General features: G+C 57.3%; 57 protein-coding genes, 2 tRNA genes, 1 other RNA gene and 3 pseudogenes (2 of these 63 running past the window's edge). 48 read left to right on the top strand and 15 right to left on the bottom strand.

From position 1 onward, the window contains the following. The 3 genes from JNL86_15100 to JNL86_15090 all read right to left on the bottom strand — a co-directional run. Positions 1-627, bottom strand: partial view of a response regulator transcription factor gene (locus tag JNL86_15100; protein ID MBL8044235.1) — the 5' portion only. It extends 93 nt beyond the left edge of the window; the window shows 627 of its 720 coding nt (coding positions 1-627); its start codon is at positions 625-627; the stop codon falls past the left edge of the window. Between the two features lie 479 nt (positions 628-1,106). Further along, entirely contained in the window at positions 1,107-1,853 is a 747-nt protein-coding gene (locus JNL86_15095; GenBank protein MBL8044234.1) for a hypothetical protein, read from the bottom strand. Between the two features lie 176 nt (positions 1,854-2,029). Further along, positions 2,030-2,299 (bottom strand): helix-turn-helix transcriptional regulator, encoded by a 270-nt coding sequence (locus tag JNL86_15090; GenBank protein MBL8044233.1) that lies wholly within the window; start codon positions 2,297-2,299, stop codon positions 2,030-2,032. A gap of 103 nt (positions 2,300-2,402) precedes the next feature. On the opposite strand from JNL86_15090, the gene JNL86_15085 reads away from it, so the two are divergent. The 4 genes and pseudogenes from JNL86_15085 to JNL86_15070 all read left to right on the top strand — a co-directional run bounded on the left by JNL86_15085 (position 2,403) and on the right by JNL86_15070 (position 4,893). Next, on the top strand, positions 2,403-2,783 hold the full coding sequence (locus tag JNL86_15085; protein MBL8044232.1) for a helix-turn-helix transcriptional regulator: 381 nt from the start codon (positions 2,403-2,405) through the stop codon (positions 2,781-2,783). Then, the gene (locus JNL86_15080) at positions 2,780-3,349 is read left to right on the top strand and encodes an ImmA/IrrE family metallo-endopeptidase (protein ID MBL8044231.1); all 570 of its coding nucleotides are present in this window, start codon (positions 2,780-2,782) and stop codon (positions 3,347-3,349) included. Before JNL86_15085 ends, JNL86_15080 begins: the two co-directional genes overlap by 4 nt. Further along, a pseudogene (locus JNL86_15075) lies at positions 3,349-3,822 on the top strand (recombinase family protein). Before JNL86_15080 ends, JNL86_15075 begins: the two are co-directional and overlap by 1 nt. A gap of 312 nt (positions 3,823-4,134) precedes the next feature. Continuing rightward, on the top strand, positions 4,135-4,893 hold the full coding sequence (locus tag JNL86_15070; GenBank protein MBL8044230.1) for a zinc ribbon domain-containing protein: 759 nt from the start codon (positions 4,135-4,137) through the stop codon (positions 4,891-4,893). Here the strand turns inward: JNL86_15070 and JNL86_15065 are convergent. The 9 genes from JNL86_15065 to JNL86_15025 all read right to left on the bottom strand — a co-directional run bounded on the left by JNL86_15065 (position 4,852) and on the right by JNL86_15025 (position 10,315). Further along, positions 4,852-4,927, bottom strand: a tRNA-Asn gene (locus JNL86_15065). The two genes, JNL86_15070 and JNL86_15065, sit on opposite strands and share 42 nt — an antisense overlap. Before the next feature lie 63 nt (positions 4,928-4,990). Further along, positions 4,991-5,260 (bottom strand): hypothetical protein, encoded by a 270-nt coding sequence (locus JNL86_15060; GenBank protein MBL8044229.1) that lies wholly within the window; start codon positions 5,258-5,260, stop codon positions 4,991-4,993. Between the two features lie 83 nt (positions 5,261-5,343). After that, a complete protein-coding gene (locus JNL86_15055) occupies positions 5,344-5,622 on the bottom strand; it encodes a pyruvate ferredoxin oxidoreductase (protein MBL8044228.1) in 279 nt (92 codons plus the stop codon). Positions 5,623-5,646: 24 nt separating this feature from the next. Beyond that, complete coding sequence (locus tag JNL86_15050; protein ID MBL8044227.1) at positions 5,647-6,354, bottom strand: 2-oxoacid:acceptor oxidoreductase family protein; 708 nt, start codon at positions 6,352-6,354, stop codon at positions 5,647-5,649. 17 nt (positions 6,355-6,371) lie between these two features. Next, positions 6,372-7,274 carry a ferredoxin oxidoreductase gene (locus tag JNL86_15045; GenBank protein MBL8044226.1) on the bottom strand — a complete coding sequence of 301 codons (903 nt, stop codon included), beginning with the start codon at positions 7,272-7,274 and terminating at the stop codon, positions 6,372-6,374. A gap of 71 nt (positions 7,275-7,345) precedes the next feature. Next, positions 7,346-8,557 carry a ferredoxin oxidoreductase gene (locus JNL86_15040; GenBank protein MBL8044225.1) on the bottom strand — a complete coding sequence of 404 codons (1,212 nt, stop codon included), beginning with the start codon at positions 8,555-8,557 and terminating at the stop codon, positions 7,346-7,348. A gap of 41 nt (positions 8,558-8,598) precedes the next feature. Further along, a complete protein-coding gene (locus JNL86_15035; protein ID MBL8044224.1) occupies positions 8,599-9,234 on the bottom strand; it encodes a carbon monoxide dehydrogenase in 636 nt (211 codons plus the stop codon). A gap of 358 nt (positions 9,235-9,592) precedes the next feature. Then, positions 9,593-9,880, bottom strand: coding sequence for a hypothetical protein (locus JNL86_15030; GenBank protein MBL8044223.1), 288 nt, complete (start codon positions 9,878-9,880; stop codon positions 9,593-9,595). Positions 9,881-9,886: 6 nt separating this feature from the next. Then, positions 9,887-10,315, bottom strand: coding sequence for a DUF2203 domain-containing protein (locus JNL86_15025; GenBank protein MBL8044222.1), 429 nt, complete (start codon positions 10,313-10,315; stop codon positions 9,887-9,889). A 498-nt stretch (positions 10,316-10,813) separates the two neighbouring features. On the opposite strand from JNL86_15025, the gene rho reads away from it, so the two are divergent. The 18 genes from rho (at position 10,814) to JNL86_14935 (ending at position 27,275) form a co-directional block, all read left to right on the top strand. Further along, a complete protein-coding gene (rho, locus tag JNL86_15020) occupies positions 10,814-12,061 on the top strand; it encodes a transcription termination factor Rho (GenBank protein ID MBL8044221.1) in 1,248 nt (415 codons plus the stop codon). Positions 12,062-12,160: 99 nt separating this feature from the next. Further along, entirely contained in the window at positions 12,161-12,367 is a 207-nt protein-coding gene (gene rpmE, locus JNL86_15015) for a 50S ribosomal protein L31 (protein ID MBL8044220.1), read from the top strand. Positions 12,368-12,462: 95 nt separating this feature from the next. After that, the gene (gene prfA / locus JNL86_15010; protein ID MBL8044219.1) at positions 12,463-13,545 is read left to right on the top strand and encodes a peptide chain release factor 1; all 1,083 of its coding nucleotides are present in this window, start codon (positions 12,463-12,465) and stop codon (positions 13,543-13,545) included. Further along, complete coding sequence (gene prmC, locus JNL86_15005; GenBank protein MBL8044218.1) at positions 13,542-14,474, top strand: peptide chain release factor N(5)-glutamine methyltransferase; 933 nt, start codon at positions 13,542-13,544, stop codon at positions 14,472-14,474. The genes prfA and prmC overlap by 4 nt, the downstream gene beginning before the upstream one ends. Before the next feature lie 45 nt (positions 14,475-14,519). Continuing rightward, positions 14,520-15,776, top strand: a complete 1,257-nt coding sequence (murA, locus tag JNL86_15000) for a UDP-N-acetylglucosamine 1-carboxyvinyltransferase (GenBank protein ID MBL8044217.1) — start codon at positions 14,520-14,522, stop codon at positions 15,774-15,776. Then, on the top strand, positions 15,773-16,447 hold the full coding sequence (locus tag JNL86_14995; GenBank protein MBL8044216.1) for an ATP phosphoribosyltransferase: 675 nt from the start codon (positions 15,773-15,775) through the stop codon (positions 16,445-16,447). The genes murA and JNL86_14995 overlap by 4 nt, the downstream gene beginning before the upstream one ends. Positions 16,448-16,532: 85 nt before the next feature. Next, the gene (gene hisD / locus JNL86_14990) at positions 16,533-17,816 is read left to right on the top strand and encodes a histidinol dehydrogenase (protein ID MBL8044215.1); all 1,284 of its coding nucleotides are present in this window, start codon (positions 16,533-16,535) and stop codon (positions 17,814-17,816) included. After that, positions 17,813-18,418 (top strand): imidazoleglycerol-phosphate dehydratase HisB, encoded by a 606-nt coding sequence (gene hisB / locus JNL86_14985; protein ID MBL8044214.1) that lies wholly within the window; start codon positions 17,813-17,815, stop codon positions 18,416-18,418. The genes hisD and hisB overlap by 4 nt, the downstream gene beginning before the upstream one ends. A gap of 75 nt (positions 18,419-18,493) precedes the next feature. Next, entirely contained in the window at positions 18,494-19,102 is a 609-nt protein-coding gene (gene hisH / locus JNL86_14980) for an imidazole glycerol phosphate synthase subunit HisH (protein ID MBL8044213.1), read from the top strand. Next, the gene (locus JNL86_14975) at positions 19,099-19,833 is read left to right on the top strand and encodes a hypothetical protein (GenBank protein ID MBL8044212.1); all 735 of its coding nucleotides are present in this window, start codon (positions 19,099-19,101) and stop codon (positions 19,831-19,833) included. The genes hisH and JNL86_14975 overlap by 4 nt, the downstream gene beginning before the upstream one ends. 22 nt (positions 19,834-19,855) lie before the next feature. Further along, on the top strand, positions 19,856-20,581 hold the full coding sequence (gene hisA, locus JNL86_14970) for a 1-(5-phosphoribosyl)-5-[(5-phosphoribosylamino)methylideneamino]imidazole-4-carboxamide isomerase (protein ID MBL8044211.1): 726 nt from the start codon (positions 19,856-19,858) through the stop codon (positions 20,579-20,581). Positions 20,582-20,644: 63 nt separating this feature from the next. Beyond that, on the top strand, positions 20,645-21,433 hold the full coding sequence (gene hisF, locus JNL86_14965) for an imidazole glycerol phosphate synthase subunit HisF (GenBank protein MBL8044210.1): 789 nt from the start codon (positions 20,645-20,647) through the stop codon (positions 21,431-21,433). Positions 21,434-21,450: 17 nt separating this feature from the next. Then, complete coding sequence (locus JNL86_14960) at positions 21,451-22,113, top strand: bifunctional phosphoribosyl-AMP cyclohydrolase/phosphoribosyl-ATP diphosphatase HisIE (GenBank protein ID MBL8044209.1); 663 nt, start codon at positions 21,451-21,453, stop codon at positions 22,111-22,113. Continuing rightward, on the top strand, positions 22,106-22,450 hold the full coding sequence (locus tag JNL86_14955) for a histidine triad nucleotide-binding protein (protein ID MBL8044208.1): 345 nt from the start codon (positions 22,106-22,108) through the stop codon (positions 22,448-22,450). The genes JNL86_14960 and JNL86_14955 overlap by 8 nt, the downstream gene beginning before the upstream one ends. Positions 22,451-22,581: 131 nt before the next feature. Then, positions 22,582-24,426, top strand: a complete 1,845-nt coding sequence (locus JNL86_14950) for a DNA primase (GenBank protein MBL8044207.1) — start codon at positions 22,582-22,584, stop codon at positions 24,424-24,426. Between the two features lie 2 nt (positions 24,427-24,428). Next, positions 24,429-26,234 (top strand): RNA polymerase sigma factor RpoD, encoded by a 1,806-nt coding sequence (rpoD, locus tag JNL86_14945; protein ID MBL8044206.1) that lies wholly within the window; start codon positions 24,429-24,431, stop codon positions 26,232-26,234. 111 nt (positions 26,235-26,345) lie between these two features. After that, a tRNA-Ile gene (locus tag JNL86_14940) sits at positions 26,346-26,422 on the top strand. Positions 26,423-26,498: 76 nt separating this feature from the next. Continuing rightward, positions 26,499-27,275, top strand: coding sequence for a hypothetical protein (locus JNL86_14935; protein ID MBL8044205.1), 777 nt, complete (start codon positions 26,499-26,501; stop codon positions 27,273-27,275). 98 nt (positions 27,276-27,373) lie between these two features. Here the strand turns inward: JNL86_14935 and rnhC are convergent, their stop codons facing one another. After that, complete coding sequence (gene rnhC, locus JNL86_14930; protein MBL8044204.1) at positions 27,374-28,033, bottom strand: ribonuclease HIII; 660 nt, start codon at positions 28,031-28,033, stop codon at positions 27,374-27,376. 160 nt (positions 28,034-28,193) lie between these two features. Here rnhC and JNL86_14925 point away from each other — a divergent pair. Both JNL86_14925 and rnpB read left to right on the top strand, forming a co-directional pair. Continuing rightward, a pseudogene (locus JNL86_14925) lies at positions 28,194-29,009 on the top strand (M48 family metallopeptidase). A gap of 59 nt (positions 29,010-29,068) precedes the next feature. Beyond that, an RNA gene (rnpB, locus tag JNL86_14920) (RNase P RNA component class A) lies at positions 29,069-29,492 on the top strand. Between the two features lie 9 nt (positions 29,493-29,501). On the opposite strand, the pseudogene JNL86_14915 reads toward rnpB, so the two are convergent. Further along, positions 29,502-29,726, bottom strand: a pseudogene (locus tag JNL86_14915) (glutaredoxin family protein). Between the two features lie 260 nt (positions 29,727-29,986). Here JNL86_14915 and ilvB point away from each other — a divergent pair. The 13 genes from ilvB to queA all read left to right on the top strand — a co-directional run bounded on the left by ilvB (position 29,987) and on the right by queA (position 43,235). Then, a complete protein-coding gene (ilvB, locus tag JNL86_14910) occupies positions 29,987-31,765 on the top strand; it encodes a biosynthetic-type acetolactate synthase large subunit (protein ID MBL8044203.1) in 1,779 nt (592 codons plus the stop codon). A 107-nt stretch (positions 31,766-31,872) separates the two neighbouring features. Then, positions 31,873-32,391 (top strand): acetolactate synthase small subunit, encoded by a 519-nt coding sequence (ilvN, locus tag JNL86_14905; GenBank protein ID MBL8044202.1) that lies wholly within the window; start codon positions 31,873-31,875, stop codon positions 32,389-32,391. Positions 32,392-32,457: 66 nt separating this feature from the next. After that, complete coding sequence (ilvC, locus tag JNL86_14900; GenBank protein MBL8044201.1) at positions 32,458-33,471, top strand: ketol-acid reductoisomerase; 1,014 nt, start codon at positions 32,458-32,460, stop codon at positions 33,469-33,471. Positions 33,472-33,520: 49 nt separating this feature from the next. Then, positions 33,521-34,171 carry a phosphatidylserine decarboxylase family protein gene (locus JNL86_14895; GenBank protein MBL8044200.1) on the top strand — a complete coding sequence of 217 codons (651 nt, stop codon included), beginning with the start codon at positions 33,521-33,523 and terminating at the stop codon, positions 34,169-34,171. Positions 34,172-34,182: 11 nt separating this feature from the next. After that, positions 34,183-34,968: a CDP-diacylglycerol--serine O-phosphatidyltransferase gene (gene pssA / locus JNL86_14890; protein MBL8044199.1), complete on the top strand. Its 786-nt coding sequence runs from the start codon at positions 34,183-34,185 to the stop codon at positions 34,966-34,968. A gap of 418 nt (positions 34,969-35,386) precedes the next feature. Further along, positions 35,387-36,934 carry a 2-isopropylmalate synthase gene (locus tag JNL86_14885; protein MBL8044198.1) on the top strand — a complete coding sequence of 516 codons (1,548 nt, stop codon included), beginning with the start codon at positions 35,387-35,389 and terminating at the stop codon, positions 36,932-36,934. 99 nt (positions 36,935-37,033) lie between these two features. Further along, on the top strand, positions 37,034-37,396 hold the full coding sequence (locus JNL86_14880) for a cupin domain-containing protein (GenBank protein MBL8044197.1): 363 nt from the start codon (positions 37,034-37,036) through the stop codon (positions 37,394-37,396). 18 nt (positions 37,397-37,414) lie between these two features. After that, positions 37,415-38,491 carry a 3-isopropylmalate dehydrogenase gene (gene leuB, locus JNL86_14875; GenBank protein MBL8044196.1) on the top strand — a complete coding sequence of 359 codons (1,077 nt, stop codon included), beginning with the start codon at positions 37,415-37,417 and terminating at the stop codon, positions 38,489-38,491. A gap of 5 nt (positions 38,492-38,496) precedes the next feature. Beyond that, the gene (locus JNL86_14870) at positions 38,497-39,714 is read left to right on the top strand and encodes a hypothetical protein (protein MBL8044195.1); all 1,218 of its coding nucleotides are present in this window, start codon (positions 38,497-38,499) and stop codon (positions 39,712-39,714) included. Positions 39,715-39,724: 10 nt separating this feature from the next. Continuing rightward, positions 39,725-40,744, top strand: coding sequence for an aspartate-semialdehyde dehydrogenase (locus JNL86_14865; GenBank protein ID MBL8044194.1), 1,020 nt, complete (start codon positions 39,725-39,727; stop codon positions 40,742-40,744). 3 nt (positions 40,745-40,747) lie between these two features. Beyond that, complete coding sequence (locus JNL86_14860) at positions 40,748-41,002, top strand: DUF2905 domain-containing protein (GenBank protein MBL8044193.1); 255 nt, start codon at positions 40,748-40,750, stop codon at positions 41,000-41,002. Next, positions 40,999-42,195 carry a SpoIID/LytB domain-containing protein gene (locus tag JNL86_14855; GenBank protein ID MBL8044192.1) on the top strand — a complete coding sequence of 399 codons (1,197 nt, stop codon included), beginning with the start codon at positions 40,999-41,001 and terminating at the stop codon, positions 42,193-42,195. Before JNL86_14860 ends, JNL86_14855 begins: the two co-directional genes overlap by 4 nt. Continuing rightward, positions 42,195-43,235: a tRNA preQ1(34) S-adenosylmethionine ribosyltransferase-isomerase QueA gene (gene queA / locus JNL86_14850; GenBank protein MBL8044191.1), complete on the top strand. Its 1,041-nt coding sequence runs from the start codon at positions 42,195-42,197 to the stop codon at positions 43,233-43,235. The genes JNL86_14855 and queA overlap by 1 nt, the downstream gene beginning before the upstream one ends. Here queA and JNL86_14845 read toward each other — a convergent pair. Next, positions 43,228-43,926, bottom strand: a complete 699-nt coding sequence (locus tag JNL86_14845; protein ID MBL8044190.1) for a SurA N-terminal domain-containing protein — start codon at positions 43,924-43,926, stop codon at positions 43,228-43,230. The genes queA and JNL86_14845 overlap by 8 nt on opposite strands. A gap of 161 nt (positions 43,927-44,087) precedes the next feature. Between JNL86_14845 and JNL86_14840 the strand changes: the two genes are divergently transcribed. The 11 genes from JNL86_14840 to bfr (JNL86_14790) form a co-directional block, all read left to right on the top strand. Next, positions 44,088-44,546 (top strand): RDD family protein, encoded by a 459-nt coding sequence (locus JNL86_14840; protein ID MBL8044189.1) that lies wholly within the window; start codon positions 44,088-44,090, stop codon positions 44,544-44,546. 66 nt (positions 44,547-44,612) lie between these two features. After that, a complete protein-coding gene (locus tag JNL86_14835; GenBank protein ID MBL8044188.1) occupies positions 44,613-45,644 on the top strand; it encodes a rod shape-determining protein in 1,032 nt (343 codons plus the stop codon). A gap of 18 nt (positions 45,645-45,662) precedes the next feature. Further along, positions 45,663-46,544: a rod shape-determining protein MreC gene (gene mreC, locus JNL86_14830; protein ID MBL8044187.1), complete on the top strand. Its 882-nt coding sequence runs from the start codon at positions 45,663-45,665 to the stop codon at positions 46,542-46,544. Next, positions 46,541-47,041, top strand: a complete 501-nt coding sequence (locus JNL86_14825) for a hypothetical protein (protein ID MBL8044186.1) — start codon at positions 46,541-46,543, stop codon at positions 47,039-47,041. The genes mreC and JNL86_14825 overlap by 4 nt, the downstream gene beginning before the upstream one ends. Positions 47,042-47,086: 45 nt before the next feature. Further along, a complete protein-coding gene (gene mrdA / locus JNL86_14820; protein MBL8044185.1) occupies positions 47,087-48,970 on the top strand; it encodes a penicillin-binding protein 2 in 1,884 nt (627 codons plus the stop codon). Further along, on the top strand, positions 48,970-50,088 hold the full coding sequence (gene rodA / locus JNL86_14815) for a rod shape-determining protein RodA (GenBank protein MBL8044184.1): 1,119 nt from the start codon (positions 48,970-48,972) through the stop codon (positions 50,086-50,088). The genes mrdA and rodA overlap by 1 nt, the downstream gene beginning before the upstream one ends. A 142-nt stretch (positions 50,089-50,230) precedes the next feature. Beyond that, complete coding sequence (locus tag JNL86_14810) at positions 50,231-51,742, top strand: Rne/Rng family ribonuclease (protein MBL8044183.1); 1,512 nt, start codon at positions 50,231-50,233, stop codon at positions 51,740-51,742. Between the two features lie 116 nt (positions 51,743-51,858). Beyond that, positions 51,859-52,995 carry a DNA-protecting protein DprA gene (dprA, locus tag JNL86_14805; protein ID MBL8044182.1) on the top strand — a complete coding sequence of 379 codons (1,137 nt, stop codon included), beginning with the start codon at positions 51,859-51,861 and terminating at the stop codon, positions 52,993-52,995. 85 nt (positions 52,996-53,080) lie between these two features. After that, positions 53,081-55,417 carry a type I DNA topoisomerase gene (topA, locus tag JNL86_14800; protein MBL8044181.1) on the top strand — a complete coding sequence of 779 codons (2,337 nt, stop codon included), beginning with the start codon at positions 53,081-53,083 and terminating at the stop codon, positions 55,415-55,417. A 298-nt stretch (positions 55,418-55,715) separates the two neighbouring features. Next, positions 55,716-56,192 carry a bacterioferritin gene (gene bfr, locus JNL86_14795; GenBank protein MBL8044180.1) on the top strand — a complete coding sequence of 159 codons (477 nt, stop codon included), beginning with the start codon at positions 55,716-55,718 and terminating at the stop codon, positions 56,190-56,192. A gap of 35 nt (positions 56,193-56,227) precedes the next feature. After that, on the top strand, positions 56,228-56,395 hold the 5' portion of the coding sequence (gene bfr, locus JNL86_14790) for a bacterioferritin (GenBank protein MBL8044179.1). It continues 312 nt past the right edge of the window; only the first 168 of its 480 coding nucleotides appear in the window; it begins with the start codon at positions 56,228-56,230; its stop codon lies off the right edge, out of view.

Genomic DNA, 56,395 nt, shown 5'->3' with positions numbered 1-56,395 from the left:
AATCTTGGCGCGCAATCGGTTGATATGGGAATTCACCGTATGTTCGTAGCCGTCGTGACCGTAACCCCAGACCGCATCGAGAAGCTGAGTACGGGTATAAACCCGGCCAGGATGGAGAGCAAACTGGAGGAGTAAATCGAACTCTTTGGCCGTGAGATCCCGCGGGCTGCCTCCTACTGTGACCTTTCGTTTCTCAACATCGATATACAGGCCCTCCGCGCGGATTGTTTTCTGAAGATCTTGCGTCTTATCCCTGAATGCTTCAGAGCGCCGGAAAAGGGCCTTTACGCGTGCGAGCAACTCTCGAACACTAAATGGTTTGGTCAGATAGTCGTCAGCGCCGACTTCTAGCCCAAGCACCCGGTCGATTTCTGAGGACTTCGCAGTCAACATGAGGATGGGTGTGTAGGAGGGCAGCGACCGAATCTGCCGGCATATCTCTAATCCGTCAATGCCTGGAAGCATCACGTCGAGAATAATGAGGTCATATCTCTTCGAGAGCACATATTGAAGGCCCTCCACCCCAGTTTTGGCGATCTCTACGACATATGCTAAATCGGTCAGATGCATCCCCAGGAGGCGACCAATATCCAAGTCGTCTTCTACTACAAGAATGTGTTTAGCCATGATCACCACATGATCGAGAGAGGATGAGGAATGGCTTTAGCATAGCGTCCATCACAAAATCATCACAGACCGTGCTTATTGTGGGGCTGAGACAAGAGATCTCTGAGCCGCAGAAGCCGGATGGCCGTAAGGCTTCAATCGATAACGTGTTACAGTTTATACAATGGCTCCTTGAGGTCCGAAAGGGTTGGCTACTTGGTGCAAATCTCTCCCGGCGGCTGTAGATGAAGGTTAGAAGTGGAATTTGCGAGTGGTGAACCCTGCACACGAGCAACAGAGAAAGATCTCTCGTGCTACGCCGTCCCCCTGATAGCAGATGCAACCCCACATCGGATCAGCCTGACAGAACTCACAGAGCCGTTCTTTGCCGTGTTCAGAGCAAAGCCAGCCTTTGCGAGCCCGATCATAAATGACACCAGTCCGTCCGCAAGAGGTGGGACCGAACAAGGAATTGATCATTTTGACGCAAGTATGGCTGCTCATGGCTTACTCGATGTGAGGCCTTTCCCGAGGGTTAATTGCAAAACAAACCCGTTATAGAGAATCGCGTGCCCCGCCAGGAGGTCTTCCCAGGTTTTGACTAAGACGATGCGAGGGATTTCTAATTCCCCTCGAATCCGTCGGAAGACATTACGACTGGACCATTGGTTTCTCATCTCTTCCCACAGAGTGCTCATCGGGAAGCCGAGAGAGCGCTTCCAGGACCAACACATGTTGACGTACCCGGATTGATCCTGGACGTATTGACTGATGACATACCGGCTCAAACGATTACGTGACCGCTGCCCCGCCTCATAGGCCTTAATCCAGACCACTGGGGCGCCATGCAAGGCTTCCCATTGCGCGGAAAGCCACGGTTGGGCAATCCAGAAGCGCCGATGACGTTCGCCGTCTGGGACCCGCCAGGCCCAAAAGATATGCAGCACTCCATGGCCCTCTTCTGTGCGGACTTGGTAGTACTCCAAACCTCGATAACCTAGCTGGCGCTCGATTCGCTGGCGTAGTTGCTTGTGATGATAGGTCAGTTTGTCCGCCTGTCCGCCGTCCGCAGTCGAAAGCGTGACCCACAGCACCTGAAAGTGATGGGCTTCCCAAAACCACAAGAGCGAGCGAATCCGCTGATAGCCTCGTTTCTGCTTACGTGACCATTCCGGTCTGACAGGGCGACCACCGGATTGAGGCGCATGAGGTGTTGACTCGAACCTGGAGGAATACGGCTCAGACATGAAATATCTCCAAAGGTGCAGGTTGGGACGAGAGAGCCGGTAGAGGGGGCTCTGTGGGGTTAGTGGAAAGGCCGACAGGCTTTGAGGAGAGTCGTCGCGCACCCTGGAGAAGAAGAGACCGCAACAAGTAGGTGTGTTCTTCACGTGCCTGCGGATCGACTGGAACGAAATTAATTTCAATGTTCATTATGGTGCCCATTGGGCAACACATCGGTACAGCAAGGATCTAAGGTCGTTTCGGGCTGTAACTGAAACAGTTCATCCACGGTGCAACCAAAGTACTCTGCCAGTTGCAGGGCGACGAGCAGGCTGGGGACTGCCTTTCCCTGCTCAAGCTTTGTGACATAGGAACGGTTCACCCGTATTCTGCGTGCAAGGGCGGCCTTGGAAATGCCGCGCTGGGCTTGTCGGGCTCGCCATTCTTTCAGATGGTTCTTAATCATCATCCTCCTCCGTGAAGGGCACTATAGAGAGTCGTTGCCCAACGGTCAATAGAACTGTTCATTTTTCGTTGACTGCTGGACAACATTTCAGGTATAGAGTGGTCCTATGAATAATCCAGAGATGAATCGAGATACCCCACAGGTCCCCCACGGATTCCGCACCTTGGTAAAAAGGCAAATGGAAACGGTTAACCTCAGTCTCAGGACCGTGGCCAGTGAAGCCGGGATTTCGCCGGCCTATCTTTCTCGGCTGTTATCGGGCGAACGGGGACTCCCGCCAGACGATACCCTCATTCTGAAATTGGCGGAGGTCCTTCGCGTCGATCCGCCCGAGCGGCTGCTTGTCGAAGCGAAGCGCGTCCCAGATTTGCTGCTCCCGGCACTGTTGAGTGCACACGAAGCAGTCTCCAGGGCAGATCTTAAGGAAGCGATGAAGCAGTTGCAGGCGGTGATCCTCAATCAAAGGAAAAAGAGAGGACGTCGATGAAGACTATTTCCGGTCTGCTCGCCTCGTTCATTCATTGGTTGCGACGACCGGAGCGCTTTATTCAGAAACTCCAGGCCGTCTATCCCCACTGTCAAACGCTCCCTTTTCACCATCAAGAAGAAGCCGCCGCTAATCAAGGGGTAGAGGTCCTGGAGACCACGTTTGGGCCTAAGATTGAGGGCATCACGACACGTGACGAAGGCCAGGTTATGATTGTGCTTCGTCGTGGATTAAACCCGTTGAACCGGCAGTTTGTCATCGCCCACGAACTGGGGCATGTCCACTTGCACCTTCCCGAAATGAGGGAGCCCGATACACAGCTATCACTTAATCGGAATGATCATAGAGACATCGAGGCAGACGCCTTTGCCCTAGTCTGGCTTATGGGATCATTGCCCAAGGAGCGACTTGCACCGGAGGTCTTACTGTATGTTCTCAATAATCGAGGGATGGCATGGCGCGCGGTCCGTGTTATTTGCTACGTGTCTTGGTACCACCAGCGAATCCGCCTAGCCAATAGGCTGGAACGAGCCCTGTTAGGCCTCCAGGCGAAAGGAACAGCATAATGGCGATTGCACCTGCTCCGACTATTTGCGGCCTCTACACGCGTGTCTCCACTCGGAATCAAGCCGACACGGAATACAGTTCCCTCGAAACCCAACGCGAGAAGCTTGAGGCCTACTGTAAAAGCCAGGAACAGTATGTCGTCTATCGCGTCTATGAAGATGCGGGCTTCTCAGCCGACACGATGAATCGACCCGCCTTGAAGGAGTTACTGCAAGATATTCGGGCTGGACGGATTACCTGCGTGTTGGCCTACAAAATTGATCGACTGACCCGATCCGTGAAGGATTTTCATGTCCTGATGGATTTATTTGACCGCCATGGGGCCAAATTCGTGTCCATCACGCAGAGCCTCGATACGCATCATCCAATGGGACGATTGCTGCGGAATATTTTGTTGGACTTTGCCCAGTTTGAACGCGAAATGACGGCGGATCGTACCCGAGACAAAATGCAGCAACGGGCGACCAAGGGCCTGTGGAATGGCGGCAATATCCCCTTTGGCTATCAGAATGACGACAAGCGGTTAGTGAAGCACCCTCAGGAGTCTGCCTGCGTGCAGTTCATGTTTCAATTCTTCGCGCAAGATCCCTCACTGACCCGCCTACGCGCGGAGCTACATCGTCGTGGATGGTATTCACGGTCTGGCAAGCCTTGGGGGAAGATGACGATTGATTACATTCTCAGCAACCCCACCTATCAAGGAAAAGTACAGTTTAACGATCAGGTTTTCCAGGGCGAGCATGAGGCCATTGTGGAGGAGGGGCTCTTCCATAAAGTGCAGTCGATGGCCCGAGAACATACCCGAGCTGAAACGAAGATCCAAAGAGCGTTTCTTTTAAAGGGACTGCTGAAATGCAGCGTATGTCAGTCAGTGATGACCCCGCACTACACGCAGAAGCGTCGAAAGGATCAGTCCATTAATCGCATCCCATACTACCGCTGCACCAAGACGATGCATCAGAACAATGCGGTCTGTACGGTCAAGGCCCTCAATGCTGACGCTGTAGAACGACAGGTTATTGAATACCTGTCCACTCTGAGTCAGCAGGCCGAGTGGGTGAAAGGGACTGTGGAGGAGTTGAACCGGGATCAAAAAGAGCAAGTGCGACCGCTTGAACAGGAAGCCATTCGCCTCAAGGCGAGCCTGGACCGGCTAGAAAGAGAAATAGATAGGTTGGTGCGAGGGGTAGGGCAGGGAACGGTTTCAGTGCAACGCCTTGAGAAAGAGATGCATCGTCAGCACAAAGAACAGCAGGGCTTAGAAGCCCAGTACCAAGCCGTGCAACGGCAGATCCAAGAGCATTCCGCGAGGGAGTACGATTCAGAGATCGTTTTACGAAATCTGAAAGATTTTCAAAGGGTTTTCGCAGCGCTGCTACCGAAAGAACAAATGGAGGTCCTTCGGTGTCTTGTGAGGGATATCGTCGTATACCCCGACAAGCTCGTCTTCAATATCTTCGAGCTTGCCGAGATAGGGACGAGTTCGAAGAAGCGTACAGGTTGGCTCCCCGGGCAGGACTCGAACCTGCGACCAGCCGGTTAACAGCCGGCTGCTCTACCAACTGAGCTACCGGGGAATGCAGTCTTGATTGTGAACCGCCGCATTGTAGCAAAACTGAAGTGCGAAGGGGGAGACTTTTTTAGATATCGAAGTCTTCTGTTTCATCCTCGTCGGATGATGCGTCGGTGTTGCCTTCTGCCAATGCGGCAAAGTGTTTTGCCCATGTAAGATAAAGATTTCCGCTGTCACGCATGGTGTCAGCGGCTTTGAAAAGCTTCTCTGCCAATTCAGGGTCTTTCCCTTCGGCATTGATGGCCGCGGCGCGTCGTTCAATGACTGTGGGATATTCGTGAAGAAGGCCGGCAATGTTGCGGAGGAGTTCGTCGAGTAAATTGTCTTCCCGTTCCATCTCATCATCTCCAGCCATACATTTAACAAAAAACCCCACGGCGACGGCGCCATGGGGTTTGTGGTGGAGCCGGTGTGGCTCGTCTAGCCTTGGTACGCTTGCCCTAGGGCTGCGGATTCGCCCTTTCGATTGATGAGTTCGCCCGTAGCACTGACTGCCTGCATGACGATTGCTTCATGTTTGGCGGCATTACAGACCACGACGCATAATTCGCACCCCTTGCATCGGTCGATGTTCACTTCTGCCACCATCTTGGAGCTGTTCAGATCCAAACAGTTAGCCTCGGGACAGTACATGATGCAGAGACGGCACCCCTTTTTTGCGGTGCATTTTTCATCGATCACTTGTGCAACGTTATACATGTGGCTGGATTCCTTTTCTTGCGCTCACGCTGCAACTGCGGGGTTACCCACTTTCAGCTCAATCTTATTCTTTTCCGCCCATTCGCTGGCGATTTCATAGGCACGTTTTACGGTAGCGAAGTTTTTCTGAAGCAACATTTCTTTCTTCGCGAATTTCTTCTTAATCGCTTCGTCCAGAGAGGCCGTTCCTCCGGATGCCACGAACTTTTTCCCGAATCGCTCTTGCAGCGCGCCGTCCAGGGCTTCCATGGAGACGCATTTAGTAATTCCGGCCACGGATCCGATCATGGTCATATTGGTCGACAGTTCCGTTCCCGCGATCTCGATGGCGAGTTCCGTTCCGGCGATATAAAAGACCGCGACATTCAAATCCTTCAATCGCTGAATATCTTCTTCAGACAGGAGATTCTGCGCCGAGTTGATAATAACGATGCCACCTTCCTTGATACCGGAATAAAACGGCATCGTGTAGCTCTTCCCCATGGTGATGACCTGGGGATGGAACACTTGAATCACATCCGGGAACACCAACTCGCCGCGATCGTAGATCCGTTCGATACCGATTCGGCAATAGCTTTCCGCGGGAGCCATGCGCTTTTCCGCACCAAAGAACGGATTCGAGATTGAAAACTTCCCGTCCCGGTTGGCCGCCATAGCCATCACATGGGCTGCAGTGACGGCTCCTTGACCGCCGAGTCCGGACATTCGGATATTGAGTCTCTTCTTAATCATGGACGACCTCCGATTCTTTAAGCCTTCCCAGCCAATTGCTTGGCCGCAGCCTTCCGCTCTTTGTCTTTTGCAGCCAGTTCCGCCAGCAGTTGCTTGGCCGGTTCGCTGACATATTCTTTATAGGCAAACCGCTCGGTCGGCTTTTCAGAATCGCGCATTTCTTGGAGGCCTTCCATGCTGTTCTTGCCGATTTCCAGAATGCAGGGCGTGTACAGCTGGATATAGGTCGGACCGATTTCGCGGGCGATTAACACCGAGTTCCGAATGACTTTCTCAACGAGCGATGGTTTGCTCACGGTGCAGTTCACGACATAGTGGCAACCGGACTCTCGTGCGATTTCCGGGAGGCGAACCTTGTCGAAGAGCTTTCCAACCGGAGCCATCTTTGCCACGAAGCCCTTCTGCATTAAACCGCTTTCCTGTCCACCAGTGTTGGCGTACAGCTCGTTGTCAAAGCAGATGGTGGTGAATTTTTCCTGGCGAAACCAAGCCTGCAAGGTCATATCAAGCCCGATGTCGACCGTTGCGCCATCACCAGCTAGGACAACCACGTCTTTGACTCGATCGGGGAAACGAACGCTCAGGGCTCGCTTCAAGCCGGAGGCAATCGCATTCTGGTTGCCGAAAAGAGAGTGAATGTTGTGCACGGCTACCATGGGAAACACCAGGCTGGTGCAGCCCGTGGAGCCTACCATGACCGTGTCCTCAGGATTAGGGAGAGATGCCAGGATATAACGGAAAGCCATTGATTCAGGGCAGCCAGCGCACAAGGAGTGCTGTTCAATCAACTCCTTCGATGTGCCGATGTCTTTCCACCCACGGTCTTCTTTGCCATAGGTCGCACTCTGGACCAAATCCTGGTAATCCGATGGCATGATGTCATATAGATCCGGCGAAATTTTGATTCGCTCTTTGCTCATGTATGCCTCCTCATGGCGTGTCTATCTGGATAATTGATCGCTCAGTTCTCTGCTCCATGGAAGAAGCAAGCTCAGCTACCTCTGCCAGCGAGTGACTCGGAACGCAACCCAAGTGCCGTCTTAATCTCGGACACAATGATTTCCGGTGGCATGGTCATGCCGCCACAGACGTGTGGTCCAGCGTAGACACGCTCGCTGTTGGGAATGGTCGCCTTAATCTCTTTCGCCAACCAGCCCGTCACATTAAATTCCGGGACAAAGATGTGCTTGGCATTCTTCGTCGCTTCACGAATCTCCTCTCCAGGCCATGGCCTGAGAGACTTGACCTTCACGAGCCCGCAACGGACGCCTTCATCCTCCAAAAGGCGGATGGCTTCGCGTCCTTGTGACACGGCAGTGCCGGATGCAACGATCATGACCTCGGCGTCGGCATTTTCGGTGTCGATCAAGCCATCCAGCCAATGAATGGTGTGCTTTCTCGACCGTTCTACGGCAGCCCAGACTTCCTGCTGCCAGCTGGCATGGGTCGCATAGCTGATGTAGTTGCTTTTCATGACAAACGGGTCCCGCATCATACGAACCGGCGGGCATTCCATGTCCATGCAGGGTACTGGAGAACGGTAAGGATCGTAGGGGGGGAGGCACATGTCGGTAGGGGTGAGGTTGACCACGTCTTTGGTGTGGGTCACAAAGAATCCGTCACAGCATAGTGCAAGGGGTAAATGGACATCCGGCTCTTCCGAGACCATGTAACCCTTCAGAATCCAGTCAAAAAAGTCTTGAGCTGTTTCTGCATGCCAGACCAGCATGCCGGTATTCAAGAGGTAGGCAATCTCTAACGTGTCCGGCTGAATCGACAGGGGCGAGTTGATTCCGCGGCAGGTGACGATCATTTGGATCGGAAGTCTGGCGCCCGCCCACATCGGGAAGTTCTCCATTGCCCGCATGGTGCCTGGTCCTGCGGTCGTGGTGAACACCCGTGCGCCACCGAAAGCCGCTCCTGCGCATTGCGACATCACGGCGAATTCGCTCTCTCCCCTGAAGTAGTCCCCAATGTATCCCTCGGCAAACAATTCGCCGATGAGGGCTGCCGCTTCGCTTTGTGGGGTAATGGGGTAGGCGATCATCACGTCGCAGCTTGCACGGCGGATCGCTTCCTTAATGACCTCGCTTCCCGTATAGAAGGAAGGTTTTCGAGGTGCCTCATTCAGCATTTTCCAAGGATCAGTGTAGGTCTGGCCCTTTTTATTTTGTGTCCCGATGTGGGATTTCGTTTCCGCCATGGACTCGGCCTCCTTTCAATCGTTGTCAGTGCTTCAAATGGTTAGTTCGAAGCGCCGGTCTTGGCTGCTGCCAGCCTTGGTTTAACGGTCCCTTTCAGTTTGCGAATCCATTCGCCCAGCTTCAGGATTTTTTCGACAGTGGCGTCCCTGAAGGAGAGCATGGCATCTTCATGTCCGGCCTGGGCGCACATTGCGACGGTATAGCAGGAGGTGCCGCCACGGATGATTTTCAGCGACAGGTTTGCCTGATGGCAGTGCACTCCAATAAACATGCAGCAATCGATCTTGTTATGCCAGATGGTCAGATTGGGGTGGTTCGGGTTAATTTCGACTTCGGGATTGATCTTGGGATACTTAGGGCGGTAGTCCGGCATCGGGATCAGCATCGGCTTTTGGCCAGGCTGTACGCATTCCTTCAAAGTTTCAAAGAGGCTTCGAACTGCCGCGGCCTTTTTGGCCGCCTTTTCGTTCCATGCCCACAGAACGAGCGGGCCAGGGAAAATAGTTGGGACTTGTGCCGTGAGGAACTGGCGTGCCGCCTCTTCGTAGGCTTTTTCTTCCGGAACGATCACGCCGTTGATATGAGCTTCGCCAGGGTTGGGGAGATAAATCCCCATCGAGGCTGCGGCCGGTGGCAGGAAGTGTTCAGGGCCTGGTAACACGCGATACTGAGTCATTCGAACCTGCTCTCTTTTTGGGGTTAACAAACTTGGAGAAGGGACACCATCGGTTAAAGCGTGGAGTCAACGCACTGTATGCTTCCTCGATGTTTTTCTGCAACACAGCAGAAGGCCCACTCTGGGGAAATTTAGGGCCAGCACGTCTGAAGGCACTTAGGTCTTTTGAACTACAGGAGATGCGTCTGCACAAACGGCGCTAAGTGCGCATTATAGGTGGCAATCTTTTGCGTTGTCAATCTAGGGGCGCTGCTGATTTGAGCCTAGGCCGTGCCTTGGCGGCGACTGGCCGTGAGAGATCGCAAGGGGAAGAATGAGCAGCCGCAAAGGTGCTGCGAGATGGTGCAGCAGAGGTGAGTTATGTGGAAGGCGGTGTCGATGGCAAAACCTGATGGAAGGGATGGACTTCAATGCGTTCAAAAATTCCGTGGACCATGTATGGATCTTCCGCGGCAAATTTTTGGGCTTCTTCGAGGGAGGAGGCCTCAATGATGATGAGACTGCCGGCTTGATCGGTAAACGGTCCAGCCAGCAGCACCCTCCCCTGGCGATTGAGCGGCTCAAGGTTGGCGAGGTGTGCGGGGCGGTGAATTTTCCGCTTGGCTTGGCCCTCAGGGCCGTCGAAGCCGAGAATCACGAATTTCATCACGAATCAATCGTCTCTTTCCGATGCGGTTGTTTCATCTAAAGGGTGGCGGTCCTTGTAGCCGCAAGACGTCTCATGCCACCACCGAATCTCATCCTCGCCAAACTTCCAACAGAGATAAACGATTCGGCCGTCATGTTTATAGGGGAAATCGCAGAGGCCCAGGTCGACATCTTTAACCACCACGCCAAGCTCGTGAATCGCCTGTAGATTGCCGCTGATTTCATGCAGGGCCTGAATGTAAGTTGCCCCGACCGAGCTGCCGCCACCGAGCGAGGCGTTCGCGCTCGCCTTCTGGATCTCATTCTTCGTGTTCGCGATGACGGTTTTGGCTCGACGGACGGTTGTAAATCGTTGATTCAGTTGGGGGAGAAGTTCATTCGCCTCGGCCAATGTGAATATGCGATCGGGTGTGTCGTGATCTGATTTCGCCATGCGTGTGTCCCGCGGAATCTTTAACACAACACCTGTTCGGCTGCAACCGAGGGTGAGAGGTCTCCAAGGGGAGGAGGCCGCAAGGGCTCGCGCGGAAGTGTGGGCGTTGGCGCTCGCCACCCCTCAGCAGGGCAACGTGGAGGGACCTTTCATATTGACAATGTGTCGGTTGGACGCTAATATCAAGCTAACTTCGCGCTCTATACAACAAGTATTACCTCTGTACATCAGCTCCCGAGACCCATCTCAATCGTAAAATATCCCAGGGCGGTGCAGCGTCGAGTGTTGAAGAGTGGGTTACTTTCGTTTCTGCAAAATCTCAATCGTAAACGCCTTCATCTAAAGCGATCCTGCCATAACACAACCAAACAGGTTGACATCCAGACCATCACTTCCGTGAATTCGTTCATGAGTACTAAATCGTATGTCTCATTTTGGGGAGCTATCGGGTTGAGAGCCTGATAGGGAAGAGGTATGACACAGGTTAAAGGGGAAGTTATGCATCTCGCGGAACTCAAACAGAAGTCGATTGCCGACCTGAATGACGTCGCGCGAGACTTAAAGATTGAGGGTGCGGCAAACCTTCGCAAGCAGGAACTCATCTTCGCCATTTTGCAGGCGCAGACTGAGAAAAACGGGGTGGTATTCGGCGAAGGTGTATTGGAGACCCTCCCAGACGGGTTCGGATTCCTCCGCGCTCCAGACTCAAATTATCTGCCAGGGCCTGACGATATCTACATTTCCCCATCACAGATCCGCCGATTTAATCTCAGAACAGGCGATATTGTGTCTGGGCAAATCCGTCCGCCCAAGGAGAGCGAGCGATACTTCGCCTTGCTCAAGGTGGAAAAGGTCAACTATGAAGATCCGGAAGTCGCGCGTGACAAGATCCTCTTTGACAACCTCACGCCGCTGTATCCGGAGGAACGGATCAACCTCGAGTTCGATCGTGAAGAATACTGCACGCGTGTCATGGACCTTACCACCCCGATCGGGAAGGGCCAGCGGGGCTTGATTGTGGCGGCTCCCCGAACCGGAAAGACCATGCTCTTGCAGGCCATCGCCCGAGCCATTCTTAAGAACCATAAAGAAGTTACGCTGATCGTTTTGCTGATCGATGAACGTCCGGAGGAAGTCACGGACTGGCAGCGACAGGTGAAAGCGGAGGTTATCAGCTCGACGTTCGATGAGCCGGCTCAGCGGCATGCCCAAGTGGCGGAAATGGTATTGGAGAAAGCGAAGCGACTTGTTGAACATAAGAAAGATGTGGTGATTCTGCTCGATAGCATCACACGGTTGGCACGCGCCTATAATACGATCGCTCCCCCCAGCGGCAAGGTGCTTTCGGGCGGTCTGGACTCCAATGCCCTGCAGCGGCCGAAGCGATTTTTCGGCGCGGCTAGAAACATCGAAAATGGCGGCAGCTTGACCATCATGGCGACGGCTCTGATCGATACGGGAAGCCGCATGGACGACGTGATTTTCGAAGAGTTTAAGGGAACCGGCAATATGGAAGTACATTTGGATCGGCGGTTGGCCGACAAGCGTCTCTTCCCGGCGATCGATATCAGCCAATCCGGTACCCGCAAGGAAGAGTTGCTGGTTGACCGCGATCGTTTGAACAAGATGTGGATCCTGCGAAAGGTCTTGAGCCCGTTGGGTACAATGGAAGCGATGGAATTCCTAATGGACAAGATCGGTGGAACCAAAACCAATCAAGAGTTTTTACAATCTATGAATCGGTAGGTTGCCGCTTGCCAGTGTGGGTGCCTCCAGTGTAAAGTCGTGCACCCTGGCGAACAACACCAAGCGAGTCAATGAATCAAGGGCAGCAGAGGAGCAGGCATGCAAAAGGGAATTCATCCAGTCTACCGTGAAGCAACTGTGCATTGCGCTTGCGGGAATACGTTCAAGACGCGTTCGACCATCGGAGACATCAAAGTCGACATTTGTGCTGGATGCCATCCGTTCTTTACGGGTACCCAGAAGATTGTCGATACCGAAGGGCGTGTCGAACGGTTCAAGAAGAAGTACGCCAAAAAAGAAAAGTAGGCCCAGTCAGGACATCACGGAGACCCTGCTTCCTTTTGGGGCAGGGTCTCTTGTTTTTTGGGGATGTTGCGGGCGCAGGCCGGAATGAGCGGAATATGGAAGACGGGTTGATCAAAAAGTGGGAGGGGATGGCCGCACGGTTTCAGGAGCTGACGAATCAGCTGATGGACCCGACTGTTCTCAATCAACCGGGCATGATTCATAAGCTCAACAAGGAGCGGACGGAGTTAGAGGAGCCGGCGCAGCACTTTGTGGCCTACCGAGAGCTAAAAAAACAACTCGAGGACGTGGCTGTGCTACTGCAGGACCCCTCGACGGGTGCCGATATGAAGCAGCTGTTTGCCGAGGAAAGCCAGCAGCTCAATCAGCAGGTACTAGATCTTGAGAGCCTCGCCAAGGATTTCTTGACGCCAAAAGATCCGCGCGACGAGAAGAACGTCTTTCTGGAAATCCGGGCGGGAACAGGGGGAGATGAAGCGGCGCTGTTTGCGGGGGATCTCTTTCGGATGTACCTCAAATATGCCGAGCGTAACCGCCTCCGCCTGGAAGTCGTCGACGCTTCCGAGACCGGTATTGGCGGCTATCGGGAAGTGATCGCGTTGTTGGAGGGGAAGGGCGCGTTCGGGCGTCTCAGATACGAAAGCGGCGTGCATCGTGTCCAACGGGTTCCCACTACGGAGGCCAGCGGGAGAATCCATACGTCCACCGTGACGGTGGCGGTGATGCCGGAAGTCGATGAGGTCGACGTGCACATCGATCCGAAAGACTTACGTATCGACACCTTTTGTTCGTCGGGCGCGGGTGGGCAAAGTGTCAATACGACCTACTCCGCGGTTCGCATTACGCACATCCCGACGGGGGTCGTGGTCAGCTGCCAAGACGAGCGGTCACAGCTCAAAAACCGCACCAAGGCTATGCGGACGCTGCGCGCGAGAATTGTCGAGGCTGAGCGAGAAAAGCAGGAGGCGGCGATCGCACAAGATCGGAAGTCTCAGGTCGGGACCGGGGACCGGAGCGAAAAGATCCGGACCTACAACTTCCCGCAAAATCGTGTGACCGATCATCGTATCGGATTGACGGTACATAAGCTTGATCAGGTGTTGGCTGGTGACCTGGAAGAGATCGTCCAAGCGCTGCGCGCGCACTATGAACACCTGGCCAGCCTGGAGGCGAAATGAGCGGCGTCCCGCGCGCCGCCGTCGCGGTTGCCATGCCAACCATACGCGTCGTATCGGAGGAAGCTGAACGCCGCCTGACTGATGCGGGCATCGATCAGCCGGCCTTGGAGGCCGCCTGGTTGTTAGAGCACGCGCTGGGCCTCTCGCCGCTGATGCAGCGTGTGCAGGCGGATCATGAATTGACTGACGCAGAATGTGAATGTGCTCGAGCCTTGGTCGCGCGTCGGACCCGTCGTGAACCGTTGCAATATGTCCTCGGTACGCAAGAGTTCTGTGGACGAGAATTTCAAGTGACCCCCGCGGTTCTGATCCCACGTCCGGAAAGTGCCCTATTGGTCGCAGAGGCAGTTCGTCGTTGTGCCGATCATCCAGCCGTCACCATCGTGGATGTGGGAACTGGGTCCGGTTGTCTGGCTGTGTCCGTGGCGCTGGCATTGCCCCACGCATGCGTGGTCGCTATCGACGTATCGGCAGAGGCCCTGGCCGTTGCGCAACGCAATATGGTTCAGCACGGATGCGATGCGCGCATTGATTGTCTTCAGGGGGACCTTCTGGCCCCGCTTGACGCTCCCGCCTGGCGGCACAAGATTGATGTGATGGTGTCCAATCCTCCCTATATTGCCGATGGAGATCTCGCGACGCTTCAACCGGAGGTCGGGTGCTTTGAGCCGCGATTGGCATTGGCCGGAGGTCCGGATGGCATGGGTGTCCATCGGCGGCTCCTCCAGCAGGCGCCGAGCTATCTGAAGACCGGTGGTGCACTGCTGATGGAAGTCGGGCTCGGGCAAGCTGCTGCCGTCTGCCGGCTTGCGGAGGAGAGCGGGTGGTTTCAGACCGCTGCGGTCTTGCAGGATGACGCCGGAATCGCGCGAGTCGTCTGTTTTGAGAAAAATGAATCGCACGTGGAGCCTGTCGCGAGTGATCACTGAGAGGGGCAAGGACTCGATCCCGACGAGACAGGCGGACTGAAACCTATGGATCAGATCATTATTCATGGTGGGCGCCGACTGAAAGGTGAGGTCCGCACCAGCGGGGCGAAAAATGCGGCCTTGCCGATTCTCGCCTCGACGATTCTTGGCGGGGGCGAGTGTGTGCTGTCGAACATGCCGAGCGTGGTGGATGTGCTCACCATGGGCAAGTTGCTCCGCATGTTGGGCATTGCCGTAGCTCAAGAGGGGGAGCACACGGTGGTCGATGCGCAGATCATCGCGTCGACAGAGGCTCCCTATGATTTAGTTCGGACAATGCGGGCGTCGGTGTTGGTGTTGGGCCCGCTGGTGGCTCGAATGGGGGAGGCGAAGGTGTCGCTTCCCGGAGGGTGCGCCATCGGCTCACGTCCGGTCAATTTTCATCTGGCCGGCCTGGAGAAGATGGGGGCGACCGTCGAAATCGAGCATGGCTACATCAAGGCCACGGCCCGTCGTTTGCGGGGAAGCCGCATTTATTTCGATACCCCGAGTGTGACCGGCACCGAGAACCTCATGATGGCAGCGGTACTGGCTGAGGGGACTACGGTCCTTGAGAACGCTGCAAAGGAACCGGAAATCAGCGACCTAGCCGCATTCCTCGTCAAACGCGGGGCACGCATTGCTGGCGCGGGGACGGATATGATCATGATCGAAGGGGTGACGGAATTACACGGGGCCGATCATGACGTTATCCCTGATCGCATCGAAGCCGGGACCTACCTTGTGGCTGGTGCGATTACCGGAGGGGAGATCTCGGTCAAGCGTTGCCGTCCTGAGCACATGGAGCCCTTGCTGATGAAATTGCGGGAAAGCGGCGTGGAGTTGGCGGAAGAGGGCGACCGGGTCCATCTCAAGGTGACCGGACGTCTGAAAGGAACGAATGTTCGAACCAGCCCGCATCCCGGCTTCCCGACCGATATGCAGGCTCAGTTTGTGGCCCTGATGGCCGTCGCCGAAGGGACGAGCGTGGTGACCGAAACGATTTTCGAAAGCCGGTTCATGCATGTGGAAGAATTACGTCGCATGGGTGCGGAGATTCGCGTGGAGGGCAATCGCGTGGTGATTACGGGTAGAGAGGGGTTGACGGGCGCTCCGGTGATGGCGTCGGATCTCCGGGCCAGCGCCGGTCTGATCGTGGCCGGTCTCGCCGCCGAAGGCATTACCGAAGTGTCCCGTGTGTATCACCTCGATCGAGGCTACGAACGGCTTGAGGACAAACTGAAAGCCTTGGGGGCGAGCATTGAGCGGAGGAAAGGGAAGTGAATGTGAGGGGGAGGAGATCCGTGGAGGCACGACCGAAGGGTCTGACGATCGCGCTGTCGAAGGGAAAACTACTTGGCCCGGTGCTGCAATTGATGAAGCAGGCGGGGTATGACAGTCCCGGTCTCTCCACCGAGAGCCGAAAGCTGGTCTTCGACTGTGCCGGCAACGATGCGCGATTTCTGATCGTCAGGCCGACCGATGTGCCGACCTATGTCGAGCATGGGGCGGCCGACGTCGGGGTGGTGGGGAAGGACGTGTTGCTGGAGCAGGGGAGCGATGTCTACGAGCCGTTGGATTTGAAGGTTGGAGCGTGTAGAATCTCGGTCGCCGCGTTGCAGGGCCAACCGTCGCCGGACCGTTGGTCGTCCAAGATCCGTGTGGCGACAAAGTATCCCAACGTCACCGAACGCTATTTCAACCAGCGCGGAGTGCCGGTCGAGATTGTCAAATTGTATGGGTCAATCGAACTGGCTCCCCTGGTCGGTTTGGCCGATCGCATCGTTGATCTGGTTGAAACGGGGAGTACCTTGAGGGCCCATGATCTGGCAGAGGTGGAGGTGATCACCCAGTCCACCGCCCGCTTGATCGTGAATCGGGCCAGTCTCAAGTTAAAACATGCACCCTTAAAGGCGTTGATCGAACGGCTGCGTGAGGCTGTAGGGGCCGAATAGTGCTCCGGGCTGTCCCACGCAGCTAGCTGCGGTGGATTGAGGACGAGCCGCCATCAAGATTGTATGGGGCGGCAGGACGGAAGTCATGACCATTTACGCGAGTACCGACCGAGGGTTTGCCGCCGCGTTGCGGAAAATCGCGACCCGTTCGCGGTCGCAGGGGGCTACGGTCGAAAAAAGCGTCCGCACGATTCTCCAGGCTGTTGAGCGTGGTGGGGATCGAGCGGTCCTGCGCTATACCAAGAAGTTCGACCGGCTCGCCTTGAAGGTGGACCAAGTTCGCGTCACGCCCGAAGAAGTCAAGGACGCGTATTACCACATTCGCAAGGATGAGGGAGATTCGCTCCGATATGCGGCGGAACGGGTCCGTCAGTTCCACGAACGCCAGCGCACCAAGACCTGGATGTATCAGGAACAGAACGCGACGCTCGGCCAGACAGTCACGCCGCTCGATGCCGTTGGCGTGTACGTCCCGGGTGGTAAGGCGGTGTATCCCTCGTCGGTGCTCATGTGCGCTATCCCTGCGAAAGTGGCCGGTGTTCGGCGTATCGTCATGTGTACGCCGACTCCGAAAGGGGAGATCAACCCCTATTTGTTGGTCGCGGCGGATATTGCCGGCGTCGACGAAATTTATCGAGTCGGTGGGGTGCAGGCCATCGGTGCCATGGCATTCGGGACGAAGACGATTGCCAAAGTCGATAAAATTGTCGGCCCCGGCAATATGTATGTCGCCACCGCCAAACGTTTGCTGTACGGCACCGTGGGCATCGATATGGTGGCCGGACCGAGCGAGTTGTTGGTCGTGGCCGATGATGACGCAAAACCGGCGCATGTGGCGGCCGACTTGCTCTGTGAAGCCGAACATGACGAGGATGCGCAGGTGTACCTTGTGACGACGTCGGCATCCTTGGCCAAAGAAGTGGTGCGGTTGATCCAGGTGCAACTGAAGGGGCTGCAGCGGGAGAAAATCGCCGCGAAGTCGATTGCGCGGCATTTTGCCGCGCTTGTTGTTCCCACAATGGACGAGGCCATCGAGGTTGCAAACCAGATTGCACCCGAGCATCTCACCCTGTCCGTTGATCGGCCCTTCGATTATCTGGAGCAGGTTCGCCACGCCGGCGCGTTGTTTTTAGGCCGCTACACGCCGCCTGCCGTGGCGGACTATGTGGCCGGCCCTAACCATGTGTTGCCAACCGGAGCGACGGCCCGCTTCTTTTCTCCGCTCTCCGTCAACGACTATGTGAAGGTCAGCAACATTGTGCATTACACGAAAGAAGAGTTGACGAAAGCCAAGGATCACATCGTCCGACTGGCGCATATCGAAGGCTTCGATGCGCATGCCAAATCAGCCCAAAGCAGGTTCTCATGAAAAAGACCGATGCCCCGAGACACGCTGCACTTCATCGTGCCACGAAGGAGACCGATATCCGCGTCGAGTGGGTGCTGGACGGGAGCGGACGCGGCCAGATCGACACCTCCATCCGGTTCTTCGATCATATGTTGGAACTGTTAGCCAAACATGGGTTCTTCGATCTCACGATTCAGGCCAAAGGCGATATCGACATCGACGAGCACCATACGGTGGAAGACGTCGGTATCACGATGGGTAAGGCGTTGCATCAAGCCCTGGGCGAGAAGGCAGGGATCAAGCGATTCGGGTGGGCCTCGGTGCCGCTGGATGAAACACTTGCGCAGGTCACGGTCGATCTCAGCGGGCGGCCATACCTGGTGTATAACGTCACGCTGCCCGATCGAAAAATCAAAACGTTCGACCTGGGCCTGTTTGAGGATTTTTTTCAGGCGTTCGTGACCCACGGGGGGCTCAATCTTCACGTCAATCTTCAGTATGGGCGCAATCCCCATCACATCATGGAAGCCATCTTCAAGGCGTTGGCGCGGGCGTTGGATCAGGCCACCATGGTGGAAGAGCGATTGTCGGGGACGGTCCTCTCGACCAAGGGCAGTCTCTAGCCGGCTCAGGGGGCCGGCCAGGGTCCCACCATCGCGTGGTGTTCAGGGCTTCATCGGACCTCGTCGAAAGCAATCATGATCGCCATCATTGATTACGGCATGGGTAATTTACGGAGCGTCTCCAAGGCCTTCGAGTCTGTGGGGCATCAGGCCGTCGTGACGCGCGATCCCCGCGCCATTGCGAATGCCAGCCATGTCGTATTGCCCGGCGTGGGGGCGTTCGGCGATTGCATGGCGAATCTCGAACGGTATGAGTTAATCCCGCCCATTCAGTCGGCGATTCAGTCCGGAAAGCCCTTTCTGGGCATTTGCCTGGGGCTACAGTTGCTTTTCACGGAGAGCGAAGAGTTTGGGATCCACAAGGGCCTTGGCCTCATTCCTGGCCGCGTCAAAAAGTTTTCGTTGGATCCGTCGCTGAAGGTTCCGCATATGGGGTGGAATGAAATTCAGGTTGTGCGGCCTGCTCCTCCGTTGGCTGGAATCGCGCCAGGGAGCTATTGCTACTTCGTACACTCCTACTACGTTGAACCGGCGGATCCGACGGTCATTGCAACCATGACTGAGTATGGAAAACCGTTTGCTTCGGCGGTCTGGAAAGATAATGTGGTGGCCTGCCAGTTTCATCCTGAAAAAAGCCAAGCGGTTGGCCTGCAGGTAATCAAGAATTTTGGGGCTTGGACGTGAGCCCCTTGGTGGTTCGCTGTCTGCCGGCCTTGCTGGTGGTTCTGCTGATGACCGGTTGCAGTGGGACAAAGGTGACGAGTAAGGCTTCTGCCCAAGCAGAAAAATACCCTGTCCGTACGATCGTACTCATTCCGTTTGCCACCATGGCGACGCCGCAGATCGTTGATGCCAGCGGCCCGGCCTTTCCCGTGCCTTCCGGAGCGCGACGCTCCGATATGTCTGTGAGCGGGGCCCCGACGACCGATCAATACGTGTGGCGGACACAGGTGGTCCCGCCGGCCGCCGGTGAAAAAATCACCGAATTGTTGTGGGCAAAGTTGAAAGCCAAGCCAGGGCTGCGCGTGCTCTCACCGAATGAGGCCAGGGTTGCGGCGCGAGACCTTGCGGGTGGGGGGACGACTGAGCCGCTGTCCGCGCATAAAATCGCTCAGCGGCTCGGTGCCGATGCGGCGTTGAGCGGCAAGGTGTTGGTCTATCAAGAACGCGTCGGGAGCCGTCTCGGAGCGGATCCGCCCGCAGCGGTGGGATTCGAGGTGAAGCTCGTGGCTTCGGACGGTATGGTGCTGTGGGAAGGCAATTATTACGAAAAGCAGCGGCCCATGACCGAAGATTTTGTCGGGTTCATTCAACGATCCGGAGTGTTCGTCACTGCGGATGAGTTGGCGGCCTATGGAGCCGCCGAATTGGCCGACGTCTTTCCCTACGGTGGCACAGGGGGCGGCGCGCACTAGCTGATTTATGACAGGTGTATGCATGCGTGTGATTCCGGCGATTGATCTGAAAGACGGCCGCTGTGTGCGGTTACGACAGGGTGATATGGCTGCTGAAACCGTGTATTCGGAGGACGTGCCCTCCGTCGCGCGCCGTTGGCAGGAGCAGGGGGCCGATCTCATTCACGTCGTCGACCTGAACGGTGCGGTCGATGGTGAACCGAAGAATCTTCCGCAGATCGAAGCGGTGATGAAGACCGTGAGTGTGAAGGTGCAAGTCGGCGGTGGGATCAGGACCATCGAAACGGTGAGGAAATATCTCCAGGCGGGAGTGGCCAGAGTCGTGCTTGGAACGGCAGCTCTCACGGATCGGGAATTTCTGGCTCAGGCCTGTCGTGAGTTTCCCCGTCGGATTCTCTTGGGGCTGGATGCGCGGGACGGCAAGGTGGCGGTCAAGGGATGGACCACGGTTTCGGAGACCAGGGCGATCGATTTGCTCACGGAGCTGGCGGTCCATGAATTGGGTGCCGTCATCTATACGGACATTGCTCGAGACGGCATGCTGAATGGGCCGAATCTGGTTGCGTTGCGGGAGGTGGTGGAGCGTTCCTCATGGCCTGTCATCGCTTCAGGCGGCATCACGCGGGTGGAGGACTTGCAGGCCGTGCAGGCGCTTGGTCCGCGTGTCGAGGGGGCCATTGTCGGGAAGGCCCTGTATGACGGCAAGTTGGACTATCGCGCCGCCCTGAGCGTTCTCGGTCGGGCCTAACGGAAGCACGGTGGGAAGCGTGCGGCGAGCGTTCGCCCCACGTCCCCTATCTGAAGGATCAGGATGTTGACTAAACGCATCATTCCCTGCCTGGACGTTAAGGATGGTCGGGTCGTCAAAGGCGTCAGCTTTGTCAATTTGCGCGACGCCGGGGATCCCGTGGAAGTGGCGGCCATTTACGACCGTGAAGGCGCGGATGAATTGTGCTTCCTGGATATCACCGCGTCGCACGAAAACCGTAAAACCATTATTGATGTGGTTGAACAGACGGCGGCCAGGGTATTCATGCCGGTCACGGTGGGCGGCGGCGTGCGCACGCTCGATGATATCCGCGCGTTGCTCAATGCCGGGGCCGACAAAGTCAGCATCAACACGACGGCCGTTCAGCAGCCGGAGTTTGTTCGTGAAGCTGCGCAACGGTTCGGCACCCAGTGCATCGTCGTGGCCATCGATGCCAAGCGGCAGGAAGCCGGCGGACAGTGGCAGGTCTATACACATGGTGGGCGGAAGGCGACCGGATTGGATGCGGTGGAGTGGGCCCAGCGCATGGAAGGCTATGGGGCTGGGGAAATCCTTCTGACCAGCATGGATCAGGACGGTCGGCAGAATGGCTATGACTTGGCGCTGACGGCTGCCGTGTCGGCGCGTCTCTCGATTCCGGTGATCGCGTCCGGAGGGGTGGGTACCCTCGAGCATTTATATGATGGGCTCGTGAAGGGAAAGGCTGATGCGGTGCTCGCCGCCTCGATTTTCCACTATCGGACGCATACGATTCAGCAAGCGAAGACCTATTTGCGTGAGCGTGGGGTGCCGGTTCGGCTGGAGGCCATACTGCAGGAGCAGACGCGATGACGAAGGACGGGCGGGAGCTGACGTTTGACGGACAGGGATTGCTTCCTGCCGTGATTCAAGACTGGCTCGACGGGACGGTCTTGATGGTTGGGTACATGAACCAGGAGGCCATCACCAAGACACTCGAGACCAGGTCCGTCCACTTTTGGAGTCGCTCACGCCGAATACTGTGGCGGAAGGGAGAGTCGTCCGGTCATGTTCTTCGGGTGAAGGACCTGTTTGTCGATTGCGATCGTGACACGATTCTCGTGAAGGCAGAACCGGTTGGGCCCACCTGTCATACCGGCGAGCGCGCCTGTTTTTTTTCCAGAATGACGGAGCAGGGGCAGGCTGGCGAGGAGAAGACGCAGGATGCCGGCGGCGGCATTCTGGAGCGTCTGTACCAGACGGTCTTGCAGCGGAAAGCCCATCCTCAGCCGGATTCATACGTCTCGAAACTGTTGCAGGGCGGAGCTGACCGGATTCTGAAAAAGGTGGCTGAAGAGGCCGGGGAAGTAATCATTGCCGCCAAGAACCGGAAGCGAGAGGAGATCATCTACGAAACCGCCGATCTGCTGTTTCACACGCTGCTGGTGCTCGGATACCACGACGTGACGCTCGGCGAGGTGTATCGTGAGTTAGGCGACCGGTTTGGGAAGTCCGGGATTCGTCCGGAATCGGGAGGGAAGGCCGGTGGATAACTGCATTTTTTGTCGCATTGTGGCGGGGACCATTCCGGCCAACATTGTCTTCCAGGATGAGCAGGTGCTGGCGTTCGAGGACATCAACGGTCAGGCCCCTGTCCACATCCTGGTGATTCCTAAACGACATGTGGCAGCCGTTCAGAATTGCGGGGACGGGGATCAGGCGTTGCTGGGACAGCTCCTGTTGACCTGCGCGGAGGTGGCGCGGGCTCGAAAATTGAATGGCTCCGGATACCGTATCGTCACGAACACGGGGGCGGATAGTGGGCAGACCGTGTTTCATCTCCACCTGCATGTGCTCGGCGGCAGGCCCATGGCGTGGCCCCCGGGGTGAGCGGTTCGCCAACTCGATTGACACTTGTGCGGACCGTTTGTTAGGTTGAACGGTCAACTTTCAATCGCGTCGAAGGCATCCCACCGGGTATCCGACCGGTCGGATCCCTGCGGGCACTAGCGAGGACCGCCGTGGGCCAAGGCCTGATTTCGGACGACGTCATTAACCAAATCAGAGACCGAGTGGACATTGCGGAGATCGTGGGCCAACATGTGGCACTGACGCGGGCCGGGCAGAATCTCAAAGGCCTCTGTCCGTTCCATCAAGAGAAATCTCCCTCCTTCACCGTCAGTTCCTCGCGACAGATCTTTCATTGTTTCGGCTGCGGGGCCGGAGGCAATGTCTATACATTTCTCATGAAATTGACCGGAGCGGCCTTCCCCGAAATTGTGCGGGATCTGGGGCGGAAAGTTGGCGTGGATGTTCCGGAGTCGAGCGGGGGATATTCTACTGAGGCGCGCGCGCAACTGGGCCGACTGGAGCGTTTAAACGCCGCAGCGGGAGCCTGGTATCAGCGTATGTTGACCGAGGGCGAGGCGGGAGCTCAAGCGCGCGCTTATCTCGAAAGTCGTGGCATTCAGAGCAGTACGTGTACCCAGTTTAGAATTGGCTATGCCCCGCCCGAATGGGATGGATTGACCAAGGCCATGCTCAAAGAAGGGTTCACCGCTGCGGATCTTGTGGCCGCCGGCCTCTCCATTCCGCGTGATCAAGGCGGTTTGCAGAAGGCAGGGGCGTCCGGGCATTATGATCGATTCCGCTCTCGCGTGATGTTCCCGATCGTCGATTTGCGCAAGCGGATTGTGGCATTCGGCGGGCGTGTTCTTGGAGAAGGCACGCCGAAATATTTGAACTCGCCCGAGACGCCGTTATTCAAGAAGGGGCACACGTTGTTCGCCCTGGAGGCGGCTCGCGATGCGGCAGGGCAGCAGCAGACGCTGATCATCGTCGAAGGGTATTTCGATGCAGTCGCGCTGCATCAAGCCGGGATCCGCCATGTGGCGGCTACGCTAGGCACCGCCTTGACCGCTGAGCATATTGCGGTGATCCGACGGTTCGCGTCGAATGTCGTGCTGCTGTTCGATCCGGATCAGGCGGGGGTGAGAGCCGCTCTGCGGACCTTGGATTTGTTCGTCAACAGCGGCCTCAGTGTGAAGGTCGTGTCGCTGCCGGAAGGCGACGATCCTGATACCTATGTCCGACAGTATGGCGCCGAGGGCTTTGCGGCATTGCATCGCGCGGCACCCAGTCTGCTGGATTTTGCGGTGGAGCACAGTCTGCGCACGGCGGAAGCGGGCACGGTCGAAGATCGGATTCGAGCTGTCGATGCGGTGTTGCGCATTCTCCAGAAAAGTGCGCATCCCATCGAGCGGGAAGAGCGAATTCGTCTGGTGGCCGAACGATTGGGGCTGAGTCAGCAACGACTGATCGATCGGTATCCCGCCTTGGCGGCTCAGGATCAGCGAAGTCCCGAACGGGAGCGGAAGGCTCCTGCCCCGGCCGGACCCTCGAAGTTGAAAGGGAATCCCGAGGAGCGTGATTTGGCTCACTTGCTCGTGCAGGGCAATTTATCGGCTCAAGATCTGGGACGATTATCGCCGGAGGCGTTTTCGGTGCCGGTCTATCGTCGGTTGATTCAGTGCGCCATGCAGCATCTTGGGCAAGATGGGCGGGTGTCGGTGCGGGATTTGCTGGACGCGCTCATTCACGATGAGGAGTGCGGCACGCTGATGTCTGAACTGTCGATGCTGGAGCAACATTATGATGATGTCCCGGCGCATATCGCCGGGTGTTTGGAAACGCTGGAGCGACGAGGCCGGGAACGAACCTTGGGGGCCTTGATTCAGGAGTTGAAAGCCGCGGAACGCGAGCGGCGGGACGATGATGTGCATCGCCTGAACAGATTGATTAACGATATGCGGATTCGGAAGGCCGGCTTGACGCCGGTTGCGCTGACGTCTGCGGTGAAGGAGTAGGTATGCCGAAACAAGAATTACTCGGCGAGGTGAAGAAGCTCATTAATCTCGGCAAAGAGAAGGGCTTTCTCACGTACGACGATCTCAACAGCACACTGCCGGCAGATGTCGTTTCGTCCGACCAGTTCAGTACCATCATGACCATGTTCGGCGAGATGGACATCGAAATTGTGGAGTCCGCTGAAACTGAACGCACTCCGAAGGCCGCGGACAGCGACGACACCATCGAGGAAAGCGAAGAGGCGGATGCGTCGGAGGAGAACGAGAAAGAGATCGACCTCACCCCTGGGGCGCTCAGCCGTACCGACGACCCGGTCCGGCTCTACCTGAAAGAGATGGGCAGCGTGGCGCTGCTGAGCCGCGAGGGCGAGATCGAGATCGCCAAGCGTATTGAAGAGGGCAAGAAAGATATCGCAACCGTCGTCTACGGCTTGCCGATGACCCTGGAATTCGTCCTCAATCTGCGCGACCAACTCAAGAACGGCAAGATCGATGTGCGGGAGATTGTGCCGGTCGTTGAGACGGAAGAAGACTTTGAGGAAGAGGCCGTCGAAAAGGATTATGAGGAGCTGCGGGTCAAGACCCTGGATTCCTTGAACGCGGTTCGTAAAGTGTCGGCCTCGCTGAAGGACTTGTACGACAAGGCCCGTCACGTCGGTGCCGATCCCGAGAAGCAGAAGAAGCTCCGCAAGCAGATCGACACCGTTCGCGGACAGGTCGTGGACAAGATGGAATCCGTCAACCTGCATGGCGTCCTGAAAGATCGGATGACGCAGCGGGTCCGCGACCTCAATCTGCTGTTCCGCCAGGCAGAGCGCGAGGTGACGAGTTGCCAGCGCCGGTTGGGCGTCGGTGGTGAAGCGGGGGCTGAGTTGCTCCGCAAATTGTGTCGCACGCACAAAGATCTGTTGGCCGTCAAACGGAGAACCAGCCTGTCCGAAGAGGTGCTGCAAGACATCAAGAAGCACTATCAGGCGGCGAAAGGTCGAGTCCGCCAGTTGGAAGAGGAAGAGGCGCTGGTCTCTTCCGAGGAGATCAAGGATGCGGTCAAGCATCTGGACGTGGCGGAAGAAAAGGTCAAGCGCGGGAAGGCAGAGCTGGTGGAGGCGAATCTGCGTTTGGTCGTGAGTATCGCGAAAAAATACACGAATCGCGGGTTGCAGTTCCTGGATTTGATTCAAGAAGGCAATATCGGCTTGATGAAGGCGGTCGACAAGTTTGAATACAAGCGTGGCTACAAGTTCAGCACCTATGCGACCTGGTGGATTCGGCAGGCGATTACTCGCGCGATTGCCGACCAGGCACGAACCATCCGGATTCCGGTGCATATGATCGAGACGATCAACAAGCTGATTCGGACCTCCCGGCATCTGGTGCAAAAGCTTGGACGCGAACCGACGCCGGAAGAGATCGCGGAGCGGATGGATTTGCCGCTGGATAAGGTGCGGAAGATTCTGAAAATCGCCCGTGAGCCGATTTCCCTCGAAACTCCGATCGGCGAAGAAGAAGACAGCCATCTCGGCGACTTTATCGAGGACAAGAAAGCCGTCTCGCCGTTGGAAGCCGCCATTCGGTATGATTTGCAGCGCCAAATCAACGGCGCATTGGAAACGCTCACCCCTCGGGAAGAGAAGGTCCTGCGCAAGCGATTTGGTATCGGCGAAGCCACCGATCATACGCTGGAGGAAGTGGGGCAGGATTTTGAAGTGACGCGTGAGCGTATCCGGCAGATTGAGGCAAAAGCCCTGCGGAAGCTCAGGCATCCGAGCCGAAGTAAAAAGTTGCGCAGTTTTGTAGAAAGTCTCTAGCGCCGAGTCCCGGGCCTTGTTTGACTCTACGCGAGTGGCAGCCTAAAATCATGCCGCTCGAGCCAAGGTGCCATGAAGCGAACTGAGGTTCGTGGAGTGGCCGGCAGGGTTGGGCCCATAGCTCAGGTGGTTAGAGCGGCTGACTCATAATCAGCTGGTCCTAGGTTCAAGTCCTAGTGGGCCCACCAGCCTGAGCATTCCCCGATCGTTTCGGCGCGAGGAGCGCCAGCGCGGCGCCGTCCTCAGCGATTCAGAAGGAGTCCGTTGAATCTACAGCTTTCCCCCCTCATTGAACTACAGAAGCTTGATCTTCGTATCGCCGATTTGAAAGAACAGCGGCGAAGAATTCCCGAACGGCTGGAGGTGAGCGAGGCTCCGGTGCGCGACGTGAAACGAGTCTTGCAGGACGCCTCGACGTCCTTCGACGCTGTGAACAAGGAACGACGCAGCCACGAGAAGGACCTGGAGGCGCACGAAGACCGGATCGGCAAAATGAAAGACCGCGCCGCTCAATTGAAGACGAATCAGGAGTACCAGGCGCATCTCTTCGAAGTGGAGCTGGCCAATAAGAAGCGAGGTGAGTTCGAGGAGAAGATCCTGCTGGCCATGGAGCAGATCGAACAGACTCAGCGGACCATCACCGCGGCCCAGGCACAGCTGAAAGAATCGGAAGCGCTTTTCGTGAAAGAGAAGGCAGTGTGGGGCGAGAAGGATCGTGTGCTTGCGGCCGAGCTCGCCGAGTTGGAGAAGAAGCAGGCACAATTGTCCGGGCAGGTCGAAAAAGGGCTGTTCGCGCGATACAGCAAATTGAAGGCTATGCGCAAGGAGCCGGCCCTGGTATTGGTCAAAGACGGCATTTGCGTCGGCTGCCGGTTGCAGCTGCCTCCACAGCTGATCTCCCAAGTTAAACGGGGGGACGATGTGCACGCGTGCCCGTATTGCTATCGAATGTTGTATTGGGAAGGTGAGCCCGGCCTTGTGGAGAAGTCGGCCGTGCCGCATGACCAGGCCAAAGATCTCGAGGTCGGAGAGTCAGTCTAGCTGACGACGACTTCCCCCACCGTGACACCCGCAGCGTTCAATCGTTTCATGCCGCGATCCATGAGCCTCTCGCGTTTCTTCATCCGCTGTGCGGGGCATTAGCCCTCGGCCAGTACCTGTTGCGTCGTCTTGAAGTGCAGTTTGGCGACGGTTCCCAATCGGTCCCGTCCGTGTTTCTTTACGACCATGCGTCCGGCCAACGCTACTGCTGCTGAGGCGCCCTTCGGCAAGGTGGTATGCACCTCCTGGGAGAGTCGCTGAAGTCGCAGCAGAAAGTCCGCCCGGGCAAGAATGGACGCCGCTGCGACCGCGAGATCGGACTCCGCTTTTGTCCGTTGCACCAACCGAATCTGTTTCCCTTTCTCTTGTAGCGCTGCGAGAATCAACCGTTCATCCCCGAATTGATCCGCAATCGCAAGGTCGCAGTCGACCTGCTGCAGCAAATTTTCCAACGCTCGCGCGTGGCCCCAAGCTAAGAGTCGATTGAGGTTGTTGATCTTGGCGTAGAGCTCGTTGTAGCGCTGTGGCCCGATGGCGACGATGCTGTGCGGACAAAGCAGTCGGATGTCCGGCGCCATTTCCAGAATCCGTCCATCCGTAATTTTTTTACTGTCGCGTACCTGCATGAGGGCCAGGTCCTGTTCCGATGCCGGGGTGACGAAGACGGCGGCAATCACCAGCGGGCCGAAGTAGTCGCCCTTGCCGGATTCGTCGATGCCGATGCGATTTAGAGAGGAGAGTGTGGTAGTGCCAGGCACTCGGTGAAACTCCCAGTGGAAACGGGTAGGGCGGCGCGGTAATCTAGCAGAGCTTACAAATCGGGTCAATTTGCGGAGGCGTGTGATGGCGCATGAATGGAATGGGAATACTCGGCGGCAATTCAGAGCATTCTCACGGGGACCATGGCTGCTGTTCGGTATCCTGACCCTGTTGATCACAACAGGCTGTCAAACCAATCCCTACACCGGCCGGTGGCAGTTGATGATGATGCCAATGTCGCAAGAAGTGCAGATGGGCGCGCAGGCCTACGCCGACGTCAAGAGCGATCCCAAGATGAAGCCGTCGACCGACCCGCGAGAGATCGAACCGGTCAAACGGGTGGCAGCGAGAGTGATCGAGGCCGCTAAACGATCTAAATACAGCGAGATGGCGAATCAGTTTGAATGGGAAGTGACCATCATCAAGGATGACAAGACGATGAACGCGTTTGCGTTGCCGGGCGGAAAGATCGCCGTGTATACCGGAATTTTCCCGGTGGCCAAGACGGAAGCAGGTCTCGCGGCCGTCATGGGCCATGAAGTCGTGCATGCGTTGGCCCGTCATGGCGGAGAGCGGATGAGTCAGAATACGCTGGCGCAGACGACTTTACAGGCGATCGGCATCGCGCTCGGGGTCAGCGGCGCCAATCCGGTTCTCTCGCAGGCGGGGATGGCGGCCTTGGGTGTCGGCGCGCAGGTCGGCGTGTTACTCCCGTTCAGCCGGAAGCACGAGTCGGAAGCAGACTATGTGGGCGTCTTGTTGGCGGCAGATGCCGGATATGACCCCCGAGAGGCGATCCAATTGTGGCAGAGAATGGGCGAGCTTTCCGGCGGAAAATCCTCGTCGGAGTTTATGTCCACACACCCGAGTCACGAAACCAGAATTCAACAGCTTGAGGAGTGGATGGGGGAGGCGATGCCGATTTACCAGTCCAAGCCACCAGCGCCCAACCACGAGTTGCCGCCGCTTCATTAGTCGCGACGGGGCGCGGCTTGAATCCCTTCTCACCGGCCCGTATACTTTTCTCGCGCGCTGGGGGGACACGGGTGCTCGCTCGTCGAGCGTGCTCGACGGGAGGAAAGTCCGGACTCCAAGGGCAAGGACGCTGGATAACATCCAGGCGGAGCGATCCGACACCAGCACCACAGAAAACAAACCGCCGATGGCCGGTGTGAGCGACTTCGGTCACTCCATCGGCTCAGGTAAGGGTGAAACGGCGGGGTAAGAGCCCACCGCGGTGATGGCGACATCAACGGCACGGTAAGCGTCGTCCGGAGCAAGACCAAATAGGGGGACGCCCGCGGGCTCGCAAGCGCTCAGCGGAAAGGCCGGCCCGGCCGAGGTCTCCGGGTAGGTTGCTTGAGGCTCGAGGTAACTCGAGTCCCAGAGAAATGATCACCCCCGTGTGAGCGCAAGCTTCACGCGGGACAGAATCCGGCTTATAGGGTTCCTCCAACGCGCTTTTTTAATTGCCTCGCGAAGCTCTCCCCCGGTGACTTTGCCGCAAAGAATTTCCCGATCGTCCAGCAGCACCACAGGGACACGATCACCGTATTGCCGTCGGAGGTGTTCGTCGCTGTCGACATCGATGGTGGCCAGGTGGAAGGCGAGATCCTCCTGCACCTGCGACGCCACGCGGGTCACTACATGGCACAAGTGACAATCGCGGCGGGACATGATCGTGACGCGCATAGGGAATCTCCGGTACCAGCATCAGCACAGCGCGCACGTTCGCATAACACGAGATGGAAGTCGACCCTAGTCTGGTGCGCAGTGCGCTCGCATCCCGGCTCTCTTGACCTCACTTGATGGCTGGTGATACGATCCGCCATCTTACCCATTGATTTTTCAGAAAGATCGTAGCAATCTGTGTCGCAACTGCGCCGCAGTGCGGTATTGGTATTAGTTCAGACGTCACGTCCTTCGCCTCGATGTGCGAAGGGGAGGTTGATATGAAGTTGACAGGGTCTGAAATCCTGATCGAGTGCTTGAAGGCCGAAGGCGTGAAAACGATTTTCGCCTTGCCGGGCGGCGTCGTGTTGAAGATTTTCGACATGCTGCACCAGCAAAAGGACATCGAGGTGGTCTTGACCCGGCACGAACAGGGAGCCGGTCACATGGCGGAAGGGTACGCCAAGGCCACGGGGAAAGCCGGGGTCTGTTTGGTGACATCTGGCCCCGGTATGACCAACGTGATTACCGCCTTGGCCGATGCCTATATGGATTCAGTCCCGCTCGTGTGTATCAGCGGGCAGGTGTCCACGAGCTTGATCGGCAACGACGCATTTCAAGAAGCAGATAACATCGGTTTGAGTCGTCCCTGTACCAAGTACAATTTCTTGGTGAAGGATGTGAACGACCTGGCAACGACGATCAAGGAAGCCTTCTATATTGCGACGACCGGACGACCGGGGCCGGTGCTGGTGGACATCCCGAAAGACGTGTCCATGGCGAAAGCCGAATTCACTTACCCCAGTTCCGTAGCGATCCGCGGCTACAATCCGACGTATGAGGGCAACAAGTGGCAGATCAAGCAGGCCGCTGAAGCCATCATGAAGGCGAAGAAACCGATTCTCTACGTCGGTGGTGGCGTGGTGTTTTCGCAGGCGGCCAAGGAATTGTTGGAATTGGCGGAGATGACGCAGATCCCCGTCGACATGACGCTGATGGGCCTCGGGGCGTTCCCCGGTGAACATCCGTTGTCGATGGGCATGATGGGCATGCACGGAACGTACTGCGCCAATATGGCCGTCCATTATTCTGATCTGGTCATTGCAGTGGGGGCACGTTTCGATGATCGGGTGACGGGAAAGGTGTCGGAATTTTGCCCGTATGCCAAGGTGGTCCACATCGACATCGACCCGACCTCGATCCGGAAGAATATTCATGTCGACATCCCGATCGTGGGGGATTGCAACGCCGTGTTGCGGGAGTTGAACCAGATTCTCCGGGCCACGGTCAACGGGAGTCAGAAAGATCTGCGCAAGCCTTGGTGGGATCAGATCCGCGAATGGCAGCAGGCGCATCCGCTGGCCTATCAGCAAGAATCCGATGGTGCGATCAAGCCGCAGCATGTCGTCAAGCGCTTGTATGAATTGACCAAGGATCGGGATCCGATCGTGGCGACGGACGTGGGCCAGCATCAAATGTGGACCGCCCAGTACTTTAAATTGGCCAGGCCGAATCGTTGGTTGACGTCGGGTGGGTTGGGTACGATGGGTTTCGGTCTGCCGGCAGCAATGGGCGCGCAGGCGGCCTTCAGGGATCGACTGGTCCTCTGCGTGGCCGGCGACGGCAGCATTCAAATGAACATGCAGGAGATGGCGACGGCCGTGGTGTCGAAGTTGCCGGTCAAGGTCATTATTCTGAACAATCGGTTCCACGGCATGGTGCGTCAGTGGCAGGACCTGTTCTATGAAGGTCGGTATGCCTCGAGCTATCTGGAAACGACGCCGGATTTTGTGAAATTGGCTGAAGCCTATGGCGCGGTTGGGTTGCGCGCAAGCAAGGTAGGGGATCTCGACGCTGTCCTGAAGGAAGCCATCAGCACCGAGAAGCCGGTGATCGTGGATGTCCCGACCTATCCGTTCGAGAATTGTTATCCGATGATTCCAGCCGGCGGCTGCAATCATGAAATGATTCTCGAGGATCCGCCTGAGTTGAAGCAGCGCATGGCAGGTGGACCCAGTGCGGGGTCCGACGAAAGCAAAGACACTATCCTTACCGCGTAGGAGAAATGGGCTGCCGGCCGGTGATGCCGTGCCTGATTCGAACCGGGGAGAAGGACTCTCTTCGGTGGAGGCGCAGAGGCTATCGGCTGTGCGCTTGTGGGAATTCCATGGAACACATTATTTCGGTGACCGTAGAAAATAAATTTGGGGTGTTATCCCGCGTGGCCGGTTTGTTCAGCGGTCGTGGGTTCAATATCGAAAGCTTGTCGGTGGCTCCGACTCTCGACCCTTCGATGTCGCAGATGACGATTGTGACGTCAGGGGATGAGCGCATCGTGGAGCAAATCGTCAAGCAGCTCAACAAGCTGATCGATGTGATCAAGGTGGTGGATCTGAACGAGAGCGATTTCGTTTCACGGGAAACGGCGTTGATCAAGGTCCATACGAAGGCAGAGGATCGTGCCGAAGCCCTGCGCATCGCAGATATTTTCCGAGCCAACGTGATCGATTCGACGCCCTCGACGTATACCATCGAGGTCACCGGAGATCCCAAAAAGCTCGAGGCCATCATCAACCTGCTCCAGCCGCTCGGCATCAAGGAGCTGATTCGGACGGGGCGAGTGGCGATTGCGCGTGAGGCGATCCGGCCGGCCGTCAGCCAACCGAAGAAGCTCGCTCGCGAGTAGCGCGTATCCTCTCTTGTGCAGCTGTTGCTTCCATCCATGTGCCCTATGAATATTCAGGAGTGATGTATGAAGATCTATTACGACAAGGACGCCGACTTACAGCTCATCCGCGGAAAGAAAGTGGCCGTGATCGGCTATGGCAGCCAAGGCCATGCGCATTCGCTCAATCTCAAAGAAAGCGGCGCCAGTGTCGTGGTGGGCTTGCGTGAAGGCAGTTCGTGGAAAAAGGCCGAGGCGAGCGGGCTGAAGGTCATGCCGGTGGCTGATGCTGTCAAGGCGTCCGATGTCATCATGATCCTCGCGCCGGATGAAGCGCAGGCGGCGATCTACCGCCAGGATATTGCGCCGAACTTGAAGCCCGGGTCCTATCTGGCATTCGGTCATGGATTCAATATCCACTTCGGGCAGATCGTGCCGCCGGCCGACGTCAATGTCTTCATGGTTGCGCCCAAGGGGCCTGGCCATCTCGTCCGATCCGAGTACACCAAGGGCAGCGGAGTCCCCTGTCTGTTGGCCGTGCATCAGGATCCCAGCGGCAACACTCGCCAAGTCGGCTTGGCCTATGCCAGCGCGGTGGGCGGCGGACGGGCCGGCATCATCGAGACGAATTTCAGAGAAGAGACGGAAACGGATTTATTTGGCGAGCAGGCGGTCTTGTGCGGCGGGTTGACCTCGTTGATCCAGGCTGGGTTCGAGACACTGGTCGAGGCCGGGTACTCGCCGGAAATGGCTTACTTCGAGTGTTTGCACGAAGTGAAGTTGATCGTGGATTTGATTTACCAGGGCGGCATTGCCAACATGCGGTATTCAATCAGCACGACGGCGAAGTACGGCGACATTACCCGTGGCCCGCGCGTGGTGACCGACGAGACCAAGCAGGAAATGAAGAAGATCCTGGGCGAGATTCAGAGCGGCCAGTTTGCCAAGGAATGGGTGCTCGAGAATCAGGCCAACCGGCCGGTCTACAATGCCCTGCTGAAAAAGGGCGAAGGTCATCCGATTGAAGAAGTCGGCGCTCGGCTCCGGTCTATGATGCCGTGGCTGAAGAAAGATCAACTCGTCGATAAGAACAAAAACTAACCCTGTAGCCGGGCTTCTCGTGGTAGCATAAAAGAGGGCCTGGAGGTGTATGGCTGATCGCGCCGTCGGGATTCCGATTGTCAGAGAAGGCTTGCCCTTTGTCGGTGGGCTTGCCGGAGTGACCCTGATCTGTGGGGTGGCGGGATGGACGATTCCTACGGTGGTGGCCGGTGGGTTCCTGCTGTTTACCGGGTGGTTCTTTCGGAACCCCAGCCGCACCATCCCGCAGCAACCCAACGTGGTGGTCTCGTCGGGAGACGGCAAGGTCATTGCGATTGAGGAAGAGTTCGAGCCACGGTATCTGAAGGAAAAAAGCATCCGGGTGACGGTGTTTCTGAACGTGTTTGACGTGCATGTGAACCGGATGCCCTGCGCCGGAACCGTAGAAGGGGTGAGTTATCAGCCCGGGCAGTTTCTGGTGGCGAGTAAGCCGGAGGCGACGCTCCGGAATGAACAGAATGCCGTGATGCTGAAGACCGAATCCGGCGCGAAGGTTCTCTGCGTACAAGTCGCCGGGTTGATCGCCCGCCGGATCGTCTGCTGGGTTGGGCAGGGTGATCGCGTGCAGCGTGGGGAACGATTCGGACTGATCCGGTTTGGTTCGCGGATGGACACGTTCCTTCCGCTGGGTTCCAAGATCTGTGTGTCGATAGGCGAGCGGGTCAAAGGGGGCCAAACCATCATGGGGGAACTCCGATGAAATCACCGACCATGAAACCTCCATTTGCGAAGGGGAACCGGAAGCGGCAGGCCATGTACCTGATTCCCAATCTTTGTACCACCGGGAACCTCTTTTGTGGCGTGTTTGCGATCCTGTCGGTGTTCAACGGACAGCATCTGTCGGCCGCCATTGCTATCCTGGTGGGCATGATCTTCGACATGCTGGACGGAAAGCTGGCGCGCCTGACGAATAGTACCGGGCAGTTTGGTATTGAGTACGACTCGCTGTCCGATGTGGTGTCGTTTGGTGTGGCGCCCGGTGTGTTGATCTATTCCTACGCGCTGAGCGGACAGGGCATGTTTGGTGTGGCGGTGATGTTCGCCTACGTGGCCATGGGTGCCGTCCGGCTCGCTCGCTTCAACGCCACGGTGAGTACGTCCGACAGCAAATACTTCACGGGCCTGGCCATTCCGGCGGCCGCCGGGGTGATCGCCTCGCTGGTGATTTTCGATTTGCACATCACCCAGCTTGGTGCGGAAGTCAAACCGCTGCTCATTTTGGTGATTACGTTTGCCTTGGCGTTTTTGATGGTCAGCACGATCAAGTATCGCAGCTTCAAGGACCTGAAATTCAAGAAGGGCGATCACTTTACGTATCTGGTGTGGGGCATTTTGGCCTTGATGTTGATTGTCGCCTGGCCTCAGGCTATGCTGTTCGTAGCGTTCAGCGGCTATGCTGTGTCGGGGCCGCTCGCACGCCTGTGGACGGTCGTTGCTAAAGGCGCTGGGAAACCGGTGACGAAAGTCGATGGGCCGGTATTAGATTCGAGAGAGTAGTCTGGGCGCTGACGAGGAGTAGTAGGGAGAAGCAACCGAACTGAGAGAGCTGGTGGACGGTGCGAACCAGCCGGTAGCCTCCTGAACTCGCCTCCGAGCCGGACTTGTGAAGCCTCGACGACGGGGTGGTAATAAGTCCCGAATGATCCGCGTCACGGATTCAATGAGGGTGCCGGGTGAAGATGCTCTTCATCCGACGCTGAATCAGGGTGGTACCACGAAGCTCGCAAGGCCTTCGTCCCTGTCCCGGGGCGGAGGCTTTTTTTATTGTTCGCATGCTGAAACAGGTTTCCAATGTTGTTCTCGGCTCGAAAACATCCTCAACGTACCCGAGAGGGTACGCCGCCGGTGTTTTCTTCGCCTGCGGCCGTGTTGGAACACCCGCTTGAGCATGCTGGAGCTTAGGAGGAGGTAGGCCATGACGCGGATGATCAGAATATTCGATACGACGTTACGGGACGGCGAGCAATCGCCGGGGGCGAGCATGAACGTCGAAGAGAAGCTTATGATCGCCAAGCAGCTGGCGCGCCTCGGCGTGGATATCATCGAGGCTGGGTTTGCGTATAGTTCGCCGGGAGACTTCGAGGCGGTGCGGCGGATCGCCTTGGAGGTCGAGGGGCCGGTGGTCTGCAGCCTTGCGCGGGCTCGTCCGGAAGACATTACACGAGCCTCGGAAGCCTTGAAAGGAGCGCCCAAGGTCCGTATCCATACCTTTCTCTCCACGTCGGATATCCATTTGAAGCATCAGTTCCGCATGACGCGTGAGGAGGCAAAAAAGCGGGCGGTGGAAATGGTGCAATTGGCGCGCACCTACGTGGATGACGTCGAGTTTTCTCCCATGGACGCCAGCCGGTCTGATCCAGCCTATCTCTGTGAAGTGATCGAGGCGGTGATTGCGGCGGGTGCCGGAACGATCAATATTCCCGATACGGTGGGGTATGCCGTGCCGCAAGAGTTCGGCGGCCTCATCAAGCGAATTAAAGACACAGTATCGAACAGCGGCCAGGCGGTCATCTCTGTTCATTGTCATAACGATTTGGGCATGGCGGTGGCGAATAGCCTGGCGGCAGTCGTGGCAGGAGCCGGGCAGGTCGAGTGCACCATCAATGGCATCGGCGAACGAGCCGGCAATACCTCGCTGGAAGAAATTGTGATGGGGCTCCGGACCCGTAAGGATTGGTATGGGGCCGACACCAAGGTCGTGACGGAGGAAATCGCCAAGACCAGCCGGTTAGTGAGCAAGATCACCGGCATGGTCATTCAGCCGAACAAGGCTATCGTCGGAGCCAATGCGTTTGCCCATACCTCGGGCATCCATCAGGACGGATTGCTCAAGGATAAGAACACCTATGAGATCATGCGACCGGAGTCTGTCGGGTTGGAGCAGGTCAAGTTGGTGATGGGCAAACTGTCCGGACGCCATGCGTTCCGTCAACGCTTGGAGGAGTTGGGCTATAAGCTGAGCGAAGAAGAGGTCAACCACGCATTTGAGCGGTTTAAGCGGTTGGCGGACCAGAAGCGGGAGATCTACGAAGAAGACCTCGAGGTCATCATCTCCGAAGAAGTGGCCAAGATGTCCGAGCGCGTAGTCTTGAAGTCGTTTCATGTCGAAAGCGGAACGAATAAGACGCCGAGAGCCACGGTCGAACTGGAGATCGATGGAAAGCTGGTCTCTCACAGCGGCACAGGCGACGGACCGGTGGATGCGGTCTACCGGACGATTGCCGCCATGACCCAGACGAAAAGCACACTGCTGATGTTCGGGGTGAATGCCATCACCGGCGGGACAGATGCGCAAGGGGAAGTCTCGGTGCGTCTCGAAGAAGATGGCCGGACGGTGTCGGGCCATGGCGCCGATACGGACATCATTACCGCAGCGGCGAGAGCCTATCTCAATGCGCTCAACAAGTTGGCCTATTTTGCGGCGAAGCAGGCGGAAGGGGTTCAGAAGGTCAGCTTGATTTGATCCCAACCAGCAAGGTAGATTCCTCCGTTCGGTCGGTACGGGTGTACCGATCGGACGGGGCGACCTCAGCTTGTGCACCAGACAGCATCAAGGAACCGTATGTTCGGCACGCATCTGAAGCACTGCCCTGAATTTTTAGCCGGCGATCATACGCGGTTGCGGGAGTTGTTGCACCCGGCCAAGGCCGACCTGAAATTGGGTTATAGCCTGGCCCATGGACTGCTCGATCCGGGGAAACAGTCGCTCTGGCATCGGTTGACGTCCTCGGAGGTGTATTACTTCATCATCGGCCGCGGCGTGATGAAGGTGAATGAGGAGTCCATGCCGGTGGAGGCCGGATCCGTGGTCTACGTGCCGCCCGGTGCCAAACAGTCTCTGCTGAATACCGGGACGAGCGCAATCGAATTTCTCTGCCTCGTCGATCCCGCATGGAAGGTGGAGGACGAGGCGATCGTTGAATAGCCGAGAGGAGAGCGCGACGTGAAAGCGAGAATTGCAGTCCTAGCTGGTGATGGAGTCGGCCGCGAGATTGTTCCGGAAGCGGTCAAGGTGTTGAAGGCCGTAGCAGCGCGGTATGGGCATACGTTCGAGTTTCAGGCGGCCGATGTGGGAGGCCACGCCATCGACAAGGTCGGGGTGCCCCTTCCGGCAGAGACCCTCACGATTGCCAAGCAAAGCGATGCGGTGTTACTCGGCGCCGTCGGCGGCCCGAAATGGGAAGGGCTGGACTATAGCCTTCGCCCCGAGCGGGCCTTGCTCGGCTTGCGAGAGCAACTGGGGCTGTATGCGAATTTGCGTCCGGCAAAACTGTATCCCATGCTGGCTGATGCCTCCACGTTGCGCCGCGACGTCATCGAGGGGATCGACATGCTGGTGATTCGTGAACTCACCGGCGGCATCTATTTTGGTAAGCCGAAGGGGATTGAACCGTTGCCTGGTGGCGGCGAACGCGGGATCAATACCGAAGTCTATACGACCGAAGAGATTCGCCGGATCGCCGTGGTGGCGTTTGACGCGGCGCGCAAGCGTCGCAAGAAGGTGATGTCGGTCGACAAGGCGAACGTCCTGGAGTCGTCCGAGCTGTGGCGACGGGTGGTGACCGAGGTCCAAAAAGGCTACCCCGATGTGGCCTTGAGCCATATTTACGTCGACAACTGTGCGATGCAGTTGGTACGGAATCCGCGGCAGTTCGATGTGCTGCTCTGCAATAACATCTTCGGTGATATTTTGAGCGACGAGGCCGCCATGCTGACCGGATCAATCGGTATGCTGCCCTCCGCCAGTGTCGGCGCCAAGGTCGGGCTTTTTGAGCCGATTCATGGCAGTGCGCCGGATATCGCCGGGAAGAACATTGCCAACCCGATTGCGACGATTGCTTCTGCCGCCATGATGTTGTCGTACGCGTTTCAATTGGAGAAGGAAGCGGCGGCCATTGAGCAGGCAATCGTCAAGACCCTTGAACTGGGATTCCGCACCAAAGATATTCACGCAGAAGGCATGCGGTTGGTCGGAACCACGGAAATGGGTGATGCCATCCTGCAGAACCTTCCCGCATAAGTTCTATGACAACGGGTGCAGCACAATCTGGAATCATCATTGAAACCGTGGCGGGGGACGGCGAGCCAGGGTATGCCGGTGACGGTGGGCTCGCTGTTGCGGCATCCTTGAATGAGCCGAAGGGGTTGTGCGTAGATGCGCAGGGGAACCTGTACATCGCGGATTCCGAGAATCACGTGGTTCGGCGGGTTGATCGTGGGACCGGGCTGATCACGACCGTCGCGGGAAGCGAGCCTGCCGGGAAGGCAGGCCCGGTGCCGCCCCCGGAGCCGACGGTGGTGCAGCCCGCAGAGGATGACGATCCCTTTGCCGATAGTTCCGATGACAAAACGAAGGCCTATACCCAGGTAACGGATTTAAGTGGCACCGTCCGCTATGTGACCGGTGGGCGATTGACCGTCGAGCAGGACTCGGGAGATGGCGGTCCTGCACGTCGTGCCCGTCTCAATTTTCCCAGTGCTGTAGCCGTTGATCGTGCGGGCAATCTGTATATTGCAGACACGATGAACCATCGGATCAGGAAGGTCGATGCCACGACGGGCATTATCAGTCATGTGGCCGGGACCGGGCAGGCGCGTTATTCCGGCGACGGTGGGCCGGCGGCTCAGGCCGCGATCAATGAGCCGACCGGGTTAGCCGTCAACGACGAGTCGCTCTACATTGCCGATCAAAGCAACAATCGCGTCCGCCGGGTGGATCTGGCCACCGGTGTGATCAGCACCGTGGCTGGAGACGGCACGGCCGCGTACAGCGGTGATCAGGTGCCTGCCACAGAGGCCAGTTTGGCCGGACCCAGCGGCGTCGCGTTGGGCGCTGATGGCGTGCTGTATATCGCGGATACCTTCAATAGCCGAATCCGATCGGTCGATCCGACAACGGGTCAGATCACGACGGTGGCGGGAGACGGGAGCCCCTATCGATACCAGGGGCCGGAAGAGCCGCACTCGGCGAGCATTTCTCGTCCGGCGGCCATTGCAGCCGGTGGCGACGGTAGGGTGTACATGACGGATTCTGACAGTCACTTGATCCGGGTATGGGACGGGCGCGCGAAGACGATTACGCGCTTGTCTGGAACCGGTGTCGCGCAGTACGGCGGCGACGGCGGCGAGGCATTGGCAGGCAGTCTCAGTTATCCATTCGGCGTAGCGGTCGATGCGTCCGGGACCGTGTATGTGGCGGATACGTTCAACCACCGCATCCGGGTTCTGACGGCATCGGCATAAGGACAGCATGATGTTGAAGAAGAAACAGGCCTATACGGTGGCGGTGTTGGGGGCGACCGGAGCGGTTGGGAAAGAAAGTCTTGAGATTCTGGAAGAACGCAATTTCCCGATCGAGACGCTGCGGCTCTTTTCGTCCAAGCGGTCAGCCGGCGAGGTACTCACATGTCAGGGGAAAGAGTACAAGGTGGAAGAACTGACGGAGGCGTCATCCTTTGCCGGCGTCGACATCGTCTTTATTTCCGCCACCGATGCCATCAGCCGTGAGTATGGTGCACGTTTGGGCGCGGCGGGTGTGGTCGTGATCGATGACAGTGCGGTTTTCCGGATGGATCCGAATGTCCCGCTCGTGGTGCCGGAGGTCAATGCTGCAGCGTTGCGGTCCATGACGCGCGGGATTGTGGCTATTCCGAATTGCACGACGACGCCGCTGGTGATGGCGCTGAAGCCGCTTCGCGATGTGGCGGGGATCAAACGCGTCGTCGTCACCACCTTTCAGTCGGTGTCCGGCACTGGATCGGCCGCCATGGATGAATTGGTGGACCAGACAAAGGCACTGATCTCCTTTCAGGATGTAAAAGTACAGGTCTATCCCTATCAAATTGCGTTCAACCTCCTCCCTCAGGTGGGATCGTTCGGCGACGGCGGCGACTGCTCGGAAGAGGTGAAGATCGTGCAGGAGACCAGAAAAATCCTCGAGATGCCGTTGTTGCGGGTCACGGCGACCACGGTGCGTGTGCCGGTCTTGCGCTGTCATTCCGAGGCGATCAACGTGGAACTTGAGCGTCCGCTTCAGGCCAATGACGCCCGGGCGGCCATCGCTGAGATGCCCGGGGTGATTGTCTATGATGATCCAGTCAAGAAACTCTACCCGATGCCGTTTGACGTATCCGGCAAGGATGAGGTCTATGTGGGGCGGGTTCGCGTCGACGAGTCGATCACCAACGGGTTGAATCTGTGGGTCGTCAGTGACAACCTGCGGAAGGGCGCTGCCCTCAACGCCGTTCAAATCGCCGAATGTTTGATACAATGAATAATGGATGCCTGGAGCGGGATCGGACGGTTTTTGATCGTCGTGGGATTGGCCCTCGCGGCAGTCGGTACGATACTGATGCTGACAGAAAAATGGCCGGGTCTCGGTTCACTGCTTGGGTGGGTCGGCAGATTACCCGGTGATCTCTCGATCACGCGAGAGCGATTCAGTCTATATGTTCCGATCGCGACCAGTCTCGTGCTCAGCATTCTGCTGAGCCTCCTCGTGTACATCCTTTCATGGCTCTTTCGCCGATGATTCGACATCGCTTGGTGAGGCTCGTCGCTGCGGTGGGCATGGTGTGTCTGCTCTTCGTCTCTGTCCATCCCGCTTCTGCTGAATCCATTCGGGTGCTGTTGGCGCAGGAAGCACCGTTCCTCGATGTGCGCTCGGACGGTGCGTTTGCCCTGGTTAGCGAGAGCGGTGAAGCAAAGACGCTGCACGGGCCGATCCATCTCACTGCCCGGGGAGATGGGTTGCATCTCGATGGTCGACGTCTCGCGGGCGGGCAGGTCCAGCTTCGCCCCCTTCGGCACACCTTGACCCTGGTCATCGGGAAAGACGGAGGGGGCGGCGCGGGGACCCCGTTGCCGATCAGTGGGGCGGTGCGGGTGTCGCGGAAGGGGCATGCGCTGGCGATCACAAACCAGGTTGACTTGGAAGAGTACGTGAAAGGCGTGGTGCCCGCCGAAGTCAGTTCGGCGTGGCATCCGGAAATGTTAAAGGTCCAGGCGGTGGCTGCGCGAACCTATGCGCTGTACAACAAGATGCTCAGCGCCTCCAGGGACTATGACGTCGTTGCCACGATTCACGATCAGGTCTACCGTGGACGAACCGGTGTGGATCGCCGGGTGGAAGACGCGGTTGAATCGACGCGGGGGATTGTGGTGACCCATCAGCAGGCGCCGATCTATGCCGCGTTCTCCTCCACCGCCGCCGGCCCCACCGAGGATGCGGTGAATGTGTGGGCCAACAAAGACCTGCCTTATTTAAAAGGAGTCGAGTGTCCGTTTGATTTGGAGTCGCCCTACTACCAATGGAAAGCCAGTGTGAAGATTGATCTGCTGGAGCACAATCTCCGCCACCAGGGATTTTCTGTGGGCACGATTGCAACGATTACCCCGATTGCCTATAGTCGGGCCGGGCGTGTGGCCCGCTTACGGATTCTCCATTCAGGCGGCGAGACAATCTTGCGCGGCGAAGATCTTCGAAAGGCCGCGGGATACACGGTCATCCCGAGTACCCAGTTCGAAGTGGAATCAATTGGTGCCGACGTGGTCTTTGCCGGATACGGGGCAGGCCATGCGGTGGGGCTGTGCCAGTGGGGCGCAAAAGAATTGGCTGAACTCGGCTATTCCTACAACAGTATTCTGCAATACTATTATCCCGGCACCGAGTTGCATAACGCCGCGCGGTCGCAACTGCTGATGCCGGTCATTCCAACCCCCTAATGCTGCTCAGCGAGTTCGACTTCCCATTCGACCCGGCGCTTGTGGCCGACCATCCTGTGCTCCCACGCGATCAGGCGCGATTACTGGTCATGGAGCGAGCGAGTGGTGCAAGGACCCATCGCCGCGTGGGGGATCTGCCCTTCCTACTCCGTCCCGGCGATCTGGTGGTCGTGAACAATACCAAAGTGATGCCTGCACGAGTCCCTGCGCAGGTGCGATCGAACGGCAAATGTTTGGATCTACTGTTTGTGCAGGACCTTGGGCACAATGTGTGGGAGGTGTTGATCAAGGGACGTTTCCGACCGGGGGCCATGATTGATTTCCCGGGTGGCGCCAGCGGCGAGATCGTGGAACGGAGCCAGGCTCGCACTACGTTGCTGGTCAGAGGCGTCACCACTGTGTACGACCTCATGCACGCGGCCGGCACGATGCCGCTCCCGCCGTATATCAAGCGTGATCCGTCACCGGAAGATCAGGGATGGTACCAGACGGTGTTTGCACAACATGAAGGTGCGATTGCGGCGCCGACTGCAGGGCTGCATTTCACCGAGGCATTGTTGGAGTCGCTGACGACCAAGGGAATCGGGTTGACGCAGGTGACGCTACACGTCGGCCCCGGCACATTTCGCAGCGTGAAGAGCGAGCACATCCAGGACCACCGGATGTTGGCGGAGCAGGTGGAGGTGTCAGCCTCCACGGTCGAGCAGATCCACCGGACGCAACGGCGCGGGAATCGTGTGGTGGCGGTCGGGACCACCGTGGTGCGCGCGCTGGAGACGGCGGCCAGCGGAGGACGTGGCATCGAGCCGTTTCAGGGACCGGCTGAGCTGTTCATCACGCCAGGATTTCAGTTTCAAGTAATCGATGCGCTGGTGACGAACTTTCATTTGCCACGGACTACATTGCTGATGTTGGTGTCCGCGTTCGTGGGTGTGGAATCATTGCGCGCTGCCTATCAGGAGGCGGTGGCGCAACGGTACCGGTTTTACAGTTATGGGGACGCGATGTTGCTCGGGACGGGATGGCCGAGCGCTACATGAGTTCTTTGTGGATTTTGACGGGGACTTTGCTCTTCATCGATTCCGAGTAGGCCATCAGGGCACGCTGTTGTTTTTGGAACAACAGATTCTGATGCACCCGCTCCTTGATGATCGCAGCTTTGGCCGGATCAGATTCCCCTTCGCGTGAGGCCAGGGTCTGCGCCTCGGCATATTCCGATGGGGTCAAGGCCACGGCGTCCATGATGACCAGCCGGGCTTTATTGGTGAGAATGTCCTTGGCTTCCATCGCTTCGAACGATGCGGGAGTGAGACGATTGGCTGCCAGCAGGCGGCGATAGGACTCGGGGTCGAAGCTGCCGTTCTTCTGAAACTCTGTTCGCTGCATGATCGCTTTCCGCAAATCTTCGTCCGACACCGTGAGGCCCATCTCTTTCGCCACGTGCAGCCACATGCGATTGTCGATGAGCTGGTCCAACACGAACTGCTTGAGGAACTCGTCTTTAATCTCGTTCTGTCCCTTGTCCTTGTAGAAACGATACGTATTTTCATAGGCTCGTCGATATTCGTCGAGCGGGACGATCTGGTCACCGACGGACGCCACCACGTTATCGCTTTGCTGGCCGAATCCCCACCAGCCCATCGTAATGACGAACGCGAGGGCGAGGATGCCCATGATGGATTTCAAAAACCAAGGATAGTCGTGAGCGGCTTCGCGGAGCAGTTTGATCATTGAGAACGCCTCTTGTCGGCAATGTTTCACGGATTCTACTCAGGCGGCGACAGCAAAGGCAAGAGCCAGAATCGCATGGAGAGCGGGTGTGAGAAGATTGCGACTTTGTTTGTGCAGGTCCGAGAGATTTGTTATAGTGTCGAAGAATTGGGAGATTTCCGGTGGCGGAGGAGGCAATCGGGCACAGCCCGGTGGAACTGGGTGTCTATCCCAAGGCCCAGGTGCTGAATCGCTTCATCGCCAAAACGATCGATCTCCTGATCGTGGCGGCGGCGAGCAAATTAGTCCCTCCGATCGGTGTTCTTGCCGGACTTGCCTACATCCTGCTGGCCGACGGATTTGGTGGTGGTCGCAGTGTCGGGAAGCGGCTCATCGGACTTCAAACCATTGTCCCACGAACACGGGATCCGGCGGGCTTCCGGGAGTCGATCATTCGCAATCTGCCCTGCGGGCTTGCCCAGTTGGCGTTTGAAATTCCGTATGTGGGTTGGATTGGCTGGGGCGCGGTGCTGTCGTTGGAAGGGTTGTTGGTCATTGGGAATGAGCAGGGGCGTCGATTGGGTGATGACATCGCCAAGACGCAGGTACTGGAGAGCGGACAGTTGGATGTGTCGGATTGAGCGCGTCGACACTGCTGAGCGCAGGAATCGTGCGAAGGGAGAGTTCTCGTGGGCTTCATGAGTGATATGTTCGGGTGGTTCTCCAACGATCTGGCGATCGATTTGGGGACGGCGACGACTCTCGTGTACGTCCAGGGAAAGGGTATCGTGTTGAACGAGCCCTCCGTGGTCGCCGTGGAAAAGAAGACGGAACGCGTGATGGCCGTCGGCGCCGATGCGAAACGGATGCTGGGGCGTACGCCCGGTAATATCATTGCCGTGCGCCCGATGAAGGAAGGGGTCATCGCCGATTTCGAAAAGGCCGAGGCGATGTTGAGTCACTTCATTCAAAAGGCGCACAATCGTACGGCGTTCGTGCGGCCCCGCATCATCATCGGCGTGCCGTCCCGGATTACCCAGGTCGAGCAACGTGCGGTCCGGGATTCCGCCGAACTCGCGGGTGCCCGCGAGGTCTATTTGATCGAAGAGCCGGTGGCGGCGGCCATTGGCGCGGGGTTGCCGATTACCGAGCCATCGGGAAACATGGTGGTGGATATCGGCGGCGGCACGACGGACATCGCGGTGATCTCGTTGGGTGGCATCGTCTACAGCGAGTCGGTCAAGGTGGCCGGCGACCGGATGGATGACGCCATCATGAACTACATCAAGAAGAAATATAATCTGCTCATCGGAGAGCATATGGCCGAACGGATCAAGTTTGAGATCGGGTCGGCCTATCCCTTCGAGGAGCGCAAGACCATGATGATCAAGGGGCGCGATCTGATCTCCGGTATTCCCCGCACGTTGGTGGTGGATGATGCTGAGGTCAGGGAAGCCTTGCAGGAACCCATTGGAACCATCGTTAATGCCATCAAGGTGGCGCTTGAAAATACACCGCCTGAATTGGCCGGAGACATCATCGATCGCGGTATCGTGCTGACTGGCGGCGGATCTTTGCTGAAGGGAATGGACACTCGGTTTCGTGAAGAGACCAATCTTCCGATCATTACGGTCGACGACCCGCTGACCTCGGTGGTCTTGGGCGTGGGGAAGATTCTCGACGAGTTGGACCTCCTGCGCAAGGTATCAGTTATGTCGCAGTGCAGTACCTCTCGATGACCTCCATCCCGAGTGTGGATGGCTATATCGCGCTCTACATACGGCACCCGGCGTCTCGCCATCGTCTTGTTCGCCTGCCTGCTTGTCGCCCTTTTTCTGCTTCCTAGCCAAAGCCAGCGGTTGTTGCAGTACGTCGGTGGCCCGCTGGGGCAGGTTCTCAGCCTGCCGCTCGCCGCGTTTTCCTCTGTGGATCATGGGATTTCCGAAACTTGGAACGGCTACGTCGCCCTGCAGACTGTGCATGAAGAAAACCGCCAGCTCCGGCGCGATATCGAATTGCTCAAGGGGCAGAACAATCAATTGCGAGAGTCCGTCGTGGCGGCGCAGCGGTATGAGTCGCTGCTGAACTTCAAACAGCAATCGCCCTCGCAAACGCTGGCTGCGCAGGTCATCGGTCGTGATGCCACGAACTGGTACCGTGGCATGATTCTCAACAAAGGTGAAAGCGACGGGGTGCGGACCGAAATGGGTGTGGTGACTCCAGCCGGGGTTGTCGGGCGCATCGTCAAAACCAATTCGACGTCGTCTGTCGTCTTGCTCGTGACCGATCCCAACAACGCCATTGCCGGCGTGGTGCAGCGGACTCGTGACGAAGGCATCGTTGAAGGCACCAGCAACGGGCGCGCACGGCTGAAATATATTCCGCTTTTGTCGCGAGTGCAGGCCGGCGATCGAGTGGTTACATCCGGGTTGACGGGCGCATTTCCCCGTGGGTTGGCCATTGGAGGATTGACCCAGGTCGAAAAGTCAGAGGGAGACCTGTTTCAGTCGGCCGAGATCGAGCCGGAAGTCGATCTCTCCAAGTTGGACGAAGTGCTCATCATCACGGCCCCCTATGATGATGCCGAGGCGGCACAGAAGCTGCTGCAGGAAATTCATGGGGATCGAAAGAAACCATGAAGTTTCTCCTGTACCTCCTCCTGGCGTTGGTCGTCGTCCCCTTTCAGACCACGTTGCTGCATTACCTCAGTGTGTTTGGCGTACGTCCTGACCTGGGATTGGTGGCCGCCTGCCTCGTGGGGTTTCTCGGCGGCGAACTCGATGGGCTAATCCTCGGTCTCATCCTGGGCTGCTTTCAAGACATGTTGTCTGCGGGGGATCTGTGGATCAACGTGGTCACGAAAGGCGGAAGCGGCTTCCTCGCCGGATTGGCCGGACGCCACATGGCGCATATTACGCCGGCCGTCATGACGGCGGGATTGGCGATTATTTCCTGCCTGTCGAGTGCGGTGTTTCTCTATTCGATGAATCCTGCCGGCTTAGATGAAGTGTGGCTGGGGGTGCGCTCGACGATTCTGGTGCAAGCAGGGCTCGACGCTGGCATCGGAGCTGGACTGTACCTCTTGTTCCGGGAACGCTGGTCTGATGATCGTATGGTGACGGAAGGGGCCCTCTAAATCAGGCCCGATCTCCTTCGTGGAGTCAGGGACGAGTAGGCGAGCATGGCAACGGCAGGATTCAACGATTCCGAACTCCTGGATCTTCAGCGGAGATTGGTCATTCTGCGCGTGGGCCTCCTGTTGGTGGTGGGCCTGCTCGCCTTACGTCTATGGCACCTGCAGATTCGAGAGGGTCCATACTACAGGGATCTCTCCGAGAACAACCGAACGCGTTCCGTGGTGCTGGAGCCGGCGCGCGGACTAATTTTCGACCGGAACGGCATTCTGCTGGCCAACAATGTTCCGAGTTTCGCCCTGTACGTGACCTTGGAAGATGTGAAGGATCGCGGAGCACTGGTGGCACAATTAGCCTCGCTGCTCAGCCTTGAGCCCGAACTGATTCAGAAGAAGCTGTCGACCGGCAAGGGAGGCAAATTACAGCCTCGCAAGATCAAAGATCGGCTGACCTTGCGCGAGGCGACACTGATCGAATCTCACCGGCTGGATTTGCCGGGCGTGATGATCCAAGTCGAGTCCCAGCGGAACTATCCTGCCGGAGCTGTGGCGGCGCATCTGTTGGGCTATGTCGGAGAAGTATCGGCCGATCAATTGGAAAAACCCGATTTCGCCGATCTTCATCAAGGCAGCATCGTCGGACAATATGGAGTCGAAAAGTGGTTCGATCGCCAGGTGCGCGGGCGCGCGGGGCAGAAAAGTGTCGAGGTCGATGCCTTAGGCCATGAGAAACGCGCCATCGTGTCGGACAAGCCGGTAGCGGGGGATGACCTGTATCTCACCATCGATGCCCGTCTTCAGAAGACAGCCGAGGATCTGTTGGGCGAGGAATCCGGCGCCATCGTCGCGCTTGACCCTACGAACGGCGATATTTTGGCCATGGCCAGCCGTCCCGGATTCGATCCCAACGTGTTGTCGAAAGAATTGACGAATAAGCAATGGGTCGAGATCGTTCAGAACGAGCGTCGTCCGTTGAACAATCGCGCCACGCAAGGACAATATCCTCCGGGATCGACCTTTAAAGTCGTGATGGCGGCGGCTGCGCTCGAATCCAACACGGTGACGCCCTCGACGATGGTGCGTTGTAACGGCGGCTATCAATTCGGTAATCGGCTATTTCATGACTGGAAGCAGGGCGGTCATGGATCGGTGGATTTGAACGAGGCGTTGATCCACTCCTGTGACGTCTATTTTTATACCGTCGGTCAGCGCATGGGGATCGATACGATTGCCGAATATGCGAAGCAGTTCGGACTCGGGCAGGAAACCGGCGTCGAGTTGCCGTCGGAACGCGTGGGCATTGTGCCGTCCACGGCGTGGAAGCAGAAGGCGCGCAATCAGCCCTGGTACCCGGGCGAAACCATTTCTGCCGCCATCGGACAGGGATATGTCACCGTGACGCCGCTGCAGATGGCCAGCGTGATCGGGACGGTGGCGAACGACGGCGTGTCGATCAAGCCGCGCCTGGTACAGGCGGTGATGAACCGTACGACTGGAGATCGGGCCGAGTTTCCACCGACGATTCGAGGGAAAGTAGCGGTCAAGCCGGCGACCCTTGCGCTGATCAAATCAGCCTTGGCCGACGTGGTGACCAAAGGAACTGCGACACGGGCCAAGTCTCCCCTGGTGACGATCGGCGGAAAAACCGGAACGGCTCAGACGGCGGCGCTGCGTACCGGACCGGAAAAAGACATCCCGAAGAAATTTCGGGATCACGCCTGGTTTGTCGCGTTCGCCCCGGTTGAGTCGCCGCGTATCGCTGTGGCGGTTCTGGCCGAGCACATGGGGCATGGTGGATCGGCTGCCGCGCCCCTGGCCAAGGATGTCATTGAAGCCTATGTGAAAGCCTATCCCCAGATGCTTCAGGGAGTTCCGGCGAGCGGGCGAGCCAAGTCACCTGCTGGACCGGTTGATGCGCGGCCGAACTTGTGATGATTGATCGGGTGATCGACAGCCGAGGGTTGGATAGTTTCGATCTTCGCTTCATGGGGCTGATCGCCGTCATCCTGTCGGTCGGGGTGCTGTCGATTTACAGCGTGACGCATTCTCAGGACACCGCCTTCCCCTTTTATCTCAAACAGCTCGTCTGGATTCTCCTAGGGACCGTCGCGTTTCTGGTGATGTACCTATCCGATTATCACAAGATTGCGCGCTTGGCGTATCCGACCTATGCGGTCATTCTAATCATGCTCGCGATCGTGTTGTTCATGGGGAAATCGAGCCGCGGGGCACAGCGCTGGATTCCGATCGGCCCGTTCGCGTTTCAACCGTCGGAATTTGCCAAATTGGTGCTGGTGCTGGTGTTGGCCAACTATTACTCCCGGGCACCTCGAGTCGGCTGGTTGCATCGGGTGGTCTTGCCTGGTCTGATCGTACTGCCGGGGCTTCTCCTGATTCTCAAGCAGCCGGATTTGGGGAGTGGCTTGAGCTTTTTAGCGGTCTATGCGGCGATGCTGCTAATGGTCGGCGTCCGTTCCAAAGCCTTGGGAATTATTCTGTTGCTCTCGGTCATGTTGTTTCCGTTTGTCTGGGAGATGGTTTGGGCCTCACTCCACGACTACCAGCGAGAACGGGTCATGGCCTTTGTGGATCCGGATTATGATCCGGGCGGCAAGGGCTACCATGCGCTGCAATCGAGAATAGCTATCGGCTCAGGGGAATTGTCCGGGAAGGGCCTGTACGGCGGCACCCAAAGTCAGCTGAAGTTCCTGCCAGAAGGCCATACCGATTTTGTGTTTGCCGTCTATGCGGAGGAATGGGGGTTTGTCGGCGTGCTGGTCCTGCTGGCCCTGTTTATCGCGCTAATATGGGTGTCATTGGAAATTGCCGCGCGTGCGAAGGATACGCTCGGGGCGTTGCTCGCGGCGGGTATTGTCGCCATGCTGTGCTTTTGCGTGGTGGTCAATATCGGCATGACTGCGGGGATGTTTCCCATCGTCGGGATTCCGCTTCCACTGGTGAGTTATGGGGGGAGCGCGACCATCATGACCATGGCGTCATTGGGTTTGTTATTGAATGTGAAGCGACGTCGGCTGACCCTGTTTTACTAGGCCATGCCTGGACAGGGGCCGACTTGTTGTGAAATAACCATGTGAACCAGATGGGCGCCGGACCATCGGCGAGACGAAAGAACCCGGACATCCGTCCGCGTGCGTCTGCCGATCCGACCGATCTGGGGTTAAAGGAGCGTGTATGGGTGTGGAGATCGCAATCAGTATCGCGCGGGAAGAAACCCGTGTGGCGGTGTTGGACAACGGCGTAGTGACGGATTTGTATGGTGATCGCGCCAAGGACCAGGACTACGTCGGCAACATTTACAAGGGGCGGGTAGCCAAAGTGTTGCCAGGTATGCAGGCGGCGTTCATCGATATCGGGCTGGAGAAAGCGGCGTTCATGCATGTGTCCGACCTGTCCATGGATGTCGAACAGGGCGACACGCTCGTGGAAGGTGATGACGAAGACAATAAAGATTCTGAGGTGCCCAAGCCCAAGCGACAAAGCTCCAAGCCCATCGAGGAGTTGTTGTCGGAAGGGCAGGAGGTCGTGGTCCAGATTTCCAAGGGGCCGATCGGGACAAAGGGGTCGCGTGTGACGACGTATGTGTCGTTGCCGGGCCGCTACCTGGTGTTTATGCCGACGGTGGAGCATATCGGCGTGTCCAGGCGGATTCCCCGTGATGAAGAGCGGGCGCGCCTGAAAGAGATCATGAAGCGGGCGCGTCGGCCGGGTTACGGCTATATCGTCCGGACGGTCAGCGAAGGGGTCAAAGAAGAAGAGTTGCGCTCCGACGTCGAGTTTCTGCATGTCTTGTGGCAGGACATCCTGACGAAACGTGATCAGCAGCCGGCTCCCAGTCTGCTGCATAGCGATTTGAGTTTGAGCTTCCGCGTGGTGCGTGATCTGTTCGGTCGGCGGGTCGACCGATTGTTGATCGATTCGCGGGAGGAATACAACGCGATCAAGGGCTTCGTGCAGCGGTTCTCTCCCGAACAAACCTCACGCATCCATTTTTACGACAAGGAAGAGAGCCTCTTCGACTACTTGGGGGTAGAACAGGAGATTGCCCGTGCCATGAGTCGAAAAGTGTGGCTCAAGTCCGGTGGCTATCTGGTCATCGATCACACCGAAGCCATGACGGTCATTGATGTGAACACCGGTCGCTTCGTCGGTAAACGGGATCAAGAAGAAACCATTCTGCGGAACAATTTGGAAGCGGCGCGAGAGATCGCCTACCAGGTCAAGCTGCGAGGGATCGGCGGGATCATCATCGTCGATTTCATCGATATGGAACGCGAGAAGAATCGCGACAAGGTCTACCACGCGTTGGTGGATGCCATGTCGTCGGACAAGGCGCGCACTAGAATTTCACGAGTCTCAGATCTCGGATTGATTGAAATTTCCCGCGAGCGTGTGCGGGAGGATTTGCTCCGGTCCCTGTCGGAGCCCTGTCACTACTGCGATGGACGCGGGTACACCAAGTCTCCCATGTCGGTAGCGTACGAAATTTTCCGAGAAGTGCGACGACTCGGTCATGAAATCGAACAACAGCGTGTGGTGGTTGGCGCGCATCCCGCTGTCGCCTTGCTGTTACAGGAGCAGGAGCAGTCAGGAGTCGAAGATCTTGAGCGACGGTATAGCGCCAAGATTCTGGTGACTCCGGACGAGCGGTTGCACCTGGAGCAGTTCGACTTGGTCGTGATATAGCACGACTCATCGCTTGCCGCGGCCAATTCTGATCGGACATCCCCCAACTGCACCGGCATTCCCCAGCACAACGATTCTTGGATCGTTCCGGTCATGCGACAAGAGATTGGACGATGGTGAATAGTCAGTCTCTCCGACCCTGGCTGATGCTTCGCGCGATTCCCGGAGTGGGAGACGCGATTCTGCTCAAGCTGGTGCAGGCCTTCGGGTCTCCGGACGCAGTATTCTCGGCCACGCAGGCCGATTTGGAAGAGGTCGGATGCCGGCCACAACTGGCCGAGGCGATCCGCCGTGGGCCTGCTTCAGCGGCAGTCAAGCAACTGGACGGTGAGTTGGATCAGTTGCAGCGGCGACGGATCACGGTACTGACCTATCTGGACTCACAGTATCCCGTGCCGCTGAAGGGGATTCCGGACCCGCCACCGTTGCTCTATGTTCAAGGTACGTTAGTGGAGACCGACCGGCGCGCCGTGGCCATTGTCGGGACGCGGAAAGTGAGTCCGGCGGGCCGGGCATTTGCGGAGGCGTTGGCGTGTGAGCTGGCAGCGCTGGGATTTACGATCGTCAGCGGATTAGCTCGCGGAGTGGATGCGGCCGCGCACCGCGGGGCTCTGTCTGGACAGGGGCGGACGGTTGCGGTGATGGGCTGCGGCCTGGACCGTACGTATCCGGCCGATCACCGGCAGTTGCGCGAGTCGATTGCGCAGCAGGGTGCGGTGCTGTCCGAACTGCCGTTGGGGGCCGCGCCGCACAGTTATCACTTTCCCCGCCGCAATCGGATCATCAGCGGACTGTCATTGGGTGTCGTGGTGACGGAGGCCGCCGTGCAGAGCGGGTCACTCATTACTGCACGATTGGCCGGCGAGCAGGGGCGCGAAGTGTTTGCGGTGCCGGGCTTTGTCAACGCGGAGAATAGCCGAGGTCCGAATAGTCTGCTCAAGGATGGTGCGAGGTTGGTCGAGTCGGCGCAGGATATTCTCGAGGAATTGCTGCCGCAACTGGATGTCCCATTCCGTGAGCAGCTGAGTGCGCGGGGTGCGGGACACAATCGGCGAAGCCTTGAGTTAGGCGCGGACGAGGCGCATGTGTATGATGCTGTGTCGGTCCTGCCGCAGTCGATCGATGAGGTCATTCGGCGAAGCGGACTGCCTGCCGCTCATGTCTCGGCGCTCTTGCTCTCGTTGGAATTGAAAAATTGCATTCGGCAATTGCCCGGCAATGAGTATGTACGGCTCTCAAGCGAGACCCGTTGAGAGATTAGAGCTGACAAGACGTCGAGATTTGTTATAGTGGGTGTGGTAGGCTGCCGTGAGTGAGTAGTGAGGAACCTGGATCGACATGGCCAAATCTCTGATCATTGTTGAGTCGCCGACCAAAGCGCGTACGATCACCAAATATCTTGGCCGCGGCTACTCCGTGATGGCATCCGTCGGACACGTCAAAGATCTGCCCACCAGCAAGTTGGGAGTCGATCTCGAGAACGATTTTGAGCCCCAGTACGTCACGATCAAGGGGAAGTCCAAGGTTCTCGCGGATATCAAGAAAAAGGCTCAGGAAGTGGACACGGTGTTTCTTGCGCCGGACCCTGATCGAGAAGGGGAAGCCATTGCCTGGCATATTGCTCAGGAATTACACGGCAAGGGGAAGAAAAAAGACGGCAAAGTCTTTCGCGTCTTGTTCAACGAGATCACGGAGTCAGCGATCAAGCGGGCGCTGAAGTCGCCGGGCGAAATCGATATTAAACTGGTGCAGGCGCAACAGGCCCGCCGGGTGCTCGATCGCATTGTCGGGTATCAAGGGAGTCAGTTGTTGTGGAAAAAGGTGCGTCGCGGTCTCAGCATGGGGCGCGTCCAGTCGGTGGCCGTGCGGCTCATCTGCGACCGGGAGAAGGAACGCGAAGCGTTCCGGGCAGAGGAATACTGGTCTATCGTGGCGCTGTTGAGCGGAGTCAATCCCCCAGCCTTCGAAGCGAAATTACACTCCATCAATGGCCAGGACGCGGATATCGGTACCCAGGAGCATGCTGAGCATATTCTCCAAGCCGTCCAGGGGAAAGGCTTCGTCGTTCACTCAATCGAGCGGAAGGAAAAGAAGCGGAACCCCGTGGCTCCGTTCATTACCAGCCGGCTTCAGCAGGAAGCCGCCAGGAAACTGCATTTCACACCCAAGAAGACCATGACGCTGGCACAGCAGTTATATGAAGGGGTGGAAATCGGCGCAGAAGGTCCGGCCGGACTCATCACCTATATGCGCACGGACTCCCCGAGAATCTCGCAGGAGGCGACCGAGGAGGCCAGGACGGTGATTCGTGAGCGGTTCGGAGTGGAGTATCTCCCGGCTTCGCCTAATGTCTACAAGACGCAAAAAGCTGCGCAAGAAGCTCATGAAGCGATCCGCCCAACCGTCGCGGCTCGCGACCCTGAATCCATCAAGCAGTATCTGGAGCACGATCAATACAACCTGTATAAGCTGATTTGGAATCGCTTTATCGCGTCGCAGATGGTGCCTGCCATTTTGGACGTCACCCGGGTGGATTCGACGCCTGTTGGAACCTCCGATCGCTATGTGTTTCGCACGACCGGGACAGTCGTGAAGTTCCCCGGGCATACGGCGGTGTATCTCGAGGGAACCGATGCGGTCCTCCCGTCACAGAAGCCCAAGAATGAGCAGGAAGGCGAAGAGGAATCAGATCGCCAACTACCTGCGCTGAGTGAAGGGGAGTCCTTGCAGCTCGTGACCCAGGAGGGCCACACAGTGCCGGGGTTGGTATCCAAGCAGCACTTTACGCAGCCGCCCCCGCGATACAACGAGGCGCTGTTGATCCGTGAACTGGAGGAGAAGGGCATTGGACGTCCGTCGACTTATGCCGCGATTATCTCGACGATTCAGGACCGGAAGTATGTTGAGAAACTGGAGGGACGGTTTCTGCCGACTGAAACCGGGCGGACGGTGAATGACTTTTTGTTGAAGGGATTTCCGGACCTCCTCGATACCGACTTCACGTCTCATATGGAGGAGCAGCTCGACGAGGTTGAGGAGGGTACGAAGCCCTGGGTTTCGGCGGTGCGGGAATTCTATACGCCGTTCGTGAAAGAAATGGAGCTGGCGCAGAGTATTCCCGGACCGAAGGACATCGTTGAGCCCCCGACGAACCTACCGTGCGAAAAGTGCGGCCGCATGATGGAGATCAAGTGGGGAAGGAACGGCAAGTTTCTCGCTTGTCCTGCGTACAAAGAAGATCCTCCCTGCAAGAACACGCAAAATTTTGAACGACTGCCGGATGGAACCATCAAGATCGTTCCTAAGTTGGAAGAAACGACAGACGAAAAATGTGAAAAGTGCTCGAGTCCCATGGTCGTCAAATCCGGGCGCTTCGGCAAGTTCCTCGCCTGTTCCGCCTATCCGGAATGCAAGACCACTAAAGCGATCGCACTCGGAGTGAAGTGTCCTCAGCCAGGTTGCGGTGGAGATCTCGTTCAGAAGCGCACGAAAAAAGGACGAAACTTTTATTCCTGTGGCCGTTACCCGGAATGTGAGTTCGCGCTCTGGGATCGTCCCATCAATAAGCCCTGCCCCACGTGCAATGCCCCCTTTCTCATTGAAAAGGTCAGCAAGCAGGCCGGCCGATCCGTGCAGTGTCGCAACGAAGAGTGCGGGTATCGCGAAGCGGGATAACCGCGCTTGCCGGTCGTCCTGGCTTCGTATGTCGAATCACTCCTGCTTTCTTCGATCCCATCGCGTCAACCCGCTCCGTGATTTTCCTCTATGGTCCATTCGCCGTAAGAATCTGATGAAAGGAATGAGAAGCGTTCTCGACGATGTTGAGAACCGCCCTCAAAACTACGTATCTCTCTGGTTGACAAGGCTTTCGAGAATCTCTAAGTAAGGTATACAATAAGGTCAGCGTGGATGGAGCGACAGGGTCCATCAGAATCAGGATTGAGGAGGCTCTCACGGCCGGAGGGAGGGACATATGAAAGCGAAACAGGGGGTCATCGAGCTGCTGAATAAAGTGTTGACGGCAGACCTCACGGCGATCAACCAGTATTTCGTGCATGCGAAGATGTGTGCGAATTGGGGCTATGAACGACTTCACCACAAGGTGAGAGAGCGCAGTATTGATGAGATGAAGGACGCCGACGAGCTGATCAGTCACATTCTGTATCTGGAAGGGGTGCCCAATGTGCAGCGGATGAATACCGTGCACATTGGGGAGACTGTCCCCGAGCAGTTGAAGCTTGATCTCAAAGCCGAACAGGAAATGCTGGTGCTATTGAGTGAGGGGGTCGCTCATTGTGCGAAGGTGAGTGATTTTACGACGAGACATATGCTTGAGGAAATGGCCAAAGATGTGGATGCCCACATCGATTGGATTGAAACGCAGATGGAAACTGTCAAGCAGATCGGTGTCGAGAATTATCTTGCTGAGCAGATCAAGAAGGATAGCTAACGTAGCGCCGAATCGGCGTGGTGATGGGGGAAGGCATGAAAGCGAAAGAGGGAGTCCTCGATATTTTGAATAAGGTCTTGGTCAGTGAGCTGACGGCGGTGCATCAGTATCTAGTGCACGCGGCTCTCTGCAAGCACTGGGGGTATGGTCGGCTCCACGAGCATTTTAGCCACTTGGCTCAGGAGGAAGTGAGTCACTCTTCC

The sequence above is a fragment of the Nitrospira sp. genome (assembly GCA_016788885.1).
Lineage (GTDB): Bacteria > Nitrospirota > Nitrospiria > Nitrospirales > Nitrospiraceae > Nitrospira_A.
This window is presented reverse-complemented; position numbering and strand designations above follow the sequence as displayed.

Excerpts from the sequence above, each read along its gene's own strand:
- hisB (MBL8044214.1), top strand. The coding sequence starts at position 17,813 with ATGAAAAAGACCGATGCCCCGAGACACGCTGCACTTCATCGTGCCACG.
- prfA (MBL8044219.1), top strand. The coding sequence starts at position 12,463 with ATGGAAGACGGGTTGATCAAAAAGTGGGAGGGGATGGCCGCACGGTTT.
- rpoD (MBL8044206.1), top strand. The coding sequence starts at position 24,429 with ATGCCGAAACAAGAATTACTCGGCGAGGTGAAGAAGCTCATTAATCTC.
- ilvC (MBL8044201.1), top strand. The coding sequence starts at position 32,458 with ATGAAGATCTATTACGACAAGGACGCCGACTTACAGCTCATCCGCGGA.
- rpmE (MBL8044220.1), top strand. The coding sequence starts at position 12,161 with ATGCAAAAGGGAATTCATCCAGTCTACCGTGAAGCAACTGTGCATTGC.
- rho (MBL8044221.1), top strand. The coding sequence starts at position 10,814 with ATGCATCTCGCGGAACTCAAACAGAAGTCGATTGCCGACCTGAATGAC.
- JNL86_15045 (MBL8044226.1), bottom strand. The coding sequence starts at position 7,274 with ATGAGCAAAGAGCGAATCAAAATTTCGCCGGATCTATATGACATCATG.
- JNL86_15095 (MBL8044234.1), bottom strand. The coding sequence starts at position 1,853 with ATGTCTGAGCCGTATTCCTCCAGGTTCGAGTCAACACCTCATGCGCCT.
- JNL86_14880 (MBL8044197.1), top strand. The coding sequence starts at position 37,034 with ATGTTCGGCACGCATCTGAAGCACTGCCCTGAATTTTTAGCCGGCGAT.
- hisF (MBL8044210.1), top strand. The coding sequence starts at position 20,645 with ATGTTGACTAAACGCATCATTCCCTGCCTGGACGTTAAGGATGGTCGG.
- queA (MBL8044191.1), top strand. The coding sequence starts at position 42,195 with ATGCTGCTCAGCGAGTTCGACTTCCCATTCGACCCGGCGCTTGTGGCC.
- JNL86_15060 (MBL8044229.1), bottom strand. The coding sequence starts at position 5,260 with ATGGAACGGGAAGACAATTTACTCGACGAACTCCTCCGCAACATTGCC.
- prmC (MBL8044218.1), top strand. The coding sequence starts at position 13,542 with ATGAGCGGCGTCCCGCGCGCCGCCGTCGCGGTTGCCATGCCAACCATA.
- JNL86_14855 (MBL8044192.1), top strand. The coding sequence starts at position 40,999 with ATGATTCGACATCGCTTGGTGAGGCTCGTCGCTGCGGTGGGCATGGTG.
- JNL86_15040 (MBL8044225.1), bottom strand. The coding sequence starts at position 8,557 with ATGGCGGAAACGAAATCCCACATCGGGACACAAAATAAAAAGGGCCAG.
- topA (MBL8044181.1), top strand. The coding sequence starts at position 53,081 with ATGGCCAAATCTCTGATCATTGTTGAGTCGCCGACCAAAGCGCGTACG.
- ilvN (MBL8044202.1), top strand. The coding sequence starts at position 31,873 with ATGGAACACATTATTTCGGTGACCGTAGAAAATAAATTTGGGGTGTTA.
- JNL86_15070 (MBL8044230.1), top strand. The coding sequence starts at position 4,135 with ATGGCCCGAGAACATACCCGAGCTGAAACGAAGATCCAAAGAGCGTTT.
- JNL86_14845 (MBL8044190.1), bottom strand. The coding sequence starts at position 43,926 with ATGATCAAACTGCTCCGCGAAGCCGCTCACGACTATCCTTGGTTTTTG.
- hisD (MBL8044215.1), top strand. The coding sequence starts at position 16,533 with ATGACCATTTACGCGAGTACCGACCGAGGGTTTGCCGCCGCGTTGCGG.
- ilvB (MBL8044203.1), top strand. The coding sequence starts at position 29,987 with ATGAAGTTGACAGGGTCTGAAATCCTGATCGAGTGCTTGAAGGCCGAA.
- JNL86_15050 (MBL8044227.1), bottom strand. The coding sequence starts at position 6,354 with ATGATTAAGAAGAGACTCAATATCCGAATGTCCGGACTCGGCGGTCAA.
- JNL86_15080 (MBL8044231.1), top strand. The coding sequence starts at position 2,780 with ATGAAGACTATTTCCGGTCTGCTCGCCTCGTTCATTCATTGGTTGCGA.
- JNL86_15035 (MBL8044224.1), bottom strand. The coding sequence starts at position 9,234 with ATGACTCAGTATCGCGTGTTACCAGGCCCTGAACACTTCCTGCCACCG.
- JNL86_14825 (MBL8044186.1), top strand. The coding sequence starts at position 46,541 with ATGAAGTTTCTCCTGTACCTCCTCCTGGCGTTGGTCGTCGTCCCCTTT.
- hisA (MBL8044211.1), top strand. The coding sequence starts at position 19,856 with ATGCGTGTGATTCCGGCGATTGATCTGAAAGACGGCCGCTGTGTGCGG.
- JNL86_14870 (MBL8044195.1), top strand. The coding sequence starts at position 38,497 with ATGACAACGGGTGCAGCACAATCTGGAATCATCATTGAAACCGTGGCG.
- hisH (MBL8044213.1), top strand. The coding sequence starts at position 18,494 with ATGATCGCCATCATTGATTACGGCATGGGTAATTTACGGAGCGTCTCC.
- JNL86_15025 (MBL8044222.1), bottom strand. The coding sequence starts at position 10,315 with ATGGCGAAATCAGATCACGACACACCCGATCGCATATTCACATTGGCC.
- rodA (MBL8044184.1), top strand. The coding sequence starts at position 48,970 with ATGATTGATCGGGTGATCGACAGCCGAGGGTTGGATAGTTTCGATCTT.
- JNL86_14860 (MBL8044193.1), top strand. The coding sequence starts at position 40,748 with ATGGATGCCTGGAGCGGGATCGGACGGTTTTTGATCGTCGTGGGATTG.
- bfr (MBL8044180.1), top strand. The coding sequence starts at position 55,716 with ATGAAAGCGAAACAGGGGGTCATCGAGCTGCTGAATAAAGTGTTGACG.
- pssA (MBL8044199.1), top strand. The coding sequence starts at position 34,183 with ATGAAACCTCCATTTGCGAAGGGGAACCGGAAGCGGCAGGCCATGTAC.
- JNL86_15085 (MBL8044232.1), top strand. The coding sequence starts at position 2,403 with ATGAATAATCCAGAGATGAATCGAGATACCCCACAGGTCCCCCACGGA.
- JNL86_14810 (MBL8044183.1), top strand. The coding sequence starts at position 50,231 with ATGGGTGTGGAGATCGCAATCAGTATCGCGCGGGAAGAAACCCGTGTG.
- JNL86_15090 (MBL8044233.1), bottom strand. The coding sequence starts at position 2,299 with ATGATGATTAAGAACCATCTGAAAGAATGGCGAGCCCGACAAGCCCAG.
- murA (MBL8044217.1), top strand. The coding sequence starts at position 14,520 with ATGGATCAGATCATTATTCATGGTGGGCGCCGACTGAAAGGTGAGGTC.
- JNL86_14895 (MBL8044200.1), top strand. The coding sequence starts at position 33,521 with ATGGCTGATCGCGCCGTCGGGATTCCGATTGTCAGAGAAGGCTTGCCC.
- JNL86_14865 (MBL8044194.1), top strand. The coding sequence starts at position 39,725 with ATGTTGAAGAAGAAACAGGCCTATACGGTGGCGGTGTTGGGGGCGACC.
- JNL86_14885 (MBL8044198.1), top strand. The coding sequence starts at position 35,387 with ATGACGCGGATGATCAGAATATTCGATACGACGTTACGGGACGGCGAG.
- JNL86_14835 (MBL8044188.1), top strand. The coding sequence starts at position 44,613 with ATGTTCGGGTGGTTCTCCAACGATCTGGCGATCGATTTGGGGACGGCG.
- mreC (MBL8044187.1), top strand. The coding sequence starts at position 45,663 with ATGGCTATATCGCGCTCTACATACGGCACCCGGCGTCTCGCCATCGTC.
- mrdA (MBL8044185.1), top strand. The coding sequence starts at position 47,087 with ATGGCAACGGCAGGATTCAACGATTCCGAACTCCTGGATCTTCAGCGG.
- JNL86_15030 (MBL8044223.1), bottom strand. The coding sequence starts at position 9,880 with ATGAAATTCGTGATTCTCGGCTTCGACGGCCCTGAGGGCCAAGCCAAG.
- JNL86_15055 (MBL8044228.1), bottom strand. The coding sequence starts at position 5,622 with ATGTATAACGTTGCACAAGTGATCGATGAAAAATGCACCGCAAAAAAG.